Source organism: Leptospira brenneri, assembly GCF_002812125.1.
In the GTDB taxonomy this organism is placed as follows: domain Bacteria; phylum Spirochaetota; class Leptospiria; order Leptospirales; family Leptospiraceae; genus Leptospira_A; species Leptospira_A brenneri.
This window is the reverse complement of the sequence record NZ_NPDQ01000008.1, coordinates 115,344-173,014: the sequence shown is the minus strand read 5'-3', so window position 1 is coordinate 173,014 and position 57,671 is coordinate 115,344. Positions and strand designations below refer to the sequence as shown.

At 39.3% G+C, this 57,671-nt stretch carries 60 protein-coding genes (2 of these 60 cut by a window edge); 31 read left to right on the top strand and 29 right to left on the bottom strand.

What is annotated here, in order from left to right:
* Window positions 1-104: the beginning of an aminotransferase class V-fold PLP-dependent enzyme gene (locus CH361_RS16770; protein WP_100791968.1), read on the bottom strand. Its footprint begins 1,099 nt before the window's first position; only the first 104 of its 1,203 coding nucleotides appear in the window; its start codon is at window positions 102-104; the stop codon falls past the left edge of the window.
* Window positions 105-159: 55 nt separating this feature from the next.
* Here CH361_RS16770 and alr point away from each other — a divergent pair, with 55 nt between their 5' ends.
* Together alr and CH361_RS16760 are read left to right on the top strand one after the other, a co-directional pair.
* Window positions 160-1,290: an alanine racemase gene (gene alr / locus CH361_RS16765; RefSeq protein ID WP_100791967.1), complete on the top strand. Its 1,131-nt coding sequence runs from the start codon at window positions 160-162 to the stop codon at window positions 1,288-1,290.
* Window positions 1,291-1,298: 8 nt separating this feature from the next.
* Window positions 1,299-2,192: an alpha/beta fold hydrolase gene (locus CH361_RS16760; RefSeq protein ID WP_100791966.1), complete on the top strand. Its 894-nt coding sequence runs from the start codon at window positions 1,299-1,301 to the stop codon at window positions 2,190-2,192.
* A 76-nt stretch (window positions 2,193-2,268) separates the two neighbouring features.
* Here CH361_RS16760 and CH361_RS16755 read toward each other — a convergent pair whose 3' ends face one another.
* Window positions 2,269-3,078 carry a carbon-nitrogen hydrolase family protein gene (locus tag CH361_RS16755; protein WP_100791965.1) on the bottom strand — a complete coding sequence of 270 codons (810 nt, stop codon included), beginning with the start codon at window positions 3,076-3,078 and terminating at the stop codon, window positions 2,269-2,271.
* Between the two features lie 20 nt (window positions 3,079-3,098).
* Between CH361_RS16755 and argB the strand changes: the two genes are divergently transcribed.
* The 3 genes from argB to CH361_RS16740 are packed head-to-tail and all read left to right on the top strand — an operon-like array spanning window position 3,099 to window position 6,335.
* On the top strand, window positions 3,099-3,971 hold the full coding sequence (gene argB / locus CH361_RS16750) for an acetylglutamate kinase (RefSeq protein ID WP_100791964.1): 873 nt from the start codon (window positions 3,099-3,101) through the stop codon (window positions 3,969-3,971).
* 12 nt (window positions 3,972-3,983) lie between these two features.
* Window positions 3,984-5,729 carry a SpoIIE family protein phosphatase gene (locus CH361_RS16745; protein ID WP_100791963.1) on the top strand — a complete coding sequence of 582 codons (1,746 nt, stop codon included), beginning with the start codon at window positions 3,984-3,986 and terminating at the stop codon, window positions 5,727-5,729.
* A 15-nt stretch (window positions 5,730-5,744) separates the two neighbouring features.
* Window positions 5,745-6,335 (top strand): hypothetical protein, encoded by a 591-nt coding sequence (locus tag CH361_RS16740; protein WP_100791962.1) that lies wholly within the window; start codon window positions 5,745-5,747, stop codon window positions 6,333-6,335.
* Between the two features lie 9 nt (window positions 6,336-6,344).
* Here CH361_RS16740 and CH361_RS16735 read toward each other — a convergent pair whose 3' ends face one another.
* A complete protein-coding gene (locus CH361_RS16735; RefSeq protein ID WP_100791961.1) occupies window positions 6,345-7,652 on the bottom strand; it encodes an ATP-dependent 6-phosphofructokinase in 1,308 nt (435 codons plus the stop codon).
* Between the two features lie 84 nt (window positions 7,653-7,736).
* Between CH361_RS16735 and CH361_RS16730 the strand changes: the two genes are divergently transcribed.
* Window positions 7,737-8,552, top strand: coding sequence for a hypothetical protein (locus CH361_RS16730; protein ID WP_100791960.1), 816 nt, complete (start codon window positions 7,737-7,739; stop codon window positions 8,550-8,552).
* Here the strand turns inward: CH361_RS16730 and CH361_RS16725 are convergent.
* The 10 genes from CH361_RS16725 to CH361_RS16680 all read right to left on the bottom strand — a co-directional run bounded on the left by CH361_RS16725 (window position 8,545) and on the right by CH361_RS16680 (window position 21,668).
* Entirely contained in the window at window positions 8,545-8,934 is a 390-nt protein-coding gene (locus tag CH361_RS16725; protein ID WP_100791959.1) for a hypothetical protein, read from the bottom strand. The genes CH361_RS16730 and CH361_RS16725 overlap by 8 nt on opposite strands.
* Before the next feature lie 170 nt (window positions 8,935-9,104).
* Window positions 9,105-10,112 (bottom strand): hypothetical protein, encoded by a 1,008-nt coding sequence (locus tag CH361_RS16720; RefSeq protein WP_100791958.1) that lies wholly within the window; start codon window positions 10,110-10,112, stop codon window positions 9,105-9,107.
* 30 nt (window positions 10,113-10,142) lie between these two features.
* A complete protein-coding gene (locus tag CH361_RS16715) occupies window positions 10,143-10,436 on the bottom strand; it encodes a hypothetical protein (RefSeq protein WP_100791957.1) in 294 nt (97 codons plus the stop codon).
* Between the two features lie 31 nt (window positions 10,437-10,467).
* A complete protein-coding gene (gene metH / locus CH361_RS16710) occupies window positions 10,468-14,184 on the bottom strand; it encodes a methionine synthase (protein WP_100791956.1) in 3,717 nt (1,238 codons plus the stop codon).
* Window positions 14,185-14,244: 60 nt separating this feature from the next.
* On the bottom strand, window positions 14,245-14,544 hold the full coding sequence (locus CH361_RS16705) for a ferredoxin family protein (RefSeq protein ID WP_100792002.1): 300 nt from the start codon (window positions 14,542-14,544) through the stop codon (window positions 14,245-14,247).
* Between the two features lie 48 nt (window positions 14,545-14,592).
* Window positions 14,593-15,912, bottom strand: a complete 1,320-nt coding sequence (gene ahcY / locus CH361_RS16700) for an adenosylhomocysteinase (RefSeq protein ID WP_100791955.1) — start codon at window positions 15,910-15,912, stop codon at window positions 14,593-14,595.
* The gene (locus CH361_RS16695; RefSeq protein ID WP_100791954.1) at window positions 15,896-16,885 is read right to left on the bottom strand and encodes an ArsR/SmtB family transcription factor; all 990 of its coding nucleotides are present in this window, start codon (window positions 16,883-16,885) and stop codon (window positions 15,896-15,898) included. Before CH361_RS16695 ends, ahcY begins: the two co-directional genes overlap by 17 nt.
* Before the next feature lie 65 nt (window positions 16,886-16,950).
* Window positions 16,951-19,491 (bottom strand): methyl-accepting chemotaxis protein, encoded by a 2,541-nt coding sequence (locus CH361_RS16690; RefSeq protein ID WP_100791953.1) that lies wholly within the window; start codon window positions 19,489-19,491, stop codon window positions 16,951-16,953.
* Window positions 19,492-19,567: 76 nt separating this feature from the next.
* The gene (locus CH361_RS16685; RefSeq protein WP_100792001.1) at window positions 19,568-20,695 is read right to left on the bottom strand and encodes an Lsa36 family surface (lipo)protein; all 1,128 of its coding nucleotides are present in this window, start codon (window positions 20,693-20,695) and stop codon (window positions 19,568-19,570) included.
* A gap of 52 nt (window positions 20,696-20,747) precedes the next feature.
* Entirely contained in the window at window positions 20,748-21,668 is a 921-nt protein-coding gene (locus CH361_RS16680; RefSeq protein WP_100792000.1) for a DMT family transporter, read from the bottom strand.
* A gap of 45 nt (window positions 21,669-21,713) precedes the next feature.
* On the opposite strand from CH361_RS16680, the gene CH361_RS16675 reads away from it, so the two are divergent.
* A complete protein-coding gene (locus CH361_RS16675; protein WP_100791952.1) occupies window positions 21,714-22,016 on the top strand; it encodes a hypothetical protein in 303 nt (100 codons plus the stop codon).
* Window positions 22,017-22,027: 11 nt separating this feature from the next.
* Here the strand turns inward: CH361_RS16675 and CH361_RS16670 are convergent, their stop codons facing one another.
* On the bottom strand, window positions 22,028-22,306 hold the full coding sequence (locus tag CH361_RS16670; RefSeq protein WP_002975661.1) for a TIGR04454 family lipoprotein: 279 nt from the start codon (window positions 22,304-22,306) through the stop codon (window positions 22,028-22,030).
* Window positions 22,307-22,371: 65 nt separating this feature from the next.
* Between CH361_RS16670 and CH361_RS16665 the strand changes: the two genes are divergently transcribed.
* The 4 genes from CH361_RS16665 (at window position 22,372) to CH361_RS16650 (ending at window position 27,850) form a co-directional block, all read left to right on the top strand.
* Window positions 22,372-22,716 (top strand): VOC family protein, encoded by a 345-nt coding sequence (locus CH361_RS16665; protein WP_100791951.1) that lies wholly within the window; start codon window positions 22,372-22,374, stop codon window positions 22,714-22,716.
* A gap of 68 nt (window positions 22,717-22,784) precedes the next feature.
* Window positions 22,785-24,845 carry a methyl-accepting chemotaxis protein gene (locus CH361_RS16660; protein WP_100791950.1) on the top strand — a complete coding sequence of 687 codons (2,061 nt, stop codon included), beginning with the start codon at window positions 22,785-22,787 and terminating at the stop codon, window positions 24,843-24,845.
* Window positions 24,846-25,111: 266 nt separating this feature from the next.
* Window positions 25,112-26,890, top strand: a complete 1,779-nt coding sequence (locus CH361_RS16655) for a M61 family metallopeptidase (protein WP_100791949.1) — start codon at window positions 25,112-25,114, stop codon at window positions 26,888-26,890.
* Window positions 26,891-27,850, top strand: coding sequence for a magnesium transporter CorA family protein (locus tag CH361_RS16650; RefSeq protein WP_100791948.1), 960 nt, complete (start codon window positions 26,891-26,893; stop codon window positions 27,848-27,850).
* Between the two features lie 2 nt (window positions 27,851-27,852).
* Here the strand turns inward: CH361_RS16650 and CH361_RS16645 are convergent, their stop codons facing one another.
* From CH361_RS16645 to efp, 5 genes are read right to left on the bottom strand one after another with little or no spacing between them, the layout of a single operon-like run.
* Window positions 27,853-29,673 (bottom strand): hypothetical protein, encoded by a 1,821-nt coding sequence (locus CH361_RS16645; RefSeq protein ID WP_100791947.1) that lies wholly within the window; start codon window positions 29,671-29,673, stop codon window positions 27,853-27,855.
* On the bottom strand, window positions 29,670-30,410 hold the full coding sequence (locus tag CH361_RS16640; protein ID WP_100791946.1) for an SDR family NAD(P)-dependent oxidoreductase: 741 nt from the start codon (window positions 30,408-30,410) through the stop codon (window positions 29,670-29,672). Before CH361_RS16640 ends, CH361_RS16645 begins: the two co-directional genes overlap by 4 nt.
* 5 nt (window positions 30,411-30,415) lie before the next feature.
* Window positions 30,416-31,150, bottom strand: a complete 735-nt coding sequence (locus CH361_RS16635) for an SDR family oxidoreductase (RefSeq protein ID WP_100791945.1) — start codon at window positions 31,148-31,150, stop codon at window positions 30,416-30,418.
* Complete coding sequence (mtnB, locus tag CH361_RS16630) at window positions 31,147-31,767, bottom strand: methylthioribulose 1-phosphate dehydratase (RefSeq protein ID WP_100791944.1); 621 nt, start codon at window positions 31,765-31,767, stop codon at window positions 31,147-31,149. The genes CH361_RS16635 and mtnB overlap by 4 nt, the downstream gene beginning before the upstream one ends.
* A 2-nt stretch (window positions 31,768-31,769) precedes the next feature.
* A complete protein-coding gene (gene efp, locus CH361_RS16625) occupies window positions 31,770-32,336 on the bottom strand; it encodes an elongation factor P (RefSeq protein WP_100791943.1) in 567 nt (188 codons plus the stop codon).
* Window positions 32,337-32,404: 68 nt separating this feature from the next.
* Here efp and CH361_RS16620 point away from each other — a divergent pair, with 68 nt between their 5' ends.
* The 4 genes from CH361_RS16620 to CH361_RS16605 all read left to right on the top strand — a co-directional run bounded on the left by CH361_RS16620 (window position 32,405) and on the right by CH361_RS16605 (window position 35,090).
* Window positions 32,405-33,469: a KamA family radical SAM protein gene (locus tag CH361_RS16620; protein WP_100791942.1), complete on the top strand. Its 1,065-nt coding sequence runs from the start codon at window positions 32,405-32,407 to the stop codon at window positions 33,467-33,469.
* Window positions 33,453-34,007, top strand: coding sequence for a hypothetical protein (locus CH361_RS16615; protein WP_100791941.1), 555 nt, complete (start codon window positions 33,453-33,455; stop codon window positions 34,005-34,007). Before CH361_RS16620 ends, CH361_RS16615 begins: the two co-directional genes overlap by 17 nt.
* Before the next feature lie 87 nt (window positions 34,008-34,094).
* Entirely contained in the window at window positions 34,095-34,301 is a 207-nt protein-coding gene (locus CH361_RS16610; protein WP_100791940.1) for a hypothetical protein, read from the top strand.
* Window positions 34,302-34,304: 3 nt separating this feature from the next.
* The gene (locus CH361_RS16605) at window positions 34,305-35,090 is read left to right on the top strand and encodes a hypothetical protein (RefSeq protein ID WP_100791939.1); all 786 of its coding nucleotides are present in this window, start codon (window positions 34,305-34,307) and stop codon (window positions 35,088-35,090) included.
* 84 nt (window positions 35,091-35,174) lie between these two features.
* Here CH361_RS16605 and msrB read toward each other — a convergent pair whose 3' ends face one another.
* A complete protein-coding gene (gene msrB / locus CH361_RS16600; protein ID WP_100791938.1) occupies window positions 35,175-35,705 on the bottom strand; it encodes a peptide-methionine (R)-S-oxide reductase MsrB in 531 nt (176 codons plus the stop codon).
* A gap of 49 nt (window positions 35,706-35,754) precedes the next feature.
* Between msrB and CH361_RS16595 the strand changes: the two genes are divergently transcribed.
* The gene (locus tag CH361_RS16595; protein ID WP_244279934.1) at window positions 35,755-37,437 is read left to right on the top strand and encodes a hybrid sensor histidine kinase/response regulator; all 1,683 of its coding nucleotides are present in this window, start codon (window positions 35,755-35,757) and stop codon (window positions 37,435-37,437) included.
* A 59-nt stretch (window positions 37,438-37,496) separates the two neighbouring features.
* On the top strand, window positions 37,497-39,077 hold the full coding sequence (locus CH361_RS16590; RefSeq protein WP_100791936.1) for a DEAD/DEAH box helicase: 1,581 nt from the start codon (window positions 37,497-37,499) through the stop codon (window positions 39,075-39,077).
* Here the strand turns inward: CH361_RS16590 and CH361_RS16585 are convergent.
* Genes CH361_RS16585 through CH361_RS16575 form a run of 3 tightly spaced genes read right to left on the bottom strand, consistent with a single transcriptional unit; the run spans window position 39,056 to window position 41,810 of the window.
* Window positions 39,056-40,126, bottom strand: a complete 1,071-nt coding sequence (locus CH361_RS16585; protein ID WP_100791935.1) for an SAM-dependent methyltransferase — start codon at window positions 40,124-40,126, stop codon at window positions 39,056-39,058. The genes CH361_RS16590 and CH361_RS16585 overlap by 22 nt on opposite strands.
* 13 nt (window positions 40,127-40,139) lie before the next feature.
* Window positions 40,140-40,970, bottom strand: a complete 831-nt coding sequence (locus CH361_RS16580) for a DUF1295 domain-containing protein (protein ID WP_244279933.1) — start codon at window positions 40,968-40,970, stop codon at window positions 40,140-40,142.
* Between the two features lie 30 nt (window positions 40,971-41,000).
* Entirely contained in the window at window positions 41,001-41,810 is an 810-nt protein-coding gene (locus CH361_RS16575; protein ID WP_100791934.1) for an SDR family NAD(P)-dependent oxidoreductase, read from the bottom strand.
* Window positions 41,811-41,902: 92 nt separating this feature from the next.
* Here CH361_RS16575 and CH361_RS16570 point away from each other — a divergent pair, with 92 nt between their 5' ends.
* Window positions 41,903-42,925, top strand: coding sequence for a zinc-dependent alcohol dehydrogenase family protein (locus tag CH361_RS16570; RefSeq protein ID WP_100791933.1), 1,023 nt, complete (start codon window positions 41,903-41,905; stop codon window positions 42,923-42,925).
* A gap of 83 nt (window positions 42,926-43,008) precedes the next feature.
* On the opposite strand, the gene CH361_RS16565 is transcribed toward CH361_RS16570, so the two are convergent.
* From CH361_RS16565 to CH361_RS16550, 4 genes are read right to left on the bottom strand one after another with little or no spacing between them, the layout of a single operon-like run.
* The gene (locus tag CH361_RS16565; RefSeq protein WP_100791932.1) at window positions 43,009-43,998 is read right to left on the bottom strand and encodes a BtrH N-terminal domain-containing protein; all 990 of its coding nucleotides are present in this window, start codon (window positions 43,996-43,998) and stop codon (window positions 43,009-43,011) included.
* Window positions 43,999-44,008: 10 nt separating this feature from the next.
* Window positions 44,009-44,323, bottom strand: a complete 315-nt coding sequence (locus tag CH361_RS16560; protein ID WP_100791931.1) for a hypothetical protein — start codon at window positions 44,321-44,323, stop codon at window positions 44,009-44,011.
* Window positions 44,324-44,337: 14 nt separating this feature from the next.
* Window positions 44,338-45,150, bottom strand: coding sequence for a ZIP family metal transporter (locus CH361_RS16555; RefSeq protein ID WP_100791930.1), 813 nt, complete (start codon window positions 45,148-45,150; stop codon window positions 44,338-44,340).
* On the bottom strand, window positions 45,151-45,741 hold the full coding sequence (locus tag CH361_RS16550) for a DUF6935 domain-containing protein (protein ID WP_100791929.1): 591 nt from the start codon (window positions 45,739-45,741) through the stop codon (window positions 45,151-45,153).
* Window positions 45,742-45,986: 245 nt separating this feature from the next.
* Here CH361_RS16550 and CH361_RS16545 point away from each other — a divergent pair, with 245 nt between their 5' ends.
* Window positions 45,987-46,376 carry an LA_2478/LA_2722/LA_4182 family protein gene (locus CH361_RS16545; protein WP_100791998.1) on the top strand — a complete coding sequence of 130 codons (390 nt, stop codon included), beginning with the start codon at window positions 45,987-45,989 and terminating at the stop codon, window positions 46,374-46,376.
* A 6-nt stretch (window positions 46,377-46,382) separates the two neighbouring features.
* Here the strand turns inward: CH361_RS16545 and CH361_RS16540 are convergent, their stop codons facing one another.
* Window positions 46,383-47,354: an amino acid--tRNA ligase-related protein gene (locus CH361_RS16540; protein WP_100791928.1), complete on the bottom strand. Its 972-nt coding sequence runs from the start codon at window positions 47,352-47,354 to the stop codon at window positions 46,383-46,385.
* A gap of 13 nt (window positions 47,355-47,367) precedes the next feature.
* On the opposite strand from CH361_RS16540, the gene CH361_RS16535 reads away from it, so the two are divergent.
* A complete protein-coding gene (locus CH361_RS16535) occupies window positions 47,368-47,727 on the top strand; it encodes a hypothetical protein (protein ID WP_100791927.1) in 360 nt (119 codons plus the stop codon).
* Here CH361_RS16535 and CH361_RS16530 read toward each other — a convergent pair.
* Entirely contained in the window at window positions 47,696-48,112 is a 417-nt protein-coding gene (locus CH361_RS16530) for a DUF4279 domain-containing protein (RefSeq protein WP_100791926.1), read from the bottom strand. The two genes, CH361_RS16535 and CH361_RS16530, sit on opposite strands and share 32 nt — an antisense overlap.
* Before the next feature lie 58 nt (window positions 48,113-48,170).
* On the opposite strand from CH361_RS16530, the gene CH361_RS16525 reads away from it, so the two are divergent.
* The 11 genes from CH361_RS16525 to CH361_RS16480 form a co-directional block, all read left to right on the top strand.
* A complete protein-coding gene (locus CH361_RS16525; protein ID WP_100791925.1) occupies window positions 48,171-48,896 on the top strand; it encodes a response regulator transcription factor in 726 nt (241 codons plus the stop codon).
* 8 nt (window positions 48,897-48,904) lie between these two features.
* Complete coding sequence (locus CH361_RS16520; protein WP_100791924.1) at window positions 48,905-49,189, top strand: DUF883 family protein; 285 nt, start codon at window positions 48,905-48,907, stop codon at window positions 49,187-49,189.
* Window positions 49,190-49,525 (top strand): LBF_4227 family protein, encoded by a 336-nt coding sequence (locus CH361_RS16515; protein ID WP_100791923.1) that lies wholly within the window; start codon window positions 49,190-49,192, stop codon window positions 49,523-49,525.
* Window positions 49,526-49,528: 3 nt separating this feature from the next.
* Window positions 49,529-49,774 carry a hypothetical protein gene (locus CH361_RS16510; RefSeq protein WP_100791922.1) on the top strand — a complete coding sequence of 82 codons (246 nt, stop codon included), beginning with the start codon at window positions 49,529-49,531 and terminating at the stop codon, window positions 49,772-49,774.
* Window positions 49,775-49,823: 49 nt separating this feature from the next.
* Window positions 49,824-50,153, top strand: a complete 330-nt coding sequence (gene cutA / locus CH361_RS16505; RefSeq protein ID WP_100791921.1) for a divalent-cation tolerance protein CutA — start codon at window positions 49,824-49,826, stop codon at window positions 50,151-50,153.
* Window positions 50,154-50,262: 109 nt separating this feature from the next.
* Entirely contained in the window at window positions 50,263-50,889 is a 627-nt protein-coding gene (locus CH361_RS16500) for a LuxR C-terminal-related transcriptional regulator (protein ID WP_100791920.1), read from the top strand.
* A gap of 279 nt (window positions 50,890-51,168) precedes the next feature.
* Complete coding sequence (locus CH361_RS16495; protein WP_125232077.1) at window positions 51,169-51,660, top strand: hypothetical protein; 492 nt, start codon at window positions 51,169-51,171, stop codon at window positions 51,658-51,660.
* Between the two features lie 533 nt (window positions 51,661-52,193).
* On the top strand, window positions 52,194-52,874 hold the full coding sequence (locus CH361_RS16490) for a hypothetical protein (RefSeq protein ID WP_100791918.1): 681 nt from the start codon (window positions 52,194-52,196) through the stop codon (window positions 52,872-52,874).
* Window positions 52,875-53,096: 222 nt separating this feature from the next.
* Window positions 53,097-54,134: an SGNH/GDSL hydrolase family protein gene (locus CH361_RS16485; RefSeq protein WP_100791917.1), complete on the top strand. Its 1,038-nt coding sequence runs from the start codon at window positions 53,097-53,099 to the stop codon at window positions 54,132-54,134.
* A gap of 26 nt (window positions 54,135-54,160) precedes the next feature.
* Entirely contained in the window at window positions 54,161-56,383 is a 2,223-nt protein-coding gene (locus CH361_RS19730) for a hypothetical protein (protein ID WP_208861458.1), read from the top strand.
* A gap of 203 nt (window positions 56,384-56,586) precedes the next feature.
* Window positions 56,587-57,671, top strand: the 5' portion of a protein-coding gene (locus CH361_RS16480) for a caspase family protein (protein WP_165782278.1). 175 nt of this gene lie beyond the right edge of the window; the window shows 1,085 of its 1,260 coding nt (coding positions 1-1,085); its start codon is at window positions 56,587-56,589; the stop codon falls past the right edge of the window.

The following is a 57,671-nucleotide window of genomic DNA, read 5'->3' as shown; positions in this document are numbered from 1 at the left end:
TAATTCAACCAAACGGAATCATTTTGTACGGGGAAATACTTGGAAATACCTTTCCAGTTTTCAAAAGGAGGGAAAGAGGGAAGTTCAGAGTGATTTGAAAGCATTCAAAAATAGAAATATCTGAAGCGACAGAAGAGAAAAGTAAAAAAAAATGGGACCGTGCTCTCTTCACGAATTTACCTGTCACGGTCGGCATTTAGCCATAATATAGCGTTATTTCGCAAACTCATCGGGCCTAAAACCAAGTTCACTGCCATCATCAAATCCAATGCCTATGGACATGGGCTCCTAGCCACAGCCTCTATCGCCCTCGATGCCGGTGCCGACTATTTAGGGGTCAACTCTTTAGAAGAAGCATTGTCCATACGACGTGTATTTCCAAAAGCCACTATCCTCATTATGGGGAGCATTCCTGATCTAAAAGAAAGAAAGGAATCACTCGCTGACGAAAACTTCTGGGTGATGGTTTCTCGGATTGAAGAAATGGAAATCCTCGCCAAACTTTCCCCCACTCCCAAAATCCATTTGAAAGTGGATACGGGGATGTCTAGACTTGGAATTCCCACAAGTGACGCTGATCTTTTAGCCAAAGAAATTTTTGAGAAAAAACTCCCTCTCTCCGGGATTGCCACTCACTTTGCCAGTACAGAAGATTTCACCGAACATAGTTATTCTATGTTACAATTGGGAAGGTTCCAAGACGTAATTGATACATTCGCTAAACACGGGTTTATCGATCTTATTTGCCATTGTGCTTCTTCTGCCTCTGCCATGTTATTTTCGGAAGCCAGGATGGATCTTGTTCGAGTTGGGATTTCTCTCTACGGGCTTTGGCCAAGTCTAGAAACGAAACTCTCTTTATCTCTGATGAAAAAAGATGTAGGGATGTTAAAACCGGCCCTGAGTTGGAAAACTCAGATCCAACACATCCAGAACCTAAACCAAGGTACATTTATTGGTTATGGTTCTACTTATAAAACAACACACGATACGAAATTAGCAGTTGTCCCCGTCGGATATTATGAAGGGCTCGATCGGAAACTTTCCAATCATGGATATATGCTCGTTCGTGGAGAACGAGCCAAAATTTTGGGTAGGATTTGTATGAACATGACAATGCTTGATATCACTCATATCCCCGATGCAAAATTAGGTGATGATGTGGTGATTTTAGGTAAGTCAGGAAATGAGATTATATCCGCAGATGACCATGCTGCTTGGACGGGAACCATCAACTATGAAGTGGTCACCAGAATTTTGGGATCTTTCCCTCGTATCATTGAAGACTAGAGGATCTTATGTCAGAAAGACAAATTTATACTTGGAAAAATCATAGATTAACTTACGTTAAACACAAATCTCTGAACCCCAAAGCAAAAGAAACAATTGTTCTCATTGGTGGTTGGTGTTCTGCGGCTGGATATTGGGGCCTAAACATTCCTTTTTTTCGCCAGTTGGGAGACGTCATCGAACTAGACTTAGTGGGTCATTATCCAGCAGAAATTTTTGACCAAAAAAAAGGACTCACTCTCCAAGACTTTTTAGAAACACAAGCGCAAGGGATTTGGGCCTCTGCTGGTGAAAAGGACATCACACTTGTGGGTCACTCTACGGGTGGAATGGCTGTACTTGCGATTGCTTCTTTATTTCCACAAAGGATCAAACAAGTGATCTCCATTGCTCCTTATGTACATGGTCCTGTTCCAGGGATTTTAAAAATCGGAGTGGTGGGACTACGAGCCAACTTGGGTAGTTTTTTTGACTTTGGATTTAAAATTGGGAAATCTCTTCCCAAGGCCTTACAAATTGGATTTTCGTATGGGGTGTATGATTCGTCGGCCTTTCATGCAAGAGACGACATCAAACAATTCCTAAAAGATTATAATCCTCAATTTGAATGTTTAAATCCTAGATACATCCTTATGATTCTAGAGATGTTGGATAGAACTGATATCCGTCCCCTTGTCTTTGGGAACCAAGTTCCCACTCTCATCATGCGTGGAGAAGAAGATCCTATCATTCCAGGGCAACATGTCATGGAACTAGAAAGAACTACCCCTCATGTCAAAGCAGTATTATTCTCTGAATGCGGACATTTTGTACACATGGAGAAAAAACAAGCCGCAGAGAAAGTAATGAAAGATTTTATTCTTATGAAAAAATCTTCTTCGACAAAGAAGTCCTTTTTTTAGAAAAATTCAAGATCCACAGGGTGTAAAAGGAAACGATTCAATCAAGCATCAAAGGATGAATACAAAGATTCCCATTCTAAAACAAACGATGGTTTAAACTGGGCAATTGATTCCTGATTTCGCTTAACTTTTGTAAGTCGATTTCAGCAATGGCGAACCCTTCTTCGTTGTTTATCTCATCTAAAATTTCTCCCCAAGGGGAAATGATCAGAGAATGCCCAAAGGTTTTGCGATTCCCATGTGGATCATGAGTTCCGGTTTGTCCTGGTGCCAAAACATACATAAAATTTTCTATTGCGCGAGCACGAAGGAGCACATGCCAGTGTGCTTCCCCTGTAGGAACGGTAAAAGCCGCTGGCAAAAAACAAAGTTCGACACCCCTCTCTGACAAGGAACGAAAGAGCTCTGGGAAACGAATGTCATAACAAATTGCCGAAGAAACTTTTCCATATTCGGTTTGGATGACATCAGGAACCTTTCCCCCACTTTCCGTGGAATTGGATTCACTATAATTAAAGCCATCACCCACCACAGCATTGAAGAGATGGGCTTTATGATAACGAAAGATTTCCTCTCCTTCTGGATTTGTGATGACCGCAGTATTGTAAACCTTTCCCGTTGGTGCTTTGGTCGGGAACCCACCACCCAAAAGATAAATTCCTAAATCTCTAGCAGTTTCTTGTAAAAAAGCATTTGTTTCTTCTTCGATTTGCCCGAGGAGATTTTTTTTCTCCGATTCTGTTCCCATAAAAGAAAAGTTTTCGGGAAGTCCAATGACTTTGGCACCGGCACTGGCTGCTTCTTCTACAAGTTGCCTACACTTAGTTAGGTTATTTGAGACTCTTGCTGTACTTGTGACTTGCACTGCGGCGGCTTTAAATTTCATTATCATAAATGAGGACTTTTATGAACCACCATTCTGAAAAAATCAATCATATCTTGGAAGCTCTTCCCTATTTGATCAAATATTCTGGCAAAACCATTGTCATTAAATATGGCGGAGCCGCCATGGTGGAAGAAGAATTAAAAGCATCTTTTGCTGAAGATATTGTACTACTTAAATATTTAGGGATCAATCCCGTTGTGGTTCATGGCGGTGGTCCTGAAATCAATGCCCTCATCAAATCACTCGACCTCAATACCCAATTCATCCGTGGTCATAGGGTCACCGACGAAGCTACCATGGAAGTGGTCGAGATGGTTCTTACTGGAAAAGTGAACAAACAAATCGTTTCTCTCATCCAAGAAAAGGGTGGAAAACCGGTTGGTCTATCTGGAAAGGATGGTGGGCTTGCCATCGCTGAAAAATATCTTATGGAAGTCGAAGGAGAAGATGGTAAGGTTCAAAAAGTAGACTTAGGTCTAGTCGGTGAAATTACAGAAGTAGACCCGAATATTTTACTCACCTTACAACGTGAAGGTTTTATCCCCATCATTTCTCCTGTGGCTATGTCAAAAGATGGCCAAACGCTTAATATCAACGCTGATACAATGGCAGGTGCCATTGCAGAAGCCCTTCATGCGGATAAACTCATTTTACTTACGGACACACCCGGAATTCTCATCGATGGGCAACTGGTCACTGGTCTCAAAAAAGCAGATATCCAAGGATATATAAAAACTGGACAGATCTCCGGTGGCATGATACCAAAAGTAGAATGTTGTTTGCGTGCTATTGACTCCGGAGTCAAAAGAGCCCATATCATTGACGGGAGAGTTCCTCATTCCGTCTTAATTGAAATATTGACGAACCAAGGGATTGGAAGTTTGATCGAATAAGGATAGATTCGGATGCCTACTAAACTATTGACATTAGGTCTGATTTCAGACATTACTAGCCGGATCAATTCGCATGAAGATTTGGATACACTCCTTAGTGAAATTATGGGGATCACCCGTGACGTTTTACAAACAGAAGGTTCTTCACTTCTGCTTTATGATAAAGAAAATGATCAGTTAGTCTTCAACACCACTAGTGGTTTAAAAGAAGAATCTCTAGCTCACCTAACAGTACCTAGAGGGAAAGGGATTGCAGGGATGGTTTTAGAAACTTTGAAACCAGAAATTGTGAATGATGCGGCCAATGACCCAAGGATATTTAAGGCCATTGACCAAAAAGTTGGGTATGTCACTAGAAATCTCATTTGTGTTCCCATGATTGCTCAAGGGGAAGTACAAGGTGTACTCGAAGCAGTAAATTCCCTCGACAATCGTGAGTTTAACAATAACGATATCAAAATTCTAAAATACCTTTCCAACTTAGCCGCCATTGCCGTCAAAAATCGTCTTCTTATCGATAGTCTGAACCTACGAGCCAATGAGTTGAATGGACTTTTTCAAATTTCGCAAGCCCTTGCCAATATCCAAAGTTCAGATGAGTTTATGGATCTGGCAGTCAAAACCATTTCCGAAGTTTTACAAGTAGATCGTGTCTCTCTTAACTTTGAAAAAATCGAAAAGAAAGGACTCCCTAGATCCAAATCGAAAGGTTTTTCTGATCAAATCCACGATGAAGATGTGGAGGTTTTACTCTTTGCTGACAAAGCCGATTGGATGTTTAAAGGGTTCAAAATCATTACCGCAAATTCTCCTCAAGGAATCCAACTCACCCACAAAGGCCTTTTCCAACACAGTATGATTCTTTTCCCTATCTTAAAAAACAAAGAATGGTTAGGTTCTCTTGTTGTTTCCGATAAAACATCCAGAACTCGGTTTGATGAGATGGACATTCGGATCTTACGAACTCTGACCAACCAAGTCGGGGAAGCTTATACCGCTTTACAAGTGAAGATCCAAAGTGAACGATTAAAAAACATAGACCGCGATATGCAAGTTGCGGCAATGATCCAAAAACATTCACTTCCCATCATTCCAAAACAATACTCACTCTTAGAGTTTGATACCTATTACCAAGCATCACGTGAAATCGGTGGTGACTTCTATGATATGGTAGTTCATGGGAAAGACGAAGTTTCTGTCATCATTGCTGATGTATCCGGAAAAGGAACTCCTGCTGCACTCTTTATGGAGTTTTCCAAAACGGTTTTACAACAAGAAGTTTCAAAAACCACTTCCACTAGCGAAGCCCTCTTCAATGCCAATCAGATTTTACAAGATAAATCTGGATTTCTTATGTTTGTCACAGCAATGCTTGTGCGAATTAATATGACTAAAAAAGAACTAACTTATTCTTCTGCCGGTCATAATTTACAAATCATCTATCGCAAAAAACATCATAAAATCCAACACCTTTCTGGGAAAGGCCAACCCATGGGAATTGGTAATTGTGAATTCTCAGAACATACTGTCAGTTATTTACCCGGTGATTTGTTAGTATTGTACACTGATGGTGTAACAGAAGCCATGAATTTAAAAGAAGAACTTTTTTCAGAAGAAAGATTGGAATCTGTAATTTTATCTCATATCAACGACCCACCAGAAGTGATCAGGCAAGCCATTTTACAAAAAGTCAGTGAATTTGTGGGAGAAGCAGAACCGCATGATGATCTTTCTCTCTTTATTATTCGTCTAAACTAATAATAAGGAGTTTTTATGAGACGCATTCTATATGCCATTGCAGTGTTCTTTCGGTTGGACAAACTGCACAAAGCCATGTTAGATGCTGTTATCGAAACACGTGTCAAAAACGCGCTACAAACATCTGACAAATTACGCAAAGAACAAGATCGTTTACGAGAAAAAGAATTTCGTAAACAAATGGAAGACCTACAAAACAATCACAATAGCAGTTTTGAAAACTATAAGTTAGAAACAGAAAATCTAATTCGAATTTTTAAAAATCAAATCCTTGTTGAAAAAAAAGAAGTTTTAAAGGAACGCGAAGTGGTGCGTGAAATGCAACGCCAAGCCATGATTCGCGATAACAGGTTCCAACATTATATTTTACGATTCAAAGAAATTCTTTTTGTGAACAAAAAGGTTGTCGAATCCATCCAAAGTCTTGTCAAAGTAGAATCCAATATCGAAGATCTCTTGTATGAAATTGATAACTATGACGAAAGTAAGTTCATCAAAAAACCAGAGATGATTTTGGATACGGAGTTCTTAAAAGAACTCCATAAAAAAGAGGAAGAAATCCGAGATAACATCCTTAAGTTTCAGAAAAAAGTAGAGAACAGCTGATCTAAAAGATCAGCCCTTCGCCTTCATCACATTGGGTTGTCCGGTGGACGCAAGGAGAGCCCGCCACAAAGTACTCCTTTCTGGACGTAACACCTTCCTTTCCGCAATGGCAAGTGAGATTGGCATCACCGTAAAAACATTGTTCCAAATCCCTACCACACAGCCTGTCCGACCCGCAAAAGCAGCGTGTACTGCATTCTGAGCAAGAAAACCACAGAACACAGAGTCTTCGGCATTGGCAGGAACGGACCGAATGATATAACTGGGATCAATGTATTTTAAATTCAGTGTGACCCCTTCTTTTTTGAAGTATTCCGTAATTTTATCTTTGATAAAGATACCAATGTCCGCCAACTTCTTGTTACCCGACTGGTCTTTTTCCCCTTTGTCTTCAAAAAACTTTTGACCTGCACCTTCTGCCAAAATCACAACAGCGTGCCCTCTTTTTTGTACTCGTTCTTTGAGGACAGGAAGAAAAGCCCCCTCTCCTTCTAAATCAAAATCAAGTTCTGGAATGAGGACAAAGTTTACGTTTTTGGAAGCTAATGCTGAGTTCACAGCAATGAAACCAGAATGCCTTCCCATTAATTTCACAAGACCAATTCCATTGGGTGCACCATTTGCTTCTTCATGAGCACAATTCACTGCTTCGACCGCCTTACTAAAAGCAGTCGAGAATCCAAAAGTTTTTTGGACATAGTTAATATCATTATCAATGGTTTTAGGGATCCCAACAATGGCGATGTCTTCTTTCCGTTTGCGAACTTCTTCTTGGATAGCCTCGGCACCGCGAAGGGTTCCATCACCCCCAATACAAAATAACATCTTCACCCCATAGAGAAAGAGTGTATCCACCATATCTCCAATGTTTTGGTTCCCTCGAGAAGATCCTAAAATGGAACCACCGAAGTTCATGATATGGGCCACTTTATCCGGGGTGAGTTCCACAGGCCGATGACCGAATTTTTTCACTAAACCTTCATACCCAAAAGGAAATCCCAAAATTCGGGGCACTTTGTACCGGTAATGTAGCTCCATCACCAGAGCACGGATCACGTCATTGATTCCTGGGCAAAGTCCCCCGCAAGTGACGATTCCCGCCGTGACTTCTTCGGGGCGAAAGTAGATCTTTTCTTTCGGGCCAGCTTGTTCAAAGAATACGGGGCTAGTTTCTACGGTTTTTTTAGCGTCTTCGGGACCGGAAAATATCGTTTGGAAAAGAACGACGGAATTGTCTTCCGTCCAGTAGTCATACCCTGCTGGGTTTGGGATGGTACAAGGACCAAATTGTTCAACCTTGGTATCATTTTCATTCATTGATAAAACTTATAACAAAAAAAGAGAGGGAGGAAAGCAAATTTCATTGCCAAACTAAGGAAAAGCAGGCAGAAATGCTTTTAGATGCTTAAAAAGACAGTTATCATTACCTTTCTTGTCTCTATGACAAGCCTAACTCTTTTAGCACAAGGTTTGCCTTTTTTTTCCAGTTATTCCTTTTCCGACCCAAGAGCTTCTTTATTCCAAGTGGGAGGATCACATAACGGAAATTTGGCGATTCTAATCCCCTTCCGATTCCCAAAAGAACTCGAACTCGGATATGACGGCAAACTTCCCAAATCAGATGACCCCATTGCGGGGATTCAGATTTTTTCACCAGTCATTCCTTTTGCGACAACTAACCCTTACCGAAATCCAGAAGGGAATTTTGATGTCCGACCAGAAAGGATGAACTCAGCCCTACTCTCTTACCAACCCAATGTCACTTATGTATACTACCGCAATGGTTTTACCTTCGACCTTGGCCTCAGTATGGGAATGTCCATGAACCAAGGCGCTTCTGGCTATGTAGATATAGCAGAGTCTAAAGTACGAATCAAATACAGACTCAATCGAAATTTGTTTTCTTTTATCAAGAACTCTCGTTGGGAACTTTTTCTACAACTTTCAGAATTACATCGTTTTGATAGCGATATCAATAACCGACTAAACTCCTCCATCCGTGCCCAAGAACCATCTAGGACAAATTTTGTGGGACGACAAGTTTACGTTACACCTGGAATCAGTATTTCCAATAGTAACTTAACCTTTGAGGGTATGGTACGGGTTCCGATCAATGCGAGGGAAGCTGGTCGAACTTTAGATGATCTTTGGGCCCCAGAGATACAAGGAAACTTGGGTCTAAAATACTATATGCCCGTAACTGCTCACTCTAATTAGCCAACTTCCATTCCATACTAGCCAAACTAACGACTACTATCATTTCTAAAACAAAATACAATTCACCCCAAATCGTAGTTTGTTCTAAATTCAAAATCAAATAAACCATTGTAACGATACAATATAAAAAATTGGCAAAAGCAATGATCCGCAAATAAAACTTCCACTGTGTGGGATTTAAAAAATAACATAACAAAGAATATACGGAATAGAATACGGGCAAAATAGATAGAATATAAAGTGTTTCCAAAGGCATCCCTAGTGAGTCGATGAAAAGAGGAAGAACCAAAGACAATAATACAGCCGAAAGGATGGCACCAAGTCCATCGATTAAAAAAATATACTTTGGATTGTTTCTTAAAAACTGAAATTGATTTTCCATTGATTTGTTTTTCCTTGGGCACATCGAACTTAGTACAGTATGATCACTTGGTATAAAACCGACCGGGCTCTCCGCTACAATCTTTCCACAACGATTTTATATCCCTATTATTATTACCACGGGAAAGGATTTCCACTACGATCCCTTGTGCGGGCAATATCGGTTCCTTTTTATTTTTTAGTTTCTTTAGAAACGCAAACTGTTTTTGCTTTCACGAAGGCTTTGACCTTTTTCCTGGGAATGGGCCAAAATACATCTCCACCCATATGATGGGAACCAATGTATTTAAGATACTCAAAACTAGATACAAAGTTCACGATTTCAAAAGTAGTACCTCGAGTTGAAGATTTTTGATAACCAAAAACTCTATTTTCGCATTCTGAAGTTAAATACAGATTAGCCCGCCAACTTAGTCTGTCCTTAGCACAAGAATCTGAATAACAATCTACGATTTCTTCAAGCCTTCCTTCCCACTCAATTGGATACTCTGTGATCTGGTTATATCGAATCCTTAATTCACTTTCGTCATACCAAACTAAATGGTTTTCTCCTTCGGACTCCAGAGCATAATTCTTATCTTCCGTATCGTATAAAATCACTCTTTCTTTCTTCCCATAAGCATTGGGGAAAGGATGGCCAAATTGAATTTCTGGGAATCCTGGAACTTTCCCAGTTACTATTGGAATTTCATTTGCTTGAACCAACACGGTATTGCCATTTCTTTCTTTCGTTGGTCCGTACATTTCGTAACCAGTTCCAAACATTGCTGGAGCAATGGCAACGACTGTCATATAACCGAAGCTACCACCATTCCCGGAGTATCCCATTACAGGAACTATTTGGCCGACACAAACTTTCTGACCTGAAAATACGGAACATTCTTTTAAATCAGCAAGATGGAAATAATGATGATAACCCCTATTATCTGTTAGGAGGGAACCGTCATCCAGACGAATCCACCTCATCCCTTTGTGACTTCCGTTTTGAACTTCTGGATCTACCTTTTCAATGATCCCAAAGTATTGTTTTTCTGATTTTGGAAAAGGAAAAAGAACCTGGTCTCCTTCACAAAAGGATTTGTCTTCGCGTATAAGGCAATTTTTTGCATCAATCGATTGTGGAATGATCGCAAAAGAAAAAATGGTGAGAAAATAAAACAGAATCTGGAGCCGATACATACGCCACCACCCTTTGAGGAGAATTTTGGATTATGTTTTACTCACAAACCGCTTCCAAGATAAATCCACATCCATTTTAGAAATCATTTCTTTTTTACGAGAGATGCGAAATTCCTGTTTATCCCAAACAATTAAAGTTTCTTCTGTGGGACAACTCACCTCACCACAACTCACTTCTAAAATTTCGAGTTCCGTTTCTTTGGGAATGTTTGTATATTCCTGTAACCAAGTAGCCAGTTTGGAATGAAAAGGAAATCCACCACCAAGCGTTCCTTTGGCGACAGATTTCCACCCATGATTATGGTCATTTTTGATAAAACCCACTTGGTCCCCCTAAAAGATGTAATTTACTCTTTTAAGATTTAGACTTACGAGATGGATCATAGTTCAGAATTGGTGACAACCAACGTTCTACTTCAGAAATTTCCATTTCCTTATCCTTTGTATAATTCACCACTTGGTCTTCGTTGATTTTCCCAATCGCAAAATACCGAGCTTCCGGATGGGAAAAATAATACCCACTCACACTACTAGCCGGCCACATCGCACAGGATTCCGTGAGTTGGATCCCTGCGTTTTTTTCTACATCCAGGAGTTTCCAAATTTTCTTTTTTTCCGTATGGTCTGGACAAGCAGGATAACCAGGAGCGGGCCGGATTCCCCGGTATTTTTCACGAATCAGATCTTCTTTGGTTAGATTTTCATCCTTTCCAAATCCCCAGTCTTCTCTGGTTCTATGGTGCATATATTCCGCAAAGGCTTCCGCAAATCTATCAGCAAGGGCTTTGACCAAAATGGCATTGTAATCGTCTTGTTTGGCCTCATAAGTCCTAGCCAATTCTTCGATTCCATGTCCCGCGGTGACTGCGAAATACCCAATATAGTCATCTTTCTTTTTATCTTGAGGTGCAATAAAATCCGCCAAACTATAGTTTGGTTGGTTTGTCATTTTGACAGTTTGCTGGCGTAACATAGGATAAGTTCCCAAAGATTTTGTTTTGGTTTCGTCTTCAAAGATTTCCACTACTTCTCCATGAGAAACAGCTGGGAACATCCCCACAACGGCTCTAGGTTTGAGAGTGGGATTTTCCAACATCTCTTTGAGAATGATTTGTGCATCATTATAAAGAGAAGTGGCTTCCTTTCCGATGACTGGATCTTTTAAAATTTGAGGGAATCGACCTTTTAGTTCCCAAGCCAAAAAGAATGGGGACCAATCGATATAGGGAAGTAAATCCTTCAAGGTTACGTCTTCAATTTTTCTAACCCCCGTAAAACTTGGTTTTGGCGGAGTATAAGAATCCCAATCAGCATGGAATTTATTTTTGATCGCATCTTTTATCGGGAGGATATTCCTTTCATTTTCTCTGGAATAAAACTCTTCACGAATTCTAGACTGTTCTTCCACAATCGATTTAGCATAGTCCACGGCAGTTTGCGGATTTAAGGCACTATTCATCACATTCACAACACGAGAAGCGTCCATCACATGAAGGACTGGTTTCGAATACTGTTCGGCAATTTTCACCGCTGTATGTGCTGGAGAAGTAGTAGCACCACCAATGAGAAGTGGAACTTGGAATCCTTGGCGTTCCATTTCTTTGGCCACATAAACCATTTCATCGAGAGAAGGTGTGATTAACCCCGACAGACCAATGGCTGCGACATTTTCTTTTTTAGCAGTTTCTAAAATCTTCTCACAAGGGACCATGACCCCAAGGTCAATCACCTCATAGTTATTACATGCAAGAACTACTCCCACAATATTTTTCCCAATATCATGGACATCGCCTTTTACCGTTGCAATGAGGAATTTAGCCTGTTTACTTTCATCTTTTTGATTACGTTTCTCTTCTTCCATAAAGGGAAGTAAATAAGCCACGGCCTTTTTCATCACCCTTGCACTTTTTACGACTTGGGGAAGGAACATCTTTCCAGCTCCAAATAGTTCCCCTACCACCTTCATTCCATTCATGAGTGGACCTTCGATCACTTCTAGGGGTCTTGCAAAACTAGTCCGGGCTTCTTCTGTATCTTGAGTGACAAATTCATCAATCCCTTTCACAAGAGCGTGTGTTAGGCGTTCTTCTACAGACCCACTCCTCCAGGCATCATCTTTCTTTTGGACTTTCGCCTCACCGTGGAAACTGGCAGCCGCATCGATCAAACGTTCTGTAGCATCAGGACGACGGTTGAGAAGGACATCTTCCACTAGTTCAAGAAGATCTTTCGGAATTTGTTCGTAAACTTCTAACATCCCTGCATTGACAATGGCCATATCCATCCCTGCTTGGATGGCATGGTATAAAAAAACAGAGTGCATGGCTTCACGAACCGGATTGTTCCCTCGAAAAGAAAAAGAAATATTACTTAATCCCCCAGAGACTTTAGCACCAGGACAAATTCGTTTGATTTCACGAGTGGCTTCAATAAAATCCATCGCATAATTATTGTGTTCTTCAATCCCTGTACCAACGGTCAGGATATTCGGATCAAAGATAATATCAGTTGGATCAAAATCTAATTTTTCGACTAGTAGGTCATAAGCCCGTTTGCAGATACGAATTTTATCATCTTTCGTTGCCGCCTGGCCTTGTTCATCAAAAGCCATTACTATGGCAGCGGCACCAAATCTTTGTATGGTGCGGGCGTGATCTAAAAATATTTCTTCTCCTTCTTTGAGAGAAATCGAGTTAACAATCGGTTTTCCCTGGATGCATTTTAAACCAGCAAGTAAAACTGACCACTTAGAAGAATCCACCATAAAGGGAACCCGTGCAATGTCAGGTTCTCCAGCAATTAAGTTTAAAAACTTAGTCATGGATGCTTCGCCGTCAAGGAGGGCTTCATCAAAATTGATATCAATGATATTGGCACCAGCTTGGACTTGTTGGAGAGCCACCTGCACCGCTTCTTCAAAGTTTCCATCTAAGATGAGTTTTTTGAATTTAGGGGATCCTGTGACGTTATTTCTTTCCCCCACATTGATAAATCCTTGGTCTTTGGTGAGTTTGAGTGGTTCAAGGCCAGCGAACGTACTGAGCTGAGGTTGTTCTTTGAGTGGACGTGGGGCAATCGATGATACTGCTTCTTTGGCAGCTCTGATATGAGCAGGAGTGGTCCCACAACACCCACCCACAATATTGAGAAATCCTGATTCCGCAAAATTTTTCATCCAACCACCAAACTCTTCTGGTGTTTGGTCATACCCACCAAATGCATTCGGTAGTCCTGCATTCGGATAACAAGATACGTAACAATCCGCCACTCGGGAAAGTTCCTCGATATAAGGGCGCATCTCACCTGCACCTAACGCACAGTTGATGCCAACGGCAAGTGCTTTGGCGTGTTTGATCGAAACATAAAAGGCTTCCCCTGTTTGACCAGATAAAGTTCTTCCAGAGGCATCTGTAATGGTTACAGAAAGAATCACAGGAATGCGAATTTTACGTTCTTCGAATACTTTTTCAATCGCATAGATACATGCTTTCAAATTCAAAGTATCAATATTGGTTTCTGGTAAAAGTAAATCCACTCCTCCATCCAGAAGGGCCGAAACTTGTTCATAAAAACAATCCACTAACTCATCAAAGGTGACTGCACGAAAAGCCGGATTGTTTACGTCAGGAGAAAGAGAGGCGGTTTTGACTGTTGGGCCAATGGAACCCGCAATGAATACATCCGTTTTTCCCGTTTTTTCTTTAAATTTGGTTACTGCATTTTTGGCGCAAGCCACAGCAGCAAGATTTAGATCACGAACCGCTGACTCCATTTTATAATCTGCTTGGGAAACAACATTCGAACTAAAGGTGTTTGTTTCTATGATGTCTGCACCGGCTTCCAAGTATTCCAAGTGGACGGATTCAATGATGTCTGGACGAGTGATCGCCAACACGTCGTTATTTCCTTTGATGGAAAGTGGCCAATCCTTAAAACGATCTCCTCTGAAATCGTCCTCTTCCAAAGAATGTCTTTGGATCATGGTACCCATAGCACCATCCAGAACGAGGATTCTCTCGTTCATTAATTTTAAAAGAGCTTTTGAAGAAGGATTGGTATATTCAAATTTCATATATTATATCAGTATAAAGTCAAAGGGTATATGGTCATTTCCACATACCCTAAAAGTTATTTATTTACTCGAGTCAGAACACTTCGCACCTTTCAGAGGTGGTTTCGTAGTGACAATGACAGGGTATTTGGTTGCTTCTTTTGCGTTAATCTCAATTGAAGGTTTGTGTTTTTCCGGAACGTCATAGTCAGGAAAAATCGCATCAATCGGGCATTCATATTGACAAGCATTACAATCAATACAAGTATCTGGATCGATGTACAAAGTGTCCGGAGCTTCATGAAAAGCTTCCACCGGACAAACTGCTGCACAACTTGTGTATTTACAATCAACGCAAATTTCAGTTACAACATAAGCCATGAGAAACTCCATTGCCCTTCTTGGGTTTTTCCAAAAAGGGCGATTTTTTTAGTATCGGTAGTGGTCTGGTTTGTACGGACCTTCGAGTGGAACACTGATATAATCAGCTTGTTTTTGAGTAAGCGTTGTCAAACGAACTCCTAACTGCTCCAAATGAAGTGCTGCCACTTTTTCATCCAAATGTTTTGGAAGTCTGTAAACACCCAACTCATACTTTGTAGTATAAAGTTCGATCTGAGCCAAAACTTGGTTTGTGAAAGAACTAGACATGACAAACGATGGGTGACCAGTCGCACAACCGAGGTTAACCAATCGACCTTCTGCAAGAACGATGATGGATCTTCCATTAGGGAAAGTATATTTGTCCACTTGTGGTTTGATTTCTTTTTTAGTGACACCTTTTTCAGAGTTCAAACGAGACATTTGAATTTCTGTATCAAAGTGACCAATATTACAAAGGATGGCACCGTCTTTCATCGCCTTCATATGTTCAAGAGAGATGATGTCGTCATTTCCTGTTGCAGTCACAATGATGTCTGCATTTTCAATCACGTCTTCCACTCTAAGAACTTGGTAACCTTCCATCACAGCTTGGAGAGCACAAATTGGATCGATTTCAGTGACAATCACTCGTGCACCAAAATTACGAAGAGAGGCAGCAGAACCTTTTCCTACGTCTCCGTATCCGCAAACAAGAGCCACTTTACCAGCAAGCATCACGTCAGTGGCACGTTTGATTCCGTCTGCAAGAGACTCGCGACAACCATAAAGGTTATCAAACTTAGATTTTGTAACTGAGTCGTTTACATTGATTGCAGGGATTTTCAAAGTTCCCGCTTTTAATTTTTTATGAAGAGCGATTACACCTGTAGTTGTTTCTTCAGAAACACCTTTGATGTCCACAAGCAGTTGTGGGTATTTTTCGTGAATGTAGTGAGTTAGATCATGACCATCATCAAGGATCATGTTTGGTCCTTTTCCACCGTCAAAAAATAGTGTTTGTTCAATACACCACCAATACTCTTCTTCTGTTTCACCTTTCCAAGCAAATACAGGAATTCCTGCTTTTGCAATGGCCGCCGCCGCATGGTCTTGTGTTGAAAAAATGTTACAAGAGGACCAACGAATGTCAGCACCTAATGCAGCCAAGGTTTCAATTAGAACCGCTGTTTGGATTGTCATGTGAAGAGATCCGCAAATTCTAGCACCTTTGAGTGGCTTAGAAGTTCCGAATTCTTTACGAAGAGCCATAAGGCCCGGCATTTCTTTTTCTGCCAAAATGATCTCTTCTCTTCCCCATTCTGCAAGAGAGATATCCTTCACTTTAAATGGCAATCTTTCCGATTTTGTTTCAGTTGCTGTGGACATAGTGTCCTCCTTCTTCCTTTGTTGCTTTGATCGTTAAAATTTTAAAACTTGATTCTGTTTGGATCTCATTCATAGATCCTACGCAAAAACCTGCATTGGACAACCAAGACTCAAATAACTCGGGTTCAAATCCAAGCCAAAGGTCTGCAAAATTATCACGCATAAACTCCGCGTTGTGTTTTCCTAAATCAACAATACATAAAACCCCACCAGGTTTTAATACCCGTGCCACTTCTTCCAGTACTGTTGGTGGATGAGAGATATGATGCATTACCATAGATGCCACAACCGCATCACAAGAATTAGTTGCTAGCGGCAAATGTTCCATTGGTGTTTGGATGAGGCTAACACTTGGGTTTTTTCCATAATGAGAAGATGCGTTCTCAATCATTTTTGAGGAATTATCAACTCCTGTAACATGTTTGGCCTTGTTTAAGAGAAAAGGGATGAGCCCACCAGGCCCACAGCCTAAATCCAAAACATTTTCACAATTCGGGAGTTCTTGTAAAATCCAAGACCGGTAAAGTTTAGGATGTAAGGTCTCTTCCTGTAATTTTTCCCAACTCCCCGCAATCCCATCAAAAAAGGATTTTGATTTCTTTTCCCTGGTTTCCAGAATTTGATGCACCATCTTTTGGTCCCTTTCTCTAGAGGGGAGATCTTCTTTATATGATAACAATAGTTTGGTGAGCTCTAGAGGAAACTTTAAGTCTGTATCTTCCTCTTCCGGAAGAAAACTATAAACCAAACTTCCTTCCCTTCGAGATCCAATCAGGCCGGCTTCCGTGAGAATCTTTAAATGCCGAGAAATCCTCGACTGGCCCATACCCAAAATTTCCACCACCTCATTCACAGAAAAAGCCCCAAAACTCAGGATATGAAGGATCCGAATCCGAGTTTCATCGGAAATCGCTTTGGTGGCGGCAAGGAGGTGGCCGGAAGGCCTAGATTGGGAAAGGGTTTCTGTTGCCATATCCAAGATATCTACATATCAAGAAATCTTGATATGTAGACTCCGGCAAGCAAATTTCCTAAATTCTAGGAGATTTTAAAGAAATTGATCTTCTTTTTAAGCGTTTCTGCCAAATTTGCGATCCCGTTGGACGTAGCAGTCATCTCTTCTAAGCCTGCGGCTGTTCCTTGGGTCAAATCGTTGATGCTGAAAATGGCCTGAGCCACTTCTCCAATCGCGTTTTTTTGTTCTTCCATCGAAAGTCGGATGGACTGACTGATTTGGTTCACCTTATCCACCTCTTCCCCGACCTTTTGGTTGATGATGAGCTGTTCTTTGGTACTCGCTTCGATGGAATCAGTCATTTCATTGAACGAACTCACACCTTGGATGATTCTTTGGATGAGAGAAATTGTGGTTTCGATATTCTCTCTTCCACTTTCAATTTCTTTTTCATTGGCCTGGATGAGCTCTCCAATGTCTTTGATGGAAAAAGCGGTTTTTTCTGCGAGTTTTCCAATCTCATCTGCTACAACCGCAAACCCACGCCCATACACACCAGCACGTGCGGCCTCAATTGCAGCGTTTAATGCAAGTAAGTTGATTTGTTCCGAAATATTGTTAATGATTTCGATCACACTACCAATTTCTTCCGAACTGTTACTGATTTTGGTGATGGAATTTCTCATCGAATCCAAAGAAGTCTGACCAGATCTAGCTTCTTCTGAAATGAGGGTTACATCTTGAGATGCCTTACCCACTTGTCGTCCAGTAGCTTCAATCAAATTGGAAAGTTCTGCCATTTTTAATTTTAGGAAGTCCACTTTGCGGAACTGATCTTCGGCCTGTGCATCCACGTTTTGGACTGCGGCAGAGATTTCTTCAATTGAGGCAGATATCTCTTCGGCAGAAGCAGCCTGTGTTTGTGCATTAGATGACAACATATTGAGTGATGCTGACATTTCTTCTGCGGAAGAGGCAAGGTCTTCCGAAAAAACTTGGTTGGATCCCACAACTTCAGAAATTTGTCTCAAGGTAGCATTCAGTCCACGAGCAAGTCTTGCGAATTCATCAGAAGATTCCATTTGTACATTATGGCGAAGGTCTCCCACTTCAATATTATGTAAAATCTTACCAATCGTTTTCATAGGTTTAAACCTAGCACTGAAGAAAAGATAAATGGAGATCGCAATAAAGATAGCACCAGCAATGTTAATCACAGTAAGTCCCCTAAGTGCCGTTAGGCTCTCTACTTCAATTTCTTTGATATCAATTGTAGAAAAGAACTGTAGGCCGTATTTTTCACTCACCTTTCTTCGCAGTAAAAAAGTAGAACCTTCCCAAGGATTTCTAAAGGAATCTGTTTCGCCAGCTTCTTTTGCCAAAGTCTCAAATTCAGAATTTTTAAAACTATGCATTAGATACTTAGGATTTGGATGATAGACCATCTTAGATTCTTTATCTAATAAAAAGGAATACCCTGTGGTTCCAATTTTAACCTTCTTTAGAAAGGACTCCATGGCTTTACCGACGAGAAAGGGCATCCCGGCCATACCAATCACAGCTCCATTGGCATTTTTAACTGGGCTTGTGACCATAATCACAATATCTCCGTTAATCGGAGATTTTACAGCAACTCCTACATGGAGTTTACCTTCTTTTGCAGCATTGATATTTTCAAGAACCTCAGGATTGGACCCTAATTTATAACCAACACTTGCTCCATTGGGAAGTCCTGCGGCAACAATGGGGGTTCCTTCATCGAAAGAAGCAAGGAAAGTATTTTCTAAAAGAAGCCTTGAATCTCCAGTAACCTTTGCTAAAACCGGTTCTGCTAATTTATAATTTTTGGTTTCGAGTGCTGTTTTTACCACAGGCAAAGCAACTAATTCCTTTAAATTACTTTCCACCGACTCAAAATAAACATGGATTCCAGCTTCGTTACTTTGATTGAAGTTGTACAACTGATTCGAAAAAGCTTTTTCTAAAGTCTTTGCATTGACATTGAATGCATAAATCAGAACAAAAATGGCAAGGACCATAACCATAAGAGAAAACATAATAGGAACTGTATTCCTTAGGTTTCGGTAATAAGGAGAAATCTGTTCTTTAAATGTTACCTGGAAACTATCATCTTCTAATACTAAATGAGAAGCTCTTTCTAAAAGAATAAAGGAAAAGATAACATTGAGAATGGCAGTTAAAAACAATACACAAACAATATAAAACGAATCCGATTTGCTGGTTTCCGGAAGATAAAGCATAGGACCAACAACAATAGGAAGGGCTAAAATCCATTGGGACGCACCGACCAAAGCACCAGTCACAGGTGTTCTTGCAATTAGGTTCCAAACGTTCACATAAGTTTGTGTGCTCTTTTCTGTTTGGGACTCAAGATCCACTAACCCTTGCTTAATTTCCTTAAGCCTCTTAGGGAAAATGAAGGCAGGAAGTAATAAACTGACTAGAGCCGCTGCGATTGTAGAACCGATGAAGGTTTTTACTTGTAAGGGACTCAGGTCGACATAGAACAAAATTAGAGCAATTCCAATCGGAACCACAATCCCCAAAGAGAAAACTTGAGAAGCGAAAAAGAAAGCCCGGGAGTAGCGTTTGTATAAATTCATTGAAACTTAGACCTAAGACTTAAGGTAAATTTCGCGATCCCTATGGCAAGGTTTTATGGATTTCCCGGAAGTTTTCCTAAAAGGATAATTTCACTCCTAGATTTGCAGAGTAGAGATCTTTGCCACCATATAAACCTTCTGCAATGACTTTCACGAGGAAAAGATCTAGTTCTAATCCTACAATGCCGTAGCCAATTCCACGTTTGGAGTTGGATTCACCGGAAGCACGAAATCCCAGAGTGGCATTTGGATTTTGGGCAAGAAGTTCCTTATCAAGAGCTGCTTGGTACTCACGAGGAATTTCCATAGGTAGTGAATCGTTAAGAGTGATGAGAAAAGGGCCTCGTCTAGAAAGAGAAGCGGAATTACTTCCCGAATTCCAACTATAACCTCCACCCACAATGACGTTCGCGATCCAGAATACACCAAGACCCGTACGTAAATCTACATTTGTAGTTTGGACTTTTGTATTGAAAACAAAGTTGGTATCTCCACCCCACTTTCCTTTCACACCTTGGAATTCAATTTGAGCCGCCTTCCCTTCCAAGTAACTGAGGCTCATATTTTGTTCCATTACATGATGACCCACACCAACATTGATTCCATTCCAAGTGATGAGGTTCATTAAAAAACCTTCTTTTTCTACCAGTTGGTAACGAAGCATCCCACCATACGAGCGTACGGCGATACGGCCTTCATAATTTTTATTATTAGAAGCTGACTGAATTTGGTCTTCTGTCACAGCAACATTCATACCATGTAGGAAAATTCCAATTCTACGAATGTAGCCACCTTCTTCTGTACCTAGTAACCAACCTGGATTCAAATCCAAATGAAAGGAAGGAATGACAGCTCCCCCCACGTTTGGAAGTTTTGGATATTTGATATAAGAATCTTGAATTTGGATGTCATCTTTTTTATATCCGGCAGCAGAGGCACTGACGCCAAATTGAATCCGTCTTACAGTTCCTGTACCAATATTACTTGCACCTATATTAGCGAGAAAACCCGCTTCTAAATTGGTTTTGAGTACTTCATTTAAATAACCAGTTTCAAATTTTTTAAGGGAACCATTCCCAGCTTCTGTCAGCGTTGGCGGTAAAAAACCACAGGCCGATCCTTCACAAGTAAATTGCGCATACAGCTCCGATTGGGATACTGTTGTGACAAATACGAGGAGAAGTAGCAGATTTCGTAAGTTCATATAGTTCATTAATTCTCTACTGGTCGTAACAATTGGAAAGAAAAATTCTCTCTCAAACAGACACTTCTTTTGCTTTTTTTGCCGTACTAATCCAAAAAACACCAGTAAGTACGAATAAAGTACCAATGCTATGTAACATAGTAATTGGTTCATCCAGTAACCAATACGCAAGGAAAAGAGTCGACATCGGTCCAACTGAGCCAACGATAGCAGCTGTTTTACTACCAACTCGTTTAATCCCTTCAGAAACAAAAACTGCTGGCACTACTGTATTCACAGTACCCATGACAAAAGCAAGTGCATAAAATGAAAACGGTTGGATGAGTTCTTTGTAAGATCCAAAAATAGCAAAATGAAGAAACACGACAAAAGAAGAAATGATGAGTGCCCAAGCTGTAAACTTTCTTGCACCTAACTTAGGAATGATGGAACCACTGCCCATCAAATAAATCGCATAAGTAAGAGCAGAAAGCAAAATAAAAAAAGCACCCAAACTTACATCTTTCGCAGAACCGAATTGAACATCCTGCCCATAGGCTAAAAAAACTCCAGTGTACGTAAGAATCAGAGAAAACACTTCTCTTTTATGAATTTTTTTCTTTAAGAATAAAAATGATAATAAAACAACAAGAGTAGGATAAATAAAAAGAATGATTCGTTCGAGACCAGCACTGATGTATTTGAGTCCTAAAAAATCAAAAAGACTGGCTAAATAATAGCCAACCACTCCCATAAAGAAGAGATTCATCACATCTTTTTTGGTCAGAGAGGTTCTCCCTTCTTCTCTTTCTGCTTTCCAAGCCATCCAAGCCAAAAAAGGAAAAGCAAAGACCATTCGAAAGAAAAGGGATCCAATCGGTGAAATTTCATAACGATACGTCAACTTAACAATCACGGCTTTCGCGCTAAATAGAAGTGCTCCGATAAGAACAAGCACCACCCCTTTCCATTCTGTACTCGTATTTTCTTTCACTAAACCCATCCTGAAATTGCCGAGAAATCCCGATAGTTTTATTGAATGAAACTAACTTTGATTTTGGGAGTATTTCTAGTTTTTGGATTTGTCCTTTGGGCAGACTCAAAAGAGGAAATTTCCAAACCCTTACTCCGAGTTTTCCCCACCTTCCGACCGGAAGAATGTGAAGACTGGGCCATTCGACCTTTCATTTGCAAAAGATGTTTATGGGAAGGGAAAAGATACGCACAAGAAATTCGTTTTTTTGAAGATGGACCCTACCGGACTCATGGATGTTACAAGGAACCTGGGGGATTTGAAAGTTTAGAAGGTGAGACAAAAACCGGGAATGGGAATCCCCGGTAGAATTTGTAAAATTATTTTTTTACACAACCCATAATGCCAGCAAAACCTGGAGCATTTTTCAAACAGTTTGGATCAAATTTTCCTTCCATACACTGATCGATCATTTTTTGTTTACCTTGTTGCAATCCTGCGAGAACTGGTGCTGCTGCTGGATTCTTTTTAGCTTCCTCTTCAATTTGAGTGAATGTGCTAGCGAGAGCAGACTCACACTCTTCTTGGGTATACACTTTGGATTTACAATTAGCCAAGAAAAGCCCGAGAGCGAGCGCCAGAATGAGGGATTTTTTCATGAAAAACTCCGATACATAGATTTCATGATAACTTCTTTTTTAGAAAGGGATTTGAAAAGAAAAAAATGATCCATCACATTGCCATCGGTACTCCGAACCCTTCCAATTTAGCAGAGTTTTATCTACGAATTCCAGGTGCAAAGAAAACCAGGGAATTCCATTATCCGTCTGGGCTTTTGCGTTCTATTTGGATCGAGTTTGGTTCCATCATCCTTATGTTAGAAGAAGGAGAAAAAAGTTCCCCCCGTGCTCTTGTATTTTCCTTTAACGAAAACGATAAATCTAGCTGGATCCAGTTTTTAAACCAGATAGAAATCCAAAATCAAACAGAGTATACGGTTTACTTCTTAGATACGGATGGGAATTTACTCGGCCTCAGCCAATATCCGGAAAAACTCAAAATCATTTAGGAAATGTGTTGAGAAAACACCTAACCTCCTTATGGTAACAATTCACTTAGGAAAGAATATCCAAAAGAATGAACATCAAACAGAAGTTAGCTTTAGGTACATCAGTCATTACACTGTTTTCATTAGGAGTTATACTCACTCTTATCTCTTATGTCATATATAAAAATGCAAAAGAAAATGCATTAGAGAATATCTCTGTCCTTGCAGACAAAATTTCTCTCGATGTTGGTGATTATCTTTCAGGTCCTTTAAACGAAGCTTACCTTCTCAAACAGATTTTACAAGAACCAAACCTACTCGATCGAGATCGTATTTTTCGAATTTTAAATTTGATGACGGCTTCAAACGAGTCTATCTTAGGGACTTATGTTGTATTTGAACCGAATGCTTTTGACGGGAAAGACTCTAACTATCGTAATGCGAATTTTCACGACAAAACAGGAAGACTAATCCCCTATTCTGTAAAATCCAATGGAAAAATCATCATTGAACCTGTAGTTGGGTCTGATCTTCCTGAATCCGATTTTTACCAACTTCCTAAAAAAAACAAAAAAGTGGAACTCATTCCTCCTTTTGATTACAAAGTAGATGGTAAAGATGTCACAATGATTTCTCTTGTGTATCCGGTTCTCCGAAACCAAACCTTTGTAGGGATTGCTGGTGCTGACCTTTCCTTAGAAACCATCCGCACTTACCTTCAGAACTTAAAAATTTTAGAAGGCACAGTAAAAATTACTCTCGTAGCAAGTAATGGTTATGTATTATTCAATGGCCTTCATCCTGATACTACAGATGTACAATGGAAAGACAAAGAAGATATTTATGTAAACTTAGCTATGTCTACGAACCAAAGACAAAATTATTCCGATTCCGACTACTTCCATGTAAGTTTACCCATTCAACTTGTCGAAAATACTGCGCCTTGGACACTTCGAGTTTCTTATCCACAAAGTAAGATTACTAATGAAATCCAGTTTATCTTTTGGATTGCCTTAGGCCTTGGGATTACAGGGATTTTGTTCTCTACATTAGCCAATGTCATTATCTTTCGTAAACTTGTAGATAGTAGATTACAAACTTTGATTGCATTCACCAAAGATGCAGCCAGTGGAAATCTCTCAAAAGAAATCAGTGACAATCATAAAGATGAAATTGGGAATTTAGTAGAAGCAGTAGTGGCGATGATTGAAAGCATTCGCCATATTTTAAGTGTGGCTCAAACTTCAGGATCCGAACTCAAAGAAACTTCTAGGTTTATGGAAAACACCATCATCGAACTTTCTGATTTAGCCCAGAGCCAAGCGGCTTCCTCAGAAGAGGCCAGTGCCACGGTGGAAGAACTCAATGCCTCTTCAGAAACCATCAATTCCAATGTAGTGCAAGCGGTAGATAATTCTAAATCCATTCATATTTCATTACAAGCCATCCAAACCTTGGTTCAAAATATCACAGTAGAAGTGGAATCCTTTGGACAAATTGCCGTCCTTGCCAACAGGAAAGCAGAAGAAGGAAGAAATATGGCAGGGCTCACTTCTAAAGCCATTGAAGAAATCCAAGAGAAGTCGCTTGCCATTACTGAATTTTCTGAAGTCATTTCTAATATTTCAGAGAAAACTAGTCTACTTGCATTAAACGCAGCCATTGAAGCAGCTCGGGCAGGAGAATCTGGACGGGGGTTTGCCGTAGTAGCAGAAGAAATTTCAAAACTTGCTTCCCAAGCAGCAGAATCCGTTTCACAGATCAACACTCTATCAGAAGAAGCATTAGACTCCATTCAAAACGGAGGAACCCAAGTCACGAATCTCATCGACTTACTTCGAGAGATCATCAAAGAAGTTTCTGTTATTTTTGAAAAGGCGAAAGAAATTGTTCCTCTCATCCAAGATCAAAAGACAAAAACAGATCAGATTTATGAGGAAATTGAAGAAATTACTTCGTTAGTAGAATCAATCCAACAATCAACAGAAGAACAAAAAAGAGCCACATTTGAACTATCAAATATGACAATTAATATTTCTAATGGCTCGCAAATCCTCTCAGAACAATCCGAAACCATGTCAGCAAACTCTCTTCGCATGACGGGAATTAGCGCTAAAATCTCTGATGTCTTATTAAAATTCAATCTCTAAGGAATCTTTCCAAGCGACTGCATAAGCCCGAAGGAGACCACCCGTTCGGAACTTGGAAAGACCTGTGTCTGGTCGGTTTTGCAACAAAGCTTGAGGCGTTATTGCCCAGCCACCTCGCGAGTCAAAAATCTTTTGTTGTAACAACTACTTTCCAAAAAGACCACCTCCTTTGCTCATACCTTAGCTATGCCTTTTCTAGTACTATAGAGAAATAACGTCAAGAAAACATTTGATCAAAACTAAAAATAAAAGAAGATAGGGTTACCATGGCAAAAGAACCACAGGAAAAAACCGGTACCGAATCCGGCCAGTCGAACTCACTCCATCTAGATTTTGAGGTCTCCATTTTTGATCTTTTCAAACATTACTTTCAGGTAAAACTCCGAGTCCAAACAGACCAAACGGAGTTAAACTTTTGTCTACCCAGTTGGACCCCAGGTTCCTATATGATCCGAGATTACGGAACCCATCTCCATAAATTCAATGTTAGAAATTCAAAAACGGGAGAAATCATTCCATTCGAGATGATAGACTTACACCGTTGGAAATTAAAAAACTTACCGGCAGAATTCGAAATTTCATATATTATTTATGCTTTTGAAGACTTTACCGTTAGGACAAATTATTTAGAAACAGAATTTGGATTTATCAATCCACCAGCTTTGTTTTTATACCCTGAAGGGAAGTTAAACCAACCATCCACAGTCCAGTTCCAAGTCTCTGAATTCTTTCCTTATGTGTATTCTAGTCTAACTCGAAACGCAGAAAACTCACACGTCTTTTATGCCAACGATTTTGATGAGTTATTTGACTCACCTTTTCACTTGAGTAAACAAAATTCTGTTTTTTTTGCCGCAGGAGAAACCAAACATGAGTTACTCGTCGAAGGTGATGTGACCTTTGATTTCAAAACAAAACTTGCCAGTGACCTAAAACGCATTACAGAAACTCAAATCGAATGGATGATGGAGTCTCCTAATCCCTACTATTTATTTGTACTAAATTTAAGTTTGCCAGCTTATGGAGGACTTGAGCATAGAGCTTCTAGCATAAACTACTTCAATCCAGAACTCATTTCTGATGAAGAAGAGTATAAAAGACTTCTCGAACTTTTATCCCATGAATATTTCCATCTCTGGAACATCAAAAGGATTCGGCCCATTGCCCTTGGTCCTTTTGATTACCAAAAACCTAACCTAACACGAGAGTTGTGGATTGCAGAAGGATTTACTAGTTTTTATGATGTATACTTTCTGTATCACTCTGGATTTTTAACCAAAGAAGAATACTTTTCCAAACTCCAATCCGATATTTTTTCTTTAGAAGATAATGATGCAGATTCTTGGATGAGTTTAGAAGAATCTTCATTTACGGCATGGACGAAATACTATAAACGAAACGGAAATAGCCACAATATTACCGTTTCTTATTATACTAAGGGAGGAGTCCTTGCTCTATGTATGAATTTATTTTTACTAAGAGAATCAAAAGAGAAAAAAACAATCCGACATGTTTTCCATAAATTGAACGAAGTTTTTGTCAAAACGAAAGGCAGAGGATTCACCAAACAAGAGTTCTTTGATACAGTAAAAGAAGTCACAGATGTGGATTTAAAAACAGAATTTAATGATTATTTAGAAAATCCAAAACCCATTCCCGTAGATCATTATTTAGATATCATTGGAATTCGAAGGATCCAAACTGATCCAACCGGAGATACAGGTTTCAAGGCCAAAGAAAAAAACGGGAACCTTTACATCCAAAAACTCCTCCACAAATCAGAAATCCCATCATTCGATCTTATGTTAGACGATGAAATTCTGGCCATCAATGGGAAACGGGCCACAGCAAATTCCCTTCAAAAACTGGAAAAAAATCTCCGTCCTGGAGAAAAATTCCACCTCATCCTTTCAAGGTCAGGTAAAATCAAAGAATCGATGATCACTGCATCCGAATTCTATAAAACTAAAAAATTTGTGATCGCAGAAGACTGTACTGATGATAGAAAAGAACTCAGAGATTTTTTCCTAAGGAACATTGTGTAAATGCCAGCTCTCTTTAATTATATCTTAACACCTTCGAGTAAAGATGAGGTGCTCCTTGACAGACCTCTCCCCCTTTCTCACAGACACCCCAAACATTGGATCCATATCACTGCTGAAAACGAGGAAAAACTCATGTTCCTCTTTCAAAAACATGATATTCACCAACTTACCATTGAAGATATTTTAAATCCGAATAGCCGAATCAAACTCGAGATTTTTCCCAATTATATCTTTTTTGTTTTCCGAGGGTTTCACTTTGAAAGAAACCAGCTTACACAAAAGAATTTTAACTTTATTTTAACTCCAAACCAAATCATTTCCTTAACACTTGATTATCGAGATAGCATTGGTGACTTGATTGATCAGTGGAAAGTGAATAATAAAATCCTAGCCCGCGGGTATGAGTTTGTGGTTCATAAAATTCTGGATGTGGAAACTGACCATACTTTAGCCATCACTCAGAAACTAGAAGAAAGGATCGAACATTTTGAAGATCAAATTTTTGGAAATTCCAAGTCTTTAGATATCAGTAATGTTTATAGTTTGCGAGCAAGCCTTCTTTCGATTAAAAAAGGGATGTTACAAAATAAAGAAGTTCTAGAAGATTTAGAAAAAATCAAAAACAGCTTTTTTAGTGATGAGGCAGATGCTTTCTTTCGTGATGTAAGGGATCATTCCCTTCGCATTCTAGAACTTGTGGAAAGTAATATTGAATCGATTTCATCGGCACTCGAAGCACATATTGCAATCTCCACTCGTAAAACCAATGAGATCATGAAGATACTTACCATCATGACGGCCATTATGTTACCGATGTCCCTTGTTGCGGGGATTTATGGGATGAACTTTCGGCATATGCCCACTTTAGAATGGGAATATGGTTTTATCACCGCCTTAGGTGCTATGGGATTTTTAGGTTTGATTATGTTACTCTATTTTAGAATAAAACGTTGGTATTGATTTTAAATCAGTGCTCGGATCTGGACTAGAAGTTCAGGGTCTTCCAAGGGAGGTTCTATTTCTCCTCTGGTCCACTGATTGAATAAATCCTTCAAACGTTTGTTCAGTGAGTCAAATTCAGGAGAGTTGGGGAATAAAATGACCGAACTTGCTTTCACCGATTTACCCGTTGTGGAAATAAATGCAAAATCAGGAATCATCTTCTCTAAAGTCTCTGCAGAGAATGCAGGATAATTAGAACCCAACCAATCCACAGAAGGCAAACAATTCTTTTGGAAATAAGCATCACTGAGGGCAGAAGTAAGAGCCCGTTTTAGTTGTTGTTTTTTCTCTTTTTCAAACCGCTCTTCTCTTTCCCTTAGTTTTTTCTTAAAGAAATTTTCCCTACGTTTTTGGTATAAAAACTGACGATCCATTTGTGCATAAGTAAGGATGGATTTTGCTTTCGCATAACCTGAGTTTACGATCGGAGAAATACCTAAAAAATAAAAAAGTTTATAAAACCAAGGAATATAATTAAAATAAACGGACTGGAGATTTTTCCCATAAGTTTTCACAAACTCATCATCTTTAAATAGAGGTTTTAATTCTTTTTCATTTAACTCAATGACGGCTTTTAAATATAAAATATGTTCGGTAGTGAATCTATAATTTTGAAAAATTAGATGATTGATATCCTTTATATTGTTTTGATTGTTATTCACAAAAATAGCAATTTTGGAATCTTGGTCATGCCATTCCGCAGAAAGGACTTTGGGATTTTTTCTGAGAAGATCCACGATGATGGTATCATGTTCATTGTCCTTTTCTAAATTGATACGAAGTAGTCTAGAATCAAAGTCAAATTGACTATCTAACATCTTCATATATACTTTGAGGAGTCGGTCTACTTCCCGTTTTTTTTCAACCTCAGCATATTTGGCCGCCATCTCGGCAACTTTTCTCAAGTTATGAACTAAAGGGTAAAATCCATTTTCTTTTAGAATTTCTTTAAATCCATATAACATTTCAATTTTAGAACGGATTAAATCAATTTCACTTGGTTCGGAATTCCCACTTACAGGGGCTGTTGTATGAATCCGATCTAAGCCCAATCGAATTTCACCATCGAATGCCTTTGCCAAAGGTTCCACTTTGGTCATTAAATATTCGTTTGCGATATGTAAAAAACTTGCCGCCTCCATCTCTGGAATCGAATAAAATCCCACATGTGGTAGGACGATGATTTGGGGATCCGCTTCCAACTCATCTATGATCAGTCCACGCGAACGTTTTAACATTTCAGCTGACGGTTGTAAGGGGAACTGTTTGGGTTCCAATATTCGATCCAGTTCATCACCGGATCCCTTTGTTTCTTGATAATCAATATCAGCTAGTTTGTTTAACACATTACGCCAAGTATCTTCTGTTAAAATTCGTTTGGCTTGGATGTAATGATATAGATGTTCTGTAGACCTTGCGATGAATAGTTTGTATGGTTCTTCCAATGGCATTCCCCCTGGAAGGCCCACAAGAAAATTGACAAACCGTAATTCACCGAGATCTGCATCGTATTTAATTTCAAAAAGTTGAGTGGTCAGTCCGTAGTCAATGAGTTGCCACATGGCATCCAAACCAGTTTCGTGATCCATTTTTAGTTTTTCAAAATTAGAATCTGTAGGCCGAAACAAATGACCAGATTCAATATTTTCACGAGAACTTTGGATCTCCACTGTCTTCATAATCGACAATGCTTCTTTTTGTAAAATAATCCCTGATGACCTGCCCAAGGTTTCTTTGGTCGTCAGTTGCAAAAAATGATCATGTGGAGGTGATATTCTCATAAAATCGCTGTAAGTCCGCCATCGACGGTCCAATTGGATCCAGAAATATAACCGGATTCTTTTTGAAGAAGGAAATTCACCACTCGGGCAATTTCGGAAGGTTCTGCAATTCTCCTAACAGGTGTCTTTTCTATGATTTTTGTTTTATGATCAGAGACTTGGTCTTCTTGGATTCCCATTTTTGTATCTACAAAACCAGGGCTTACTGCATTGGCAGTGATTCCAAATTTGCCCCATTCATCCGCAACGGAACGAATAAATCCAACTAACCCATGTTTGGAGGAAGAATAAGCCACTGAATGGGCTGAACCCACAATGGACAAAGAAGAAGCAATCGCAACAATCCGTCCAAAACTTTGGGTTTTAAAAATTGGTAAAACTAATTTAGATAAAAGAAACAAACTACCAAGATTGATTCGAAAAATGGACTCCCATTCTTCTGCAGAAACTTCTGTGATGGGGTGATAAGGTCCGCCAAACCCAGCATTGTGAACAAAACCATAAAGATCACCCACCTCAGAACTTTCCTGGATGATCTTGGCAAGGCTCCTCTCTACTACAAAGGGAGTTTCTGCCAGGTCTACCTCTCGGTAGGTCTCTTGTAAAATGGGGGATGTAGGCCGAACTTTGTCCAAATTCCAAACAGAAAACCCCGCAAGGACGAGGGTACGAACGATTTCCCTTCCAATCCCTCCACTGCCACCGGTCACGAGTACAATCGATTCCTTAAATTCCATGGGAACTATAAAATTCCTTTTCTTGGGGTAATGGATAAGTCATCCACAAATACAGATTTAGGCAAGTGGGAAATGCTCCATAAATACTCAGAAATGTCTGAGATGGAAATCATATCATTCTTGTCAAACTGCGGTCTTGTATCCCAAATTTCCGTGGCGACGGCTCCAAGACTGACATGAATCACCTTAGTTCCCCAAGGTTTCCATTCTTCTCGGAGTGCTCTGGTTATTCCCAAAACAGCATGTTTAGAAGCACAGTAAGCTACCGATTCTGGAAATCCTTGTTTTCCCGCAGTGGAACCTAAAAACACAAAGGTGGAACTACGAAAGGAAGAAAGAAGCGGAGAGAAGGCCTTCGAAAGTAGAATGAGAGAATGGACATTCAGTTGGAAATGAGATGCGAGATCTACCACTTCCAGTTGGTCAATGGGTCCAAACACACCATCACCGAGAGCAAAGTAAACCATAAGGTCGGTAGTCTGGAATGTGGATGATGTCACGTTTATTTGAGATCGATATTTGGAGGCAAGTGAGGATTGAAACATTTCTAAGTCTTTTGGATTTTTGGCATCCCAAGAAAATGTTCCTGATTGACTTTGTGAGAAATGCGAAAGATCCGAATTTCCCTTTCTGGAAAATCCAAAAAGAGAAACAGAGCTGTCCTTTAAAAACCGCTTGTGAAGCCCTTGTCCAATTCCGGAACCAATTCCAAAAATATACACATGGGCACCTTCTTTCATATCCGTCTTGCCATCACTTGCAAAAGGAAATGAACTGCTTCTAAATGTTTGTTCGCTTCTGCTACAGATTTTCCCCAAACTGTCGGGCCATGGCCTTCAATCAGTAGAAAAGGAACTTGTGGTTTCCCTTTGGTTTCAATGTAACGTTTGATTTCCGAAGCAATGGTGGGAACATGAGTGTGGTTATAAAAAACAGGAAACTTGAGATTGGGTTTTTCATCCCAGATCCCAAAAGCCTTGATGATTTCAATCGGAGGCAAAGTAATATCTCGAAAACCCTCTTCCTTTCCTACTCCAAAATCTAAAAGATTGGAATCCAAAGTATGGACATGAAGGGCAGCACCAGCATCTGGGATCTGTGAATAGACCACCTGATGGATGCTAGTTTCCGCTGAAGGTTTGAGACCCTCACCCGCAGAAACAAGTGATCCGTCTTTGACTGATACAGATACAAAATCCTGATCAGTAAGTTCACCCTTATGTTTTCCAGAAGCAGTGATCCAAAACACTTCCCCCTCTCGTGCAGAGAGATTCCCAGCAGTGGCATACATCCACTGCCTTTCATAATAGGTATGGGAAAGTTTTGTCAGTTCCTTTAAGGAAGGGTGAGAATCCAAATCTATTTATTCACCCGCTCCACGTAAGATAAATCCCGAAGGTCAATTTTTACAGTGTCCCCTTGTTTGATAAAGATAGGCACTTGGACTTCTCCACCAGTTTCTACCGTCACACGTTTGAGAGCAAGACCGGTTGTATCTCCTTTGAGACCATCCTCTGCATAAGTCACTTCCAAAATAGCAAAGTTAGGAGGTGTTACCCCAATTGGTTTGTCATTGTAAAACGCAACTTCCACCGGAGTTTCTTCTTTCATAAAAGGAAGGATGTCTTCCACATAATCTTTGGAAACAGGGATTTGTTCGTAATCGTTGACATCCATAAAAATGATTTGGTCACCGTCTGCGTAGCAGTACTGCATTTTACGGCGTTCCAAATCCACACCTTCCAATTTTTCGGCAGCTTTAAAGGTTCTTTCAATGGAAGAATCGCGGACAATGTTTTTAAGTTTGGTACGGATGAAAGCAGAACCCTTTCCTGGGTTCACAAACTCTGTTTTGACGACGGAATAAAGCTCATTGTCGATCTTGAGGATCATTCCTTTTTTTACTTCTGTAATGCCTAAGTTCATAATTTCGTTACTCGTTAACAAAATCCGAGGGACTTGGCCATGTGTCAACCGAAGTATGGTCATAAGCGATGACCTGGTCGGATTGGAAATGGCAATTACAAAACCGAATCACTACTTACGAGGATTTGGTAGAAAAACTGATTCTTACGGAAGAAGAGAGGGTAAGTTTTGCACCTGCATTGGAAGAATTTAGTTTTGCCGTCACTCCCTATTATTTGGAACGGATCGACAAAGACAATCCAAACTGTCCGATCCGAAAACAAATCATCCCCAGATCCGGAGAGCTGAAAAAAACTCCGAATGAAGTAGAAGACCCTCTTGCCGAAGAACGGTATATGCCAGTGAAAGGAGTGACCCACCGTTACCCTGACCGCGCGATTTGGTATATTTCTCATGTATGTGCCGTGTACTGCCGGTTTTGTACGAGAAAAAGAAAGGTATCAGACCCGGAAGAAACACCCAACCGTAACGAATGGGAAAAGGCTCTGGAATACTTCCGCTCCCATACAGAACTTCGAGAAATTATTTTGTCTGGGGGGGACCCACTCACACTTTCTGATTCTTCTTTAGATTATCTTTTAGGGGAATTAAAATCCATCCCCCATCTCAACCAGGTGCGGATTCATACACGTCACCCCGTGACCATGCCTATGCGACTCACAGAATCTTTAAATGAAGTTTTTGCCAAACATTTCCCTTTGTATATGGTCACTCATTTCAACCATCCGAATGAAATTTCAGAAGAGACTAAAATGTATGTTATGCGAATGATCAAAACAGGGCATATCTCTATTTTTAACCAGTCCGTTTTACTTTCCGGGATCAATGATGATGCAAAAATTTTATCAGAGCTGAACTACAAACTGATATCGATTGGGATCAAACCTTATTACCTCCACCAATGTGACGAGGTGTTTGGAAGTTCTGATTTTGTTGTGCCGATGGAACGAGGGATTGAAATCTATCGCAAACTCAGAGGTTATCATTCGGGAATCACAATCCCGAATTATGTAAAGGACCTAACGGGTGGTGGAGGGAAAGTGCTTCTTTCACCTGACTATTTACAAAAGAAAACAGAAAACGGATACCTTTTCCAAAATTATTTAGGAGATGAATATGAAGTCGGTCATTAATATCCTTTTGATTCTTTTCCTAATGGGAAGTATCACTTGCCAATCGGGAAAAGAAAGTAGATTAGAAACAAAAGAGAAAACTCCTCTTTTGGTACAAACACCGGATCCCAAAAAATCCAACCTAACAAAAGAACTACGCCTTACTTACCATGCAGTTTGGGTGGCGAAAGAAAACTTTGACCTCCTAAAATCGAGTTCTATTTTTGGAACAGGGAATAGTTATGAAATCCGCCTGGAACCAACGGGGAAAATCCAATGGTTACGACTCTCCTCCACAGACCGGGAAAACCAATCCCAGTTCCCCTATTATTACAAAAATGAAGTCCAAAATCCAGACGTATCCTACTTCGTTTGGGGATCGAAAAAATGCAGTGTTCTTGTCTTTACCCATCCAGATTCCCAGCTCTATGCTCGTTGGGAAGGGATCCACAATGGGTTTTTACTCGTTTTTGAGACCATTGTACCAAACTCCACCAGTTCCAAAGAATTGGCGAATGCCCTCCACCAGATGGTGCTCCAGTCCCTAGATCTTTACTAGGTACCGGGATTTTCCGCAAAGCCTGATTTTTTAGAAAAAAAGATTAGGCAAATTGATAGAGGCAGTTAGGCTTTGAGGAGAAATTCTATGTGGTTGAAATTAGGTGAATCGGAAGTTATCAATTTGGATTACATTGCCTCCATCAAAAAAAATCCCAACCAACCTTCCATTGAAATCATTTACCAAGATCTCAATAATGTAAAGTCCCTCCCTTTCCCAGGCAATGAAGAACGTGATCGTGCCTTCAAAGCTATTTTAGAAAATCTATCCCGAATGAAATTATACTTTGAATGAACCATGGAATTTGAAGCACTAAACCCTAACCTATATGCACAAGTTTTGGATGAATTAGAAATCATCCCGTCAACGAAACCCTACCAAATTCTTTTTTATGGATCCCGTGAAAGAGGAGATTTCCATGAAGAGTCCGATCTTAATTTTTATTTGGTAGCGCACTCCACTGACCAAATGAAATCTCAATTCATCGATTCCATTTCTCGCGCCTTACAAAAGCTAGAGGATGTGGCTCCGGTGAATATGATTGCCGGGGATGCGGATTCCCTTAGACATAGATTAAAAATTTCGGAACCAGGTAGCATCCAACTTATGGAAGCCTCATCCGTATTTTATGGAGAAGGACTTTTTGAAGATTTAAAAACCGATTGGGAAAAATGGAAACAAAGAGAAATTCCAAAGTCTGATCTCATCGCGTATTTAGAAAAACGCATTCGTTTTTTCAAACAACAAGTCACTAGAAATATTAAAGATGAAATCTCTCAACTAGAGAGGATCACCACTCTCACTTTACATATTTGGGCTTTGCAAAATATTCACGACCTAACTCATGTAGAACTTTTAAAAATGGACACCCCTGACCAAGTGGCTCCACTTTTTACCAATCTTTACAGAAAGGAAATGGAAGATTCTGTTTGGGAGCTAGTGGAATTACAAACTCGAGTTCGTAAACTGAAAACAGATGTCCGTTGGAAACGAGAAGTTTCTAGAGAAGACATTCACGAGACCAAATACAAACTCATTTCTCTCCGTAATGATGAAGAGTTTATGATGAACCTTTGGGCTTAAAAAATTTTTAAGGTTCTTTACAGAGGTTCCAACTTTTCCAGTAAAATTTTTCCATTCAGTGAATGGATGGTTTGTATTTTATATTCATTCTGCAAATTCAGAAAGAAAAGATTCGTAACCTCTCTTTTTTAAATCTGCTTTTGGTATAAACTCCATAGAAGCAGAATTCATACAGTATCTCTTGTTAGTTGGCATTGGCCCATCATCAAAAACATGCCCCAAATGCGAGTTTGCTTTTTTAGAACGAACCTCTGTCCGAACCATCCCATAGGAATTGTCCGTAATCTCGATTACGTTTTCTGTTACCAGTGGTTTTGTAAAACTAGGCCAACCTGTCCCTGACTCAAACTTATCTTTGGAACTGAACAAAGGCTCTTTCGAGACAATGTCCACATAAATCCCCTCTCTATGGTTGTCCCAATATTCATTTCGAAAAGGCGGTTCTGTTTCCTCTTCTTGAGTGACTCTATATTGTAAGTCTGTGAGTTTTTTCTTAAGTTCTGGATTCTCTGGTTTTTTTGGCGTAGGAGAGGCAGTCTCCATACAAGAGGTAATCAGGAATAATCCGAACACCAAATGGATAGAAGCGAATAGCACTTTAAGAGAACGGTTCATAGGTTTTAGACTGAGGAAAAATAGAAATTTTACTTTCCTTTAGAGGAAAATGATTTCGTCTAAATTTCGTATGCTCATTGCACCTTTACCAAAAAATGAGACAGCACGTCTTCCCGCTTTAAAAAGCCTGGAAATCCTCGACACTCCAGAAGAGGAAATGTTCGATGAAGTGACAAAGCTGGCATCTATGATCTGCAATGTCCCCATCTCCCTTGTCAGTTTGGTAGATGAATCCAGGCAATGGTTCAAATCCCACCACGGCCTCAATGCCCGCGAAACCCCAAGGTCCCTCGCCTTTTGTGCCCATGCCATTTTGGGAGAGGGACTTTTTGTTGTCCCCAATGCGAAAGAAGACATTCGATTTAAAAACAATCCATTGGTTGATGAAGCTCCTAACGTTATTTTTTATGCAGGTTTCCCTTTGGCTTTGGACGACCAAATCAAATTAGGAACACTCTGCGTCATCGATAACAAACCAAGAGAGTTAACGAACGACCAAATGCAAATGCTCCATTTACTTGGCAAACAAACCATTCGTTTGTTACAAATGCGGAATGCAAACGAACGTTTAGGCATCGAAAAACGGTCTGCAGAAAAAGCCACAGCGGCCAAAAGGGACTTTATTGCGGCCATCAGTCACGACATCCGAAATCCATTAAACTCACTTCTTGGGATGTCTGAAATGATTCGCGAAATAGAATTACATCCATCTGTTCTTAGTTATGTGGATCATGTTAGAAATGCTGGAGAAGTAATTTTACATCTAGTGAATGATACCATCGAGATTTCCAGATTGGAAGAGAATGGCAGCGTATTAAAAAATGAATGGTTCGAACTCCATCAATGTTTACATATCTTAGATTCCTTTTTTACGGCGGAAACCAAACGAAAAAAAATAGATTTTATTCTTCATAACAAGGTAAATCAAAATGTCTTTGTTTATTCCGACAAAAGAAAAATAGAAAAAGTATTTTGGAATCTAACGGCAAACGCTGTGAAGTTTACAAACAAAGGGAATGTTACCTTTTCTGTTCATCTAGAAAATACAACAGAAGACAAAGGTATTTTACATATAGAAATTAAAGACACGGGACCAGGAATTTCCCCTGAAGTGAAAGACCGACTCTTTCAAAAATACAATGAATTTGTTCCCGAAGGTTGTGTTATTTCTGGTTCTGGCCTTGGGCTTTCGATCGTAAAACTTTCGTTAGAAGAAATGAAAGGAGAAGTCAATGTTGAATCAGCCTTAGGACAAGGATCTACATTCAAAGTAAAGATCCCTATTCTTTGGAAATCAGAAGAAGTAAGTTCAGAAAAATTGGAAAAAGAAAGGAAACATAAATCCAAATTTCCTACATTTTCTAAACCGCAACGAGTTCTGATTGCTGATGATAATGAACTCAATCGAAAAGTTTTGAAGAGTTATTTAAAACCCCTTCATTTTGAAATTGTAGAATCAAGTAACGGAGTTGATACAGAAAAGATTTTAAACGAATCCAATTTTGACATAGCCTTTCTCGACATTGAGATGCCAGGGAAACATGGAACCGAAATTGCCAAAGGATTGGAGGGAAAACCCGACCGCCCCGTTCTCTTTGCCTGCACTGGGCTCTGTATGCCCGAGGAAAAAAACCATATCCTTGCCTCGGGATTTGAGTACTTTATGCCCAAACCCTATCTAAAAGAGGATCTTTACCTCCACCTAAAGGAAATTGCGGACAGGAGACCCTAGGCCATTCTGATATTTTTCCCTTTCTTTTTTAGGCCATTTTTTTATTGTATCCTATTTCCATGACTAAGAATGAAACCGAAGCTGGAAATGACTTCCAATCCTTCGGATTACGTCCTGAAATACTACAAGGAATCACTGAAGCAGGCTTCGAATCCCCAAGCCCTATCCAAAAACAAGCGATTCCGCTCGTATTGGAAGGAAAAGATTTAATCGCACAAGCGCAGACCGGTACCGGAAAAACTGCAGCTTACGGACTCCCCTGTTTGAACCGAATCAATGTGAATGATGGCATGCAAGTACTTGTCCTCACTCCCACTCGTGAACTCGCGTTACAAGTATCTGATGAATTGTATAAACTGGGAAAACATTTAGGAATCAAAACCACCACTATTTACGGTGGAAGTTCCTATTCTAAACAAATCACACAAGTGGCCAAAGGTGCCCAAGTTGCCGTTGCAACACCAGGAAGACTTCTAGACCTTCTCAAAGGAAAAGAACTAAAAAACTTCAAACCTTCTATGGTGATTTTGGATGAAGCAGATGAAATGCTCGATATGGGTTTTATGGATGATATTGAATCCATCTTCAATCTACTACCAACCAAAAGACAAACTTTACTTTTCTCCGCAACCATGCCGGAGCCGATCAAGAAGTTGGCAAGTAAGTACCAAACGCATCCTGCTCATGTAAAGATTGCTCCTACAGAAAAATCTTCTAAAAACATTGAACAAGTGTACTACGTAATTGATGAAGTAGAACGCGAAATCGCTGTTGTCCGTATTTTGGATTATGAAAATCCATATAAGGCAATCATCTTCACAAAAACAAAAAAAGAAGCTGATGATTTAAAAGCAACTCTTGGATTCAAAGGATATCCTGTGGAAGCTCTCCACGGTGACCTAAACCAAAAACAAAGAGAACAAGTTCTAAAAAGTTTACACGATGGTCGAGTGAAGATCCTTGTTGCAACTGACGTTGCGGCTCGCGGTCTTGATGTAAAAGATTTGTCTCTTGTGATCAACTACCACCTACCTTTTGATAGCGAAAGTTATACACATAGAATTGGTCGTACCGGCCGTGCTGGAAAGTCAGGTAAAGCTGTGACTCTTGTTACCACAAGAGAATCTCGTGCCCTCCTTAGACTCAAAGGTACATCGGGTATGAATCTGAGCATAGCTGCCCTTCCAACAAAAAAGGAAGTACTTGCCAGAAGAGAAGAAGACTTCTTAAACAAAGTTGTAGAAACAGAAGTACATGCTGATGCAGAAGAAGTTCTCGAAAAACTTTTAAAGTTAGACGACAAACGTTCTGTGGCTCTCAAACTACTTTCTAATATGCTTGATAAAACCAAAATTTCTGGACCAGAAAAAATTGGGAAATCACCTTCTGAATGGAGCGAAACTCCTCCAGGCGGTGGCGGATCAGGAAGACGTCGTCGGGATGATGGCGGATCTGGTGGTGGTCGCGGTGGTTATCGTGGAGGAAGATCCAATAGCGAAAGAAGCGAACGCGGAGAACGTAGTGATCGTGGCGAACGCGGTGGAGATAGTCGACGCAGTGGTGCACCCTCTTCTAAAAAAGAAGGTGGAGTTTACGTAAAGACGGCTGGAAAAAAAACTCAGCGTTTTCGAAACAAGTAGTGGCTCACAAACCACTCTTCTCCGTTTCGATAACCCCATAACTCAGCACAGGCGAGAAAGAAAACTTTCCAATACACAAACCATTTGGTTTTTTCTTTTTCGCCGTAAGTACTCGCAAGGATAGGCATTAGTTTATCCTTGTTTTGGGTTAAATTATCATACCAAGCTTCGCTTGTTCTCGCATAGTGAGTCCCATTCACAATCCAGTGGTTTTCAATGAGAAAATCTTTTTGGAAATATAAAAATAAATCGTTCGAGGGCATTTGCCCACCAGTAAAAAAATACTTCGCCATCCAGTCCGTTTCATCAATGACTTCGAAAGGGTAAGCAAACTCTTTATGAGTGAAGATATGCACAAAAAACTTTCCATCAGCGACAAGAAACTTAGATAGTTTTTCAAAAAGTTTCTCATAATTTTTCATATGTTCCAACATCTCTACAGATACAATCCGATCAAACTTGTCTTTAGTAGTAAAATCGTTCATATCCTTTGTGATGATGGTTAAGTTTTTTAAACCACGTTCTTTAGCACGTTTGTCGATAAACTCTTTTTGAGTTCGGGAATTAGAAACACCTGTAACTTTGCACTTAGGAAATTTTTCTGCAATATAAAGAGAAATACTCCCCCATCCACATCCGAGGTCCAATACCTTCATTCCATTTTTGATCTCTGCACGCTCCACTGTGATCCGTAACATATCTTCTTCGGACTCAGCAAAACTAGTATCTAAACTTTGCCAATATCCAGATGAGTATTTCATACTCGGACCCATCACATAAGTAAAAAAATCACTCGGAACTTCGTAGTGTTGTTCATTGGCAGCATCTGTATGTACGGCTATGGGGGATTTTTTTAACTCATTCACATAATTCATTTTGTGTTGGAGCTGGGACGTAGTATTTTCTTTCCGTTCTTGTTTGATCCGAAGGTTTAAAAGTTGGCGGATACGAAAACGAATGAGCCAATCTGGGAAAATATCCTTTTCTAAAAGTGAGTTGATGCTAAAAGAAGAGCCCTCTTCTTTTTGGGAAGGATCCGTAAAATTCATGTTTTATCCTTTATTAATTTTGTTTTGGGAACCAAGGGAAAAATGCATTTGTGGTTCGTATATATTCACGAAAAACATCACCCTTTGACAAAAGCGAATATTTTTCCGCAAAAGGAACACCAGATACAAATCGCAATAATAGAAACATAAAGAGAGGTGTCAAAAGTGAAAAGACTGCCTCTGTCGCAGAAAGGATAGGAATGACCCCAATCCCAACCCAAATCACCCATTCAAAAAAATAGTTGGGGTGTCTTGTCCATTTCCAAAGACCTATGTTACAAACTTTGCCTTTGTTTCCAGGATCGGATAGAAACTGATGAAGGTCCCGGTCAGAGATTGTTTCCCCAATCACTCCTACAAAAAACAAAATCCAACCCACTAGAACCATCAAATATCCATTAGGTCCCAAGATCCCAGAGTTCGGGAAAAGTTTCCACTGAGCAGCAAAATAAAAAGGGAAGGAAAGAAAAAGGGCCAAAAATCCTTGTAACATAAAAACATTGGTAAACATTTTCTGGTGGACTTTATCACCATAGTCCTTTCGAAATCCCGCATAACGTTTGTCTTCTGGATGGTTTGTGCGAATCCGAGTCCAGTAAAGAAACCCTGAAAGGCGAAGAGCCCAAATCCAAACAGGAATGAGAACGGCCCACTTAGCAAACGCAGTCCCTTGCCCAAAACAAACAATGATACTGGCAACCCCTGCGATCACAAGTCCCCAACCCACATCAATGACTGCGTAGTTGTCTCTTGACTTTCCCCAGAACCACATAAGAGCCATAAAAAGAAATGTAAATATAACGGCCGCTAAATAAGAAAATAATAAATTTTCCAAAACTGACATTCTCTCCCAATTTCTAGGTTTAGACAGAGTTCAATGTGATTTAAAATCCTCGTAAAGTTTTTTATAGAGAATTTTTTCCAAAAACTTGGGAGAGAAAAATCGCATCCATTCCAAAAATTTCCCGGACAGATTGAAAGTCACAAGCCTTGCTTCTTTGTTCTGGGCAACAGACATCAAAACATGAGCTACTTCACTCGCCGTCTTACGTTTTCCTTTGGCTGGTGCTTCAGATAAGATCTCACCACTGGCATCAAGGCCTGAAGTGCGAAGGGCTGTGTCTGTATAAGGAACACAAACAAGTGAGACACCCAAACCCGATTCCAAAGTTTCAATCCGAAGGGATTCAAGTGCCGCATGTAAAGCTGACTTAGAAGCAGAATACGCAGCTCGTCCTGGCACTCCATACAAAGCCGAAACAGTGGAGGTAGTCACAATATTTCCTTTTGTAAGGAGTAAAAGAGGAAGAAGTCCTCTTACCAACTGGATGGGCCCAAAGAAGTTAGTAGCAAAGGTCTTACGATACACATCCATCGAAAGAGAATCAAATCTACCGTGAGCAGTAATGCCTGCGTTATTAAACAATACATCAATTTTTGTAACTTTTTTTTGGATCCACTCGATAGCATCCATAACGGAGGTAGGATCTGAAAGATCACAAGTTACACGGTGAATGATAGTCCTCTCATGTTTGTTTTTGGGTTCTTCGATTTCTGCGGCTCTCCTTGCTAAAAGAACAAGCTCACAAGGAAAAATTGCCAGTTCTTCATACAATGCTTTTCCAATTCCACTCGAAGCTCCGGTGATCACTACCACCCTATCGTTCCAAAAATCTTTTTTCATATCGTCCCTTTCCTCTGATTCCCACTCGACAAAGGATAAGGAGGCCCGAGGATCTGACGAGTGAATTTTGATTCTAAAACGTTAGAGGAAATATGTTAAATCAAGTATGGGAAATTCAAGGATCATTTGGTATCGAAAACCTAAAACAAACGACAAGAGATCTTTCCGAATCACTTGATCCCAAAGAAGTTCTTGTTCGCCTAACAGCGACATCACTCAATTATCGAGATTATTTAATGGTGATAGGGACTTATAATCCTAGACAAAAACTCCCTCTCATTCCTTGTTCCGATGGTGCCGGTGTGGTGGAAGCCGTAGGAAAAGATGTGACTCTTTGGAAAAAAGGAGACCGAGTCCTTCCCATCTTTGCCCAGAAATGGTTGGATGGGGCACCCGATATGGATAGCCTTCGTTCCACCCTTGGTGGGCCACATGACGGATGTTTAGCGAACTATGGAAAATTCGCTGAGGATGGCCTTGTGGCTACCCCAAATCACCTAACAGATGCAGAAGCAGCAACCCTTGGTTGTGCTGGCCTTACCGCTTATAATGCTGTTGTGAACTTTGGTGGAATTGGGCCTGGTGCCGATGTACTTTGCCTTGGGACTGGCGGTGTTTCTTTATTTGCCTTACAATTTGCAAAAATGATGGGAGCCCGAGTGATCATCACTTCCTCCAGTGATGAAAAACTGGCTCGTGCCAAAGCTCTCGGAGCTGATGAAACCATCAATTATTCCACAAAATCCAATTGGGAACGAGATGTTCGTAAACACACGAAGATGGCAGGGGCTGATCTTATCATCGAAGTGGGTGGTGCCGGCACTATGCAAAAATCCATGATGAGTGTAAAACCATACGGAACCATCGCACTCATAGGTGTCCTGGCCGGTGGGGAATCGAGTCTTTCCCTCTACCCCATCTTAATGCAAGGGGTCAAAGTCCAAGGTGTGATTGTTGGTAGCCGAACTGACTTCGAAAAAATGAACCATGCCATTGAAGAAAAGAAAATCACACCTATTGTGGACAAAGTGTTCGGTTGGGAGGAAGTTCCCGAAGCCTTACAGTATTTACAAACGGGAAAACATTTTGGGAAGGTAGTTGTGAGTTGGGGATAAGGGAGAACAAAAAAATCAAGGAATACAAAATCGCGGATTGATTCACTTGGGCTTAGGTCTATTTTATAGATGGACCTAAGACTTTAAACCGCTTTCAATTTTAGTAATTCGCTCATAGCAGAAAACTCTAAATCGGAAGTACGATAGAGAAGGTCTTTCATTTCACCTAACAAGCTACTATCACTCTTTTTTCCCAAGGTATCAAACAAAGTAATGATTTTGGACCAGTGTGCCGCTATTTCGAGGAACTGCAAATGGGCATTCTTAAAGATAGGATCTTTTGTAAGTTCATAAGCTTCGCCCAAAAAATCCCGGTATAGGTTTCTAAATATAGCACCACCCGTTCCTGCTTTTTCCATCATCATGGCAGTGGTTCCAAAATCCCTTTGGACATCTTTCGAAGTCTGAAACCATTTCTCCAAATTGGATGCTAGTTTCCCAATGCCTTTATAAGAGACATTGGTAATAGGAGGATTTAAGTAATCGCGAGCATTGTTTTTGGCAGCGATGGAAACCACTTTTTTTAAGTCTGGTGACTTCTTTGCAGAACTAATCGTATAAAAAAGATTTTTTGAAGCCATTGGTCCTTTTTCACTTCTGGCAAGTTCCAAACTTTTTAAAGAAGTATGTACCTTTGTACCTTGTTGTTTAGTATCAATCAAATAGGCATTTGTTTCATCGTATCCATACAGTGCCGCGTAATGGCCAGCAAAATGAAATGGTTTTGAAAAGTATTCCAAATGAAAACAATCCAACTTCAAACCAACGGGCGTTTTCGAATCAATCAGATCCCGAACAGATGACCAAGCCTTCAACTGAGAAGAAGTTTCCTGAATTTCTAATTTTAGACCTAAGTTTTTAGTTATGTTTACCGTTAGCTGATCAGGTTTAATCCTTCCACCGATAAAAGGGAAGTCCATTGACTTCATATTCCAAAATATAAACCCAAGACCTTCTCCAATCCCAAATAACATTGGCTCTGATAATTCTATTCCTATATGTTTTAAAAGAGTTCCTGTAGTTGTGGTTTCGCAATGAACTCCGAGAAAAGGAGAAATGTGATTTAAAATCATTTTAAAAAATCTACCAACGTTCTAATGGGTTTGCATAGGCAACCAGGATATTCCCATTGATTTTATTTTCAAATTTTTGAAAAGTAAGAAGTGCCTTATCTCCTAGGTCCGCATATTTAAAAGTTGTACACAAACCTTTTGGTTTTGCTACGGTTCCTTTTTTATAAATCGCCAAAAAAATCTTAAATTCACTTTCAATGGATTTACATTCCTTTTCCAATTCCTCATTTAAAACAAGTAATTCGGAAAGATCATAAGAGTTAAATTCGTATTCAGGAATCCAATCATAAAGCAAACTGTTCGTAAGACCAAAATTTCGATTCATTTTCTAACTAAACTTCAACCAAGCCCTACATCCAAAGCCATCATCAAAACAAACCCAAACATTGCACCGAGTGTGGACATTTCCGTTTCTTTTCCTGTATGAGATTCAGGAATTAACTCCTCAACAACAACAAAAATCATGGCTCCTGCTGCAAACGATAGAGCAAATGGCAAGAGGCTTTCCACATAAAACACGAGGGCGGCACCGATCAAACCACCAATCGGTTCCACAAACCCAGAAAGTTGTCCATACCAAAAACTCTTTCGCGCCGAAAGCCCTTCTCGCAACAGAGGGATGGAAACAGCAGCACCTTCAGGAATGTTCTGGATTCCAATTCCAAAAGCTACCACAGCTGCCGCCATAAGAGCCTCATAAGTAAATCCATCACCTAGCGCCCCAAAGGCGACCCCAACAGCCAAACCTTCGGGGATATTATGAAGAGTGATGGCAAGGACAAGTAACAAACTCCTTTGAAAAGAGGACTTACCACCTTCCAATCGATTTTCTTCCAATCCTACATGGAGGTGAGGAAGAAGTTTATGAAATAGATAAAGAGTAAGTCCCCCAGATAAAAATCCTAAACTCGAATGAAGCCATGCAGGGTTTCCGACTTTTTCTGAAAGTTCAATCGAAGGTAAGAGTAAAGACCAAAAACTGGCAGCGATCATGATCCCAGAAGCAAATCCAAGCATTGCATTAAAAACGGGTCTTGGAACTGTCCTAAAGAAAAAAACAAAACCAGCTCCAAAGGCGGTACAAAACCAAGTAAACCCCGTAGCAAGAAGAGCTAAAGCCACAGGGTGCCAATTGATAAAAGAATCTAACATCTATTTGGCTGGCATCATTCCCACAAAGAGAGAACTCATCTCTTTGGCACGCCAAAGTCCATCCACGTCTTTTTCTACGGAGACAGGACGAAAACTAGAAGCTCCACGCGTGGCCACAAAAAGTTTAATTTTACCAGTGGATTCATCTCCCGAATATGGGTTCGTATATGTTTCAACAGTCAGTGGTAAACTTGCCGTATATCCATTCGAAGGTTCTGCTCCTTTCCAATAACCATTGGGTAACATTTTGTATTTGTCTAATTGACCAAGTAAATACTGATCCCCCGCACCTAAGTCCACTCCATCCACTGCTGTTTGTTTGGTAGACTTTTGTCTGTTTTTAGAAAGCACTGATAGAATGATTGCCTTTCTACCCAAATCTTGATTTTTCCCGTAAAGTGAAATCGCAAGCACAAGCATTGCCACTCCTCCTTCTGGTGAGGTCGCGACAGAAGAATGTAAGAACTTGAATTCTTCAACTGAAGTAGGTTCAGAAGAAAAACTAACCGGATTTCGCGACGTTAGGTTTTGCGCAAAGGCCTGGTCTGTGAGAAAGATTAAAAGAAACACGAAGATGGTGGCTTTTTTCATAATCTAAAAATGTAGGGAAATTTCCCATATGAATCAATTTATTTTCGCTTGGCTTCTCAAAAAAAAAGAATCAAAATACTACAATTATCCATTCATTAAGAAAAAATAAATTAACAAATGTTTCATGGTTAAAGATGAGAAATAGAATATCCCTGTGATTGAGTTGCAAGTCTTTTAGAGAAAAACCTCCGATTGGGGAGCAAAAAAAACTTTACGAATGCCTTTTGTTAAAGAAAGGTTTTCCTATGAAAAAAATTTCCTTAATTCTATTTTTTCTAATCCCCTTCCTCATCACCGCACAAACAGTAAAGGATGCGAAAGAATTCCAAGCACTCTCGAAAAAAATGTGTGCCAAAACTTCTGAGTGTATGAAAGAAAAATTAAAAGACCTTCCTGCCGAACAAAGGAAGATGATTGAGTCTCAGTTTGTGAATGGAAATGTCTGCGAAGCACGCTACAAAAACTATGTAGTGGATGGCCAAAAACCGGCAAATGGCAAACCTACCAAAAAACTCACCAAAGAAGATTTAGAAGACATGAAAAAATGTGCCAAAGATATGGCAGCATTCTCTTGCGCAGACTTAGAAGATGGAAAAGTTCCTGAGTCTTGCGAAAAATTCCAAGAAGAAGATTAAATTTCCCTAAACTTCCATCCAATACGGGCTAATTTCACCTAGCCCGTGTTTACCGGATAGTTTCAATAACAACCGGTCCATTCCAATGGATATCCCCGCACATTCCGGAAATCCATTTTCCAAAGAGGAAAGGAAATCTTCATCCATAGGGAAAACTTCTTTTCCTAATTTTGTCCGTAAGCCCTGTTCTTCCAAGAATCGTTTCCTTTGTTCTTTCACATCACTCAGTTCAAAAAATGCATTGGCAAGTTCTAATCCATCCCAATAGATTTCAAATCGTTTGGCGACACCATCGACAACTCGAGCCAATGCCGCACATTCCGGTGGATAATCGTATAAAAAAACAATTCCATCACCTAACTTTGGCTCTACCAAATTCAAAAAAACCAAAAAGAAAAGATCCTCATACTGCCAAGTTTCAAGTTCTTGCCCAGAAGAAGTCGATAGTTTTTGATTCCTTATCGTTTGGATCAAATCCTCTCTGGAAAAACCATGTCCGACATTTTCTAAAAAAACCTCCGTCACGGATAGATGACAAATCCAATTCGGTGTAGTTGATTTTTGTTGTTGTTCCTTTGTTCCAAAGGTATGAATCAATTCTCGTAAAAAAGTTTCTATATACTGACGGAGTGCCAAGTCATCAATTCCTTTTGCATATAATTCCAACATCAAAAATTCTTTGGAATGAAACTCACTTCCCATTTCACCCGACCGGAATGTATGAGCCAGCTCAAAGATCCTTGTCAAACCGTTTGCCATCATCTGTTTCAAACTGTATTCAGGAGACGTGATGAGATATCCCTTCTCCTGGCCACTGGGAGAACGCACTTCATAAGGATCCAAATACGGTTCCATCCCGACAATGGGTTTGAAAGTGGGAGTGTCCACTTCCAAAAATCCATCTCTCCATAAAATCTCTCGAACCTTTCGGAAAACTTGAGAACGAAAAATGAGTGTATCTTTTGGGAGTGAATGCATACCATTACCTCCAATGGCAAAAAAAACAAAATATCTGACGGTGCGTGAAGTTCAGAATGCGTATGAAATTGTCATTTTGTCTAAGAAAGTTCACAACGAACTGGAAGAAGAATTGGATTCTATCATGCATATGTTATTTTTCCAAACAAGGTCGCATATCCAAATGGATCTTTCCACTCTTCCTTATTTGCCCCTTTCACTCCTCACAAAACTTTTAAACATGGCCCGCGACCTTCGTTTGAAAAAACGAGTTCTGGTTCTTGTAGGACTCCCCATTTCTAGTTATATGTATTTAAAACGATTTGATCTCATCCGGCTTGTTTTCCCGAGCGAGTCCATTCTTAGGGAATCTCATCGGCAGCCCAGGGGATAATTTCCAGATTCACACCCATCTCACCTAACAAAAGCATAGTTCTTTTGTCGAGAACCACCCCTTTTGTAAATTCTGATGCAAACTCTACGGAAGCATAGATGGTAGATTCGTAAATTTCTGTGAACTCTTTTAGGTTTTTACGAACTGGCGCTAAGGTTTTCAAAAGATCCCATATATGATCGAGTAACGGAAACTCCGGCCCAAGCTTCGAATTCAGCTGCCAATGACTTGGAATTGTCATATTTTCGATGTCTTTTGCATCCGCACCGTGGTAATAATCCGGTTGGATGCCCAATTTTTCAGTTACTTCCAAAGGCCTAAGCCTTGCCCCACTGATGGCGAACATCGCCCACGATTTTGCTTCCCTTTGTGTTCCCGATTCCATTTTTTACTTTTTTTTTCTACTACAAGAACCAAATTGAGAAAGAACTCAAGGGAAAAACATGAAAAATATTTTGGTAATTGAGGACGATCCGGACATCGGGAACCTAATCCGGAAATCTCTCGATTCTGCTCACTACACAACCTCCGTTTTTGAAAATGGCGAAGACGGATTGAAATTTTACAAATCCAATCATCCTGATTTAGTGATTCTGGATCTCTCTCTACCGGACATTGATGGTATGGAAATTTGCCGTAGCATCCGAAAAGCCGACGAAAGTACACCGATTTTTATCCTTTCTGCAAGGACTGAGGAAATTGATCGCATCATGGGACTTGAGTTAGGTGCTGATGATTATATCACAAAACCGTTTTCGGTTCGGGAACTCAAAACTCGTGTGGACGTATTCTTTCGTAGATGGGACAAAAAAATTGGGATCAAACCAAATGTGGGCCAAGCTGGAGAAATCATCCGTGGTGCTCTCAAAATTGATTCTATCCGTAGACGTGTCACTCTGAACGAAAACATCATCAATATTTCCAGAAAAGAATTCGACATTTTACAGCTGCTAGCCGGTTCACCTGGTAAAGTTTTTTCTCGTGAAATGATTTTGGAATCAGTTTGGGGAGTGGAATGGGATGGATTTGAAAGAATGATCGACAGCCATATCAAACGAATTCGTTCCAAACTGGAAAAAAATTCCGCACAACCAGAATGGATCGAAACCATTTGGGGAATCGGATATAGATTCACTGACAACTTTGAAAATATTGTAGTCCCCGAATAAAAACCACAATGGAAGAAGTCAAAAAAGACAAATCCCTCATCGACGAAATTAAGTTGTATGAAAAAAAAGCCAAGGAAATCGAACAAAAAGCTAAGGAGAAGTATATGGAACAAGTAAGCGACATCAAACAAAAGTTAGGTAAAGCAAGTGAAGAGGCTTCTATCAAGGCAAAAGAAGTGATTGATACCGTGGGAAGTTACGTAAAAGAACATCCGCAAAAAGCAGCTGTGATTGGCTTTGGTGTAGGACTTGGTCTTGGGCTTGCACTTGGCCTGATTTTTAAGAAGAAATAATTGGACGAGAAACAAAACAAACAACGTAAAAAAGGCGGGATCAAAGCCGCCTTCGAAGACTTAGTCGTAAAACTCATTTCTTATGTAGAAGTGATGACAATCTACATTCAGAAGAACCTCCAAATTTATATTAAAAATCTGGTCCTTTCTTCTGTTTGGGTCTTCACATCCATTTTTCTTATCTTCTTAGGTCTTGTGTACATTTCGTACGGAGTATACTTAAGTTTCCAAAAATTTTTGTCAGCCGGAGATCCCATCCTTGCCAGTTTTGGTACGGGATTTGGATTTTTAATTTTCGCTATTTTATTTTTATCACTGGTTCTTCGAAAGAAATAATCTATGAGTTTTAATCCGCTAACTGACCATGAAAGATATTTAGATAAAGATCCGAAGGATATGAATCTAACAGAACTTCGGATGTTACTCAAAATCAAACGAATGGACTTACAATTCGGATGGAATGAATTTGAAGGCAAAATCAAATTTTGGCAACGAGTGGTTCGGTCTGTTCGTGAATCGGGAATGGTGGACCAAGTCAAAGAAGGAATCCAATCTTACCTTCAAAATAAATCTCCAAAAGAATAAGGGTTTTCCCCTTATTAGCCGATCCTTGTAAAACAGATAAGGATTCCTCATGGCTTCAGATGAAATTTTAGTATTTACCACAATTGGTGACCGTGATATGGCCGAAGAACATATCTCCGAAATGTTAGAACAAGGAATCATTGTCTCAGGAACTATCTTCCCGGAAGTGGAACTTGTTTATTTATGGGAAGGAAAGATCACTGTTGATACAGAAAACAAAATTCTACTCAAAGCAAAAGCTGAGAAGTATGATGCTATCGAAGAATTTATCATGAAACGCCACCCTTACATTGCTCCAGAGATCATTCGAATGGATGTGAGTTTTGGTTCTCCCGCCTACAAGGCGTTTGTGGCTGATAAGATTAAGAAGAATAGTTAGAAGAGAAAAATCTTAGTTTTAAATAAAAATTGAGATGCCGGAAAAAGAACCTTCCCCCATTCACGGTATTTTCAAAATGGCTAAATCTGGTAAAATGCGAACATAACCAATGAAATTGAACTTTGATTGCGTAGAGGATGATCCAAAATTTGTCCAAGAACTCCTCTCCGTCCTCTCCCCAATCACTTCCAATATTCGCATTTTTAACACAGCAGAAGACTGTTTGTCCAACCTTTCCGATGACACATCTCTTTACTTTTTTGATATCCGACTTCCTGGAATTGATGGTATACAGCTTATAAGGATAGTCCGAGAGAAATTTAGAGATCCTCGTATCGTTGTACTGTCGGCAATGGATTCAGATGAAATACTATTCCAAGCGTTGAAGGCAGGTGCCATCGGTTATATCCTAAAATCAGATTTACGGAAACTGCCGGAAATGATCACCGACTTAATGGATGGAGGTGCCGTGATCACTCCAACGCTAGCCTTACGTGTTTTAAAGAATTTTCAAGAACCAAAACTGAATACAAAACATGGGTTTGAAGAACTAACTTCTCGTGAGAAAGAAATACTCCAAGAACTCGTTTCAGGACAATCTTTAAAAGAAGTTGCAGAAGAACTAGACATCTCCTTGCACACTGTATCCACACATACAAAGAACATTTATAAAAAGTTACAAGTGAACAATCGGATACAATTGTTGAAACGCGCATCGGATCTAGGATTATACTAGTTTAGCCAGTATAATCCTACACTGTTTTAGGTATGGACTTTGTTTCTTATCTGGCTTACTTTATTCAGTATGACAAATTGGATAGAGATACCTTATTTCGCACCCCATTTTCGAACTCGTATACAACTATCAAAGAAAGAATTCAGTGAAGTAATATTGCTATGCTTCCGTTGCATAGAACTCAACATCGTCAGTTGGACAGAAGGCCTACTAGCTCTTGATCAAGAATTGTATCTTCCCGAAAAAGAGAACAGTTGTTTCAGCAATTTCTTTAAATTATTGAGCAAAGACCAAGTTTCTCCTGAAATTTTAACTTCAATTGAAAACAAAATAAATGATCCTCTTGTGAAAGCTTATACCTTAGTAGAGTTATGTTCTGTCTACATGACATATAAAAATATTGAGGACGGAGAAGAAGTTTCCAAACTACTCTTATCTTTATATTTCATCATCGATCCAGAAAATCCTAAATTCAACGAATTCCTTTTTTTACTGCTAGAAAGAATTTCAGCAAAACATAAATATTCGGTCCATCATTACTGGAAGGTAAAAAAAATGAAAGGAGACAACTCTATAAAACTTACAGTAAAAGATATCGAAGAAGGTTTATTATCTGATCTTTTAGAACATAAAAAAATCATCGAATCTAGTTGGATCCCCGAAGGAATTCCTTCGCCAAACGATATGATTCGACTTTGGGAAGAATTTGGATCAGCAAGTAAGAAAGGAAGCCTATCTCAGGTTGAGCTTGATGAAATGTTTGAGCAATGAGGGCGTCTTCAATAAACCAAAAAGATAATCTCTTTTTATGAAAAGATAGAATTCCATCTATCGAACAAGTTACCTTTCCCATTGAGACAATTATTTTCAAATATTATCAATTTAAGACTTGTTGTTTAATAATAGTAGTTGGGCACAGCGATTGCATTTCGAAAGTAACAAGTTCTCATTTTATAGCTCGCCGCCTGTAATTTCGAACAATTATCACTTACTGCATTAGCAGTATCTTTCTTTGTACTTTCAAATTGAGAAGTTAGATAATCGGAACAGGAAATACCGTCAGTGCTTACACTAGCCACTGTACTTTAATATTGCACAGATTGAAAGTATTTGCATTTACCAGCAAGACATTTTCCATGTACTGAATTTCTTGGCATATTGCAGCCCGTTAAGTTTACAATTGCAAAACATTCTTACCAAAAAGAACCGTAACGATACCATATTTCAGGTATAGACAAATAAAATCTATTTAGTAGACTTTAGACCTAAATTTATTTCAAAGATTGGACCAAAGGAAGATGTTTATGAAAAAAAGAGATGCATCCGTGAAAAATATGAATTTTAAAATGAGACCTATTATGGCGATGAGAGTGCTCATTGTCTTAATACCTCTTTTGAGCATATTAGCGAACTGTCGCAGTATAAATTCATATCTCCTTGAGACAGATCATATCAAAACAATTGAACTTTCTAACACTGACCGTCAATTGACTATTTATAAAAAGAAACTTTTTTATTCAAATGACTGGATCGATTCAGATAAAACAGAAGGAGCTCTTCTGTCAAAGGAACAACAGGCAGCATTTAATCAAAAAATCAATGAATTAAAGTTAAACAAAGATCAAAAGGAAGAATTGGAAAGAAGAATGAACCGGGTATTCGGAACAGGCTTTTCTCACGCTTGTATGGAGTCTCCGGGACCTGCAACAATAACAAAAGACTCATCCCTGACCCTAGACGCATTGCAAAAAATAGATTTTGGTACTATCCAGACAGAAGAAAACAAGAAGCTAGCCTTAACTTACCACGAAAGTTTAGCAACTCTTTACACTGTTTCAGAAATCATACAATTTGGACAAAACGCACTCTATAGACTATGCGAAGGTAGGGGGAATGGCGATTTCACAACCAATGATTATAGAAACAACTTTATATTTATTCTGAAAAGTATGACAGAACTTATGAGAGAGGCAAAGAAAAAATAAAGTTATTCGAACTGGAGATAAAAAAGACGTATGTTAATTTCGCTTGAAAGCAAACCACTTCAACTAATGCCAGAGCCAGGAGAACTGTTGGTTTGCCCTAGACGTAATTCAGAATAAATCACAAATTTTCAGTCATTACCGTGAATGCGGTATAGACAAGTAAGTCAAAAGAGATATAAACTTTCTGAAGCTTAATGATCAATATTTTCTTTGGAGATAATCATGATAATAAATTTCTTAGGTCTTTCAAACAAATCAAGAAATCGAATTTTCAATGCTGCTCACATAGTTATCATTATTTTTTTTGCCACTTGCACGACTACTCCCTATACAATCAGAACCGTAGAATCAACTACGAAAGAAGGTCTTACAGGAATGAATGAAAATCAGCATTTTGTAACGCTTTCTGTAGTTGTCTTGGGAGATTCTTGGTTTGATTACCCTTGGTATTTCGAAAAGAATACTGCACACCAACTCTCTGAAGGAAAAAATTTCAAGATTCCAATAGAAATAGCAGGCCGTAAAACCGAAGCAAATGTTGAATACCATGTTACAAATCTGGCAATAAATGGACAGACCCTTGCTCAACTTCTTGATCAAGACGAATGGTTTGAACCGATTGTGCAAGAAGACCCTTATTTTGTAATCTTAAGTGCAGGAGGAAATGACTTTTTAGATGAAGGATCAATTAGAAATATTATAAAACCCACACTTATTGGGTCCTTAGATTGCAGAGATTCGAAAAAAAAACCTCAGTGCTACATTGATGACACAGCACTTAAAGGGCGTATTATGGAACTACGAAATAAGATCGAAGTATTTGCAAAAGCATTACCTATAATTACTTTCAACGCGAAAAGACATTCGCAAGCTAAAAACCTTTCATTTCAGCCCAAAACGATACCTCTTGTTCTACATGGCTATGATTACATAATCGAAAGGGATAAGATTGAATGCTATTTTCTTCAGTCGCTCTTTCGCAAATGCGAATGGGTGAGGCCTATTCTTAGTGATAAAAAAATCAGCATTAACGATCAACGAGAGATTACCAAATATCTGATCGATAATTACAACTCGATGCTTGAGAGCGTTGCAGAGAAGGACGAAAATATCATTTACGTAAATAATCGTGGAATCGTTGGATCAGAAAAAAAAGATTGGGCGGATGAGATTCATCCTAACTCTGAAGGATTTCGACGGGTCGCAGAAAACTTTCACAAAGTGATAATGGAGAAACTACATAAGAAGCAGAGACTTTGAGATCTTTTGAAAGAGAGAAAAGAGCAATGAAAAAAATCACGCTAAAAATATTATTTGTTAATATAATTATTTCTTTTAGCAATTGTGCATCATTAAGAATAAATTACTCGGCAATACCATCTCATCCTTACGGATTCCCAATTAAATCAATCCTCAGCCAATCCGGAAAGGAGCTGATTGTAATGAAGCAGGACAACATTGATGTTTATGATCTTGTAAAAAACATACTTAAATTTAGAATCCATCAGTATGAAGGATTACCATTAAAGAGAAATCTACAATTGGTATACGGCCACAAAATCCATCGAGTTTCCTGGAGAATGAATGAAACTGAGTTGGTTCAGTATCAATTTGCCGATATTGCTGAAAAGGGGGGATCTCTATACGTATCAGGGACCTGCCCAGGCGACAATTACACCACAACTCCGAATCGTGCTGAACAAACTGACAATATTAGAATTTATGATTTAGAGTCAGGAAAGCCTGTGAAAGAGATTGCAATTCCATCTCATAAAGGTTTTGCTCCTCTCCCAATATTGGCAAAAAAAGAGCTAATTGAAGAAAAAGTAATTACTGATGTCCCATCATATAGCTGCATAAATTTCTCAAACTCGGGGAAAGAATTGTTAGTCAGCCAGCGATCCCCAGGGGGAGAACAATTCTCAATATTTGATATTGATTCACTCCGCTTATCAGAGAATGAAGCTAACTATATTCCTTTAATCGAAGTAATGGGAAGAGAACGATTTAGAAGTTATAGAACAGAATTTGGTAAAGTTGCATCAGAAACCGACTTACATATTAGTTTCAAAGAATGTGTTAAATTTTTAGATACTCCTATCTCGAACATTATCTATGCGAATGAAGACGTTGTCCCAATTAGAAAACCATTAGTCCAACAGGATAAGAACGATTACTTTAATAGTAAACACCAATACCTATTCCTTTTAGACAGGAAAAGTAGAACAGAATTTCATATTGATTTAGGTGAAGATACGACTATTCGGGCTAAAGGCAGGAGCCTAACACATTTTACACCAGATCAAAAAAATATTATTATAGTGACCACAAAATTAAGTGGCACAGGTGAGGTCGCAAAGGAAATCCAGAAAATAAATTCGATCCCTAATCCGTTCTATAAAGACAATGCAGAAAGAATGTTCAAAAAGGCCAGAAAGCTTGCAGAATTGGATACATCCTACAAGGAAAATTCATTATTTGAATATAGAATAAATACTTCAAAAAGATCGTTCTATATTAATATAGATGATGTATCCACTACCATTCATACTCAATCATCGCCATCTGATAGATATCTGGACATCCTACCTGTCGATTCAGGCTTTATCGGATACAAGACTTTTCCTCAAACTAAAGGTTATACGAGCAATTTGTATTTAATCAACCCATCTAGTGGAAAAGAAAAACTGATTCATAAATTAGACGAAGAGATTATCAGGATGGTAAGTTCTCAAAATAAAATTTTCATTGTTACCTCCCTTGATAATGTATACAGAATCGATATACCGTCTCCTGAGATAAAGATAATATACAAAAAAACCAAAAACGATGCTATTATTCAAGACCATTATATTACGTTTCCCGACAATAATGAATTAGCCTTTACATTAGACTTCCCCGATCACAATATAGAGTTTTCATTGGAAAATCTCTCCTCTAAAAAGAAAGACAAAATCAAAACAAACGTGAAGAGTCTTCTTGCCGACCTTAATACAAAATCTCAAGAATGTTTTTTAAAGTATAATGGAAAAAACTATTCTAACAGAAATTCAGAATCGGAAAGTACAAGGGTAATGAATGGGACAAGTATAACTGCCTGCCGAGAATCTTCGGATTCAGAAAACATTTATATGACATTTAGCAGATTTTATATTTGTAAACTTAGCAAACTCGACTTTGGAATGGAAAAAATCCCCATGAACTGCTACACATTCCCTCAGGTCATTGAGAACATTACAGATGAACTGGCTATTGATCCCAAAGAGAAATTGTTAATTGCTCATTCTTATATAACGCAAACCTACTTTTTTTTAACCCTCAAAATATGGAGTATGCCGGCAAGATGGCCCTTTTCAATGAAGGCAAGGATTGGGTTTATTTTACAAACGATGGTTATCTTGCGGGCACCAGTAGAGCAATACCAGAGTTTTCCTGGAAGATTACGGACCCCATGCAGTCAAACCACAGGTTCAGTCCCAACGTTTATTCCTTTGATCAGTTTGATTTAAAGTTTAATAGGCCAGATGTGATTTTACAAAAACTAATTGATGTAAACTTTAAGTTACAAACTAAGGAGAAAATTCAAAATAATATAAAGTATCTATTGAAATTTGCTGAAAAAAGAGCAAAGCTTAATGGGCTTCCCGCAATAAATGCTGAAAGAAATACCTTAGATAAGGGTGTCCGAATTTCGGTAGAGATAAGAAAGCAAATGAATCAGATCTTAGAAATAAATATCAAGCAAACAAATAAAGATAAAAAAATTATTGGTTATAAAATCTTTATCAACGGAGTCCCAATTTACGGTAATTATATTAAAAAGACTTATCCGAACTCTGAAGATCAAATTAACACTTCTGAGTTCGAAATCGTCGAATCTGTAACACTTTCCCCAGGACAAAATAAAATAGAAACTTCCGCCTTCACTGAAGATGGTATAGAATCTCCTAGAGAATCTATATCCATTACATACACTCCACCTACTCATCGTAAACCAAATCTCTATTTTGTGGGAATAGGAATAGATGACTACAATGTATCTTCTACAGGCGGACTCGATGCCCTTACTTATGCAGTAAAAGACTCGAAAGAACTTGCCACGGCCTTTGCCTCTGTCGGGAAAAAATCCTTTGGAAAAGTATATACAAAACTTCTCACGGATAAAGAAGTGTCTCAGGAAAGCATCCAAACCTTACGCGAATTCCTCTCACATTCTCAAGTTGATGATCATGTTATCTTGTTTCTCTCCGGACACGGTATCCGTAAAGACACTAAGGTTCAAGATTTACTCATTGCTTTCGGTGACAAAATTCCAGAACACTACAAACTAAGAGATAAAAGTGATATTGACGATGTATATTATTATATGACTTCTAACTCCCATGTAGACCGACCCTGGGAAAAAGCAATTCCGCTTGATTCCATTCGCAACTTGGTAAACGGGATTCCTTCCAGACAAAAGATCATGTTTGTGGATACTTGCCAATCTGGCGAAAAATTAGATTTAGACGAGCAGGCCATTGTCAGTTTAAGTAGAAATGTTGAGATCAGAAAAACTCGAGGAAAAAAAGCCCAAACTAGAGGAATCAAATTGGTTACCATTGGTAATTCACTAGAAAACCAAGAAAATATGGAGCAGCACATTTTCCAGTCCGCTGTGAAAGCAAATGCGCAAAAGGAAATGTCTGAGTTATTCCCAGAGCTCCGTCGAGGAACAGGAACCATTGAAATTTCTGCGGCTACGGGAGTTCAATCAGCCTTGGAGTCAAGTGAATGGAAGAACGGTGCCTTCACTTA

Excerpts from the sequence above, each read along its gene's own strand:
- CH361_RS16580 (WP_244279933.1), bottom strand. The coding sequence starts at position 40,970 with ATGTCAGTTTTGGAAAATTTATTATTTTCTTATTTAGCGGCCGTTATA.
- CH361_RS16570 (WP_100791933.1), top strand. The coding sequence starts at position 41,903 with ATGTTAAATCAAGTATGGGAAATTCAAGGATCATTTGGTATCGAAAAC.
- CH361_RS16615 (WP_100791941.1), top strand. The coding sequence starts at position 33,453 with ATGAAGTCGGTCATTAATATCCTTTTGATTCTTTTCCTAATGGGAAGT.
- CH361_RS16555 (WP_100791930.1), bottom strand. The coding sequence starts at position 45,150 with ATGTTAGATTCTTTTATCAATTGGCACCCTGTGGCTTTAGCTCTTCTT.
- CH361_RS16550 (WP_100791929.1), bottom strand. The coding sequence starts at position 45,741 with ATGAAAAAAGCCACCATCTTCGTGTTTCTTTTAATCTTTCTCACAGAC.
- CH361_RS16755 (WP_100791965.1), bottom strand. The coding sequence starts at position 3,078 with ATGAAATTTAAAGCCGCCGCAGTGCAAGTCACAAGTACAGCAAGAGTC.
- CH361_RS16595 (WP_244279934.1), top strand. The coding sequence starts at position 35,755 with ATGATTTCGTCTAAATTTCGTATGCTCATTGCACCTTTACCAAAAAAT.
- CH361_RS16525 (WP_100791925.1), top strand. The coding sequence starts at position 48,171 with ATGAAAAATATTTTGGTAATTGAGGACGATCCGGACATCGGGAACCTA.
- metH (WP_100791956.1), bottom strand. The coding sequence starts at position 14,184 with ATGAAATTTGAATATACCAATCCTTCTTCAAAAGCTCTTTTAAAATTA.
- CH361_RS16655 (WP_100791949.1), top strand. The coding sequence starts at position 25,112 with ATGGCAAAAGAACCACAGGAAAAAACCGGTACCGAATCCGGCCAGTCG.
- CH361_RS19730 (WP_208861458.1), top strand. The coding sequence starts at position 54,161 with ATGAAAAAAATCACGCTAAAAATATTATTTGTTAATATAATTATTTCT.
- CH361_RS16760 (WP_100791966.1), top strand. The coding sequence starts at position 1,299 with ATGTCAGAAAGACAAATTTATACTTGGAAAAATCATAGATTAACTTAC.
- CH361_RS16545 (WP_100791998.1), top strand. The coding sequence starts at position 45,987 with ATGAAAAAAATTTCCTTAATTCTATTTTTTCTAATCCCCTTCCTCATC.
- CH361_RS16610 (WP_100791940.1), top strand. The coding sequence starts at position 34,095 with ATGTGGTTGAAATTAGGTGAATCGGAAGTTATCAATTTGGATTACATT.
- CH361_RS16740 (WP_100791962.1), top strand. The coding sequence starts at position 5,745 with ATGAGACGCATTCTATATGCCATTGCAGTGTTCTTTCGGTTGGACAAA.
- CH361_RS16540 (WP_100791928.1), bottom strand. The coding sequence starts at position 47,354 with ATGCATTCACTCCCAAAAGATACACTCATTTTTCGTTCTCAAGTTTTC.
- CH361_RS16640 (WP_100791946.1), bottom strand. The coding sequence starts at position 30,410 with ATGGAATTTAAGGAATCGATTGTACTCGTGACCGGTGGCAGTGGAGGG.
- CH361_RS16620 (WP_100791942.1), top strand. The coding sequence starts at position 32,405 with ATGACCTGGTCGGATTGGAAATGGCAATTACAAAACCGAATCACTACT.
- CH361_RS16690 (WP_100791953.1), bottom strand. The coding sequence starts at position 19,491 with ATGAATTTATACAAACGCTACTCCCGGGCTTTCTTTTTCGCTTCTCAA.
- CH361_RS16565 (WP_100791932.1), bottom strand. The coding sequence starts at position 43,998 with ATGATTTTAAATCACATTTCTCCTTTTCTCGGAGTTCATTGCGAAACC.
- CH361_RS16605 (WP_100791939.1), top strand. The coding sequence starts at position 34,305 with ATGGAATTTGAAGCACTAAACCCTAACCTATATGCACAAGTTTTGGAT.
- ahcY (WP_100791955.1), bottom strand. The coding sequence starts at position 15,912 with ATGTCCACAGCAACTGAAACAAAATCGGAAAGATTGCCATTTAAAGTG.
- CH361_RS16535 (WP_100791927.1), top strand. The coding sequence starts at position 47,368 with ATGGCAAAAAAAACAAAATATCTGACGGTGCGTGAAGTTCAGAATGCG.
- CH361_RS16735 (WP_100791961.1), bottom strand. The coding sequence starts at position 7,652 with ATGAATGAAAATGATACCAAGGTTGAACAATTTGGTCCTTGTACCATC.
- CH361_RS16520 (WP_100791924.1), top strand. The coding sequence starts at position 48,905 with ATGGAAGAAGTCAAAAAAGACAAATCCCTCATCGACGAAATTAAGTTG.
- CH361_RS16645 (WP_100791947.1), bottom strand. The coding sequence starts at position 29,673 with ATGAGAATATCACCTCCACATGATCATTTTTTGCAACTGACGACCAAA.
- CH361_RS16730 (WP_100791960.1), top strand. The coding sequence starts at position 7,737 with ATGCTTAAAAAGACAGTTATCATTACCTTTCTTGTCTCTATGACAAGC.
- CH361_RS16725 (WP_100791959.1), bottom strand. The coding sequence starts at position 8,934 with ATGGAAAATCAATTTCAGTTTTTAAGAAACAATCCAAAGTATATTTTT.
- CH361_RS16500 (WP_100791920.1), top strand. The coding sequence starts at position 50,263 with ATGAAATTGAACTTTGATTGCGTAGAGGATGATCCAAAATTTGTCCAA.
- CH361_RS16485 (WP_100791917.1), top strand. The coding sequence starts at position 53,097 with ATGATAATAAATTTCTTAGGTCTTTCAAACAAATCAAGAAATCGAATT.
- CH361_RS16675 (WP_100791952.1), top strand. The coding sequence starts at position 21,714 with ATGAAACTAACTTTGATTTTGGGAGTATTTCTAGTTTTTGGATTTGTC.
- CH361_RS16510 (WP_100791922.1), top strand. The coding sequence starts at position 49,529 with ATGAGTTTTAATCCGCTAACTGACCATGAAAGATATTTAGATAAAGAT.
- CH361_RS16490 (WP_100791918.1), top strand. The coding sequence starts at position 52,194 with ATGAAAAAAAGAGATGCATCCGTGAAAAATATGAATTTTAAAATGAGA.
- CH361_RS16705 (WP_100792002.1), bottom strand. The coding sequence starts at position 14,544 with ATGGCTTATGTTGTAACTGAAATTTGCGTTGATTGTAAATACACAAGT.
- CH361_RS16530 (WP_100791926.1), bottom strand. The coding sequence starts at position 48,112 with ATGGAATCGGGAACACAAAGGGAAGCAAAATCGTGGGCGATGTTCGCC.
- CH361_RS16635 (WP_100791945.1), bottom strand. The coding sequence starts at position 31,150 with ATGAAAGAAGGTGCCCATGTGTATATTTTTGGAATTGGTTCCGGAATT.
- CH361_RS16585 (WP_100791935.1), bottom strand. The coding sequence starts at position 40,126 with ATGAATTTTACGGATCCTTCCCAAAAAGAAGAGGGCTCTTCTTTTAGC.
- CH361_RS16720 (WP_100791958.1), bottom strand. The coding sequence starts at position 10,112 with ATGTATCGGCTCCAGATTCTGTTTTATTTTCTCACCATTTTTTCTTTT.
- efp (WP_100791943.1), bottom strand. The coding sequence starts at position 32,336 with ATGAACTTAGGCATTACAGAAGTAAAAAAAGGAATGATCCTCAAGATC.
- CH361_RS16745 (WP_100791963.1), top strand. The coding sequence starts at position 3,984 with ATGCCTACTAAACTATTGACATTAGGTCTGATTTCAGACATTACTAGC.
- CH361_RS16665 (WP_100791951.1), top strand. The coding sequence starts at position 22,372 with ATGATCCATCACATTGCCATCGGTACTCCGAACCCTTCCAATTTAGCA.
- CH361_RS16695 (WP_100791954.1), bottom strand. The coding sequence starts at position 16,885 with ATGGCAACAGAAACCCTTTCCCAATCTAGGCCTTCCGGCCACCTCCTT.
- CH361_RS16575 (WP_100791934.1), bottom strand. The coding sequence starts at position 41,810 with ATGAAAAAAGATTTTTGGAACGATAGGGTGGTAGTGATCACCGGAGCT.
- CH361_RS16660 (WP_100791950.1), top strand. The coding sequence starts at position 22,785 with ATGAACATCAAACAGAAGTTAGCTTTAGGTACATCAGTCATTACACTG.
- msrB (WP_100791938.1), bottom strand. The coding sequence starts at position 35,705 with ATGAACCGTTCTCTTAAAGTGCTATTCGCTTCTATCCATTTGGTGTTC.
- CH361_RS16650 (WP_100791948.1), top strand. The coding sequence starts at position 26,891 with ATGCCAGCTCTCTTTAATTATATCTTAACACCTTCGAGTAAAGATGAG.
- CH361_RS16590 (WP_100791936.1), top strand. The coding sequence starts at position 37,497 with ATGACTAAGAATGAAACCGAAGCTGGAAATGACTTCCAATCCTTCGGA.
- argB (WP_100791964.1), top strand. The coding sequence starts at position 3,099 with ATGAACCACCATTCTGAAAAAATCAATCATATCTTGGAAGCTCTTCCC.
- CH361_RS16670 (WP_002975661.1), bottom strand. The coding sequence starts at position 22,306 with ATGAAAAAATCCCTCATTCTGGCGCTCGCTCTCGGGCTTTTCTTGGCT.
- cutA (WP_100791921.1), top strand. The coding sequence starts at position 49,824 with ATGGCTTCAGATGAAATTTTAGTATTTACCACAATTGGTGACCGTGAT.
- CH361_RS16685 (WP_100792001.1), bottom strand. The coding sequence starts at position 20,695 with ATGAACTTACGAAATCTGCTACTTCTCCTCGTATTTGTCACAACAGTA.
- CH361_RS16560 (WP_100791931.1), bottom strand. The coding sequence starts at position 44,323 with ATGAATCGAAATTTTGGTCTTACGAACAGTTTGCTTTATGATTGGATT.